General features: G+C 39.4%; 46 protein-coding genes and 2 tRNA genes (1 of these 48 running past the window's edge). 20 read left to right on the top strand and 28 right to left on the bottom strand.

What is annotated here, in order from left to right; translation table 11 throughout:
* Positions 1 to 380 precede the first annotated feature (380 nt).
* From thrS to rplT, 4 genes are all read left to right on the top strand, one after another.
* Entirely contained in the window at positions 381 to 2,321 is a 1,941-nt protein-coding gene (gene thrS / locus HCU67_RS16375) for a threonine--tRNA ligase (RefSeq protein ID WP_168553738.1), read from the top strand.
* A 27-nt stretch (positions 2,322 to 2,348) separates the two neighbouring features.
* Positions 2,349 to 2,906 (top strand): translation initiation factor IF-3, encoded by a 558-nt coding sequence (infC, locus tag HCU67_RS16370; protein ID WP_428047679.1) that lies wholly within the window; start codon positions 2,349 to 2,351, stop codon positions 2,904 to 2,906.
* Between the two features lie 30 nt (positions 2,907 to 2,936).
* Positions 2,937 to 3,134, top strand: a complete 198-nt coding sequence (gene rpmI / locus HCU67_RS16365) for a 50S ribosomal protein L35 (protein WP_158777374.1) — start codon at positions 2,937 to 2,939, stop codon at positions 3,132 to 3,134.
* A 90-nt stretch (positions 3,135 to 3,224) separates the two neighbouring features.
* The gene (rplT, locus tag HCU67_RS16360; RefSeq protein WP_168553737.1) at positions 3,225 to 3,569 is read left to right on the top strand and encodes a 50S ribosomal protein L20; all 345 of its coding nucleotides are present in this window, start codon (positions 3,225 to 3,227) and stop codon (positions 3,567 to 3,569) included.
* A gap of 53 nt (positions 3,570 to 3,622) precedes the next feature.
* On the opposite strand, the gene HCU67_RS16355 is transcribed toward rplT, so the two are convergent.
* Positions 3,623 to 4,045: a secondary thiamine-phosphate synthase enzyme YjbQ gene (locus tag HCU67_RS16355; RefSeq protein WP_168553736.1), complete on the bottom strand. Its 423-nt coding sequence runs from the start codon at positions 4,043 to 4,045 to the stop codon at positions 3,623 to 3,625.
* Positions 4,046 to 4,158: 113 nt separating this feature from the next.
* Between HCU67_RS16355 and HCU67_RS16350 the strand changes: the two genes are divergently transcribed.
* A complete protein-coding gene (locus HCU67_RS16350) occupies positions 4,159 to 4,953 on the top strand; it encodes an HAD family hydrolase (RefSeq protein WP_168553735.1) in 795 nt (264 codons plus the stop codon).
* A gap of 49 nt (positions 4,954 to 5,002) precedes the next feature.
* Here the strand turns inward: HCU67_RS16350 and katG are convergent, their stop codons facing one another.
* The 6 genes from katG to tgt all read right to left on the bottom strand — a co-directional run bounded on the left by katG (position 5,003) and on the right by tgt (position 13,727).
* A complete protein-coding gene (gene katG / locus HCU67_RS16345) occupies positions 5,003 to 7,216 on the bottom strand; it encodes a catalase/peroxidase HPI (RefSeq protein WP_168553734.1) in 2,214 nt (737 codons plus the stop codon).
* 287 nt (positions 7,217 to 7,503) lie between these two features.
* On the bottom strand, positions 7,504 to 8,871 hold the full coding sequence (locus HCU67_RS16340) for an asparagine synthetase B (RefSeq protein ID WP_428047670.1): 1,368 nt from the start codon (positions 8,869 to 8,871) through the stop codon (positions 7,504 to 7,506).
* On the bottom strand, positions 8,762 to 10,306 hold the full coding sequence (dnaB, locus tag HCU67_RS16335) for a replicative DNA helicase (protein ID WP_168553733.1): 1,545 nt from the start codon (positions 10,304 to 10,306) through the stop codon (positions 8,762 to 8,764). The genes HCU67_RS16340 and dnaB overlap by 110 nt, the downstream gene beginning before the upstream one ends.
* Positions 10,307 to 10,473: 167 nt before the next feature.
* Positions 10,474 to 11,427: an acetyl-CoA carboxylase carboxyltransferase subunit alpha gene (locus tag HCU67_RS16330; RefSeq protein ID WP_168553732.1), complete on the bottom strand. Its 954-nt coding sequence runs from the start codon at positions 11,425 to 11,427 to the stop codon at positions 10,474 to 10,476.
* 87 nt (positions 11,428 to 11,514) lie between these two features.
* The gene (locus HCU67_RS16325) at positions 11,515 to 12,597 is read right to left on the bottom strand and encodes an LptF/LptG family permease (protein WP_168553731.1); all 1,083 of its coding nucleotides are present in this window, start codon (positions 12,595 to 12,597) and stop codon (positions 11,515 to 11,517) included.
* Complete coding sequence (tgt, locus tag HCU67_RS16320; RefSeq protein WP_168553730.1) at positions 12,597 to 13,727, bottom strand: tRNA guanosine(34) transglycosylase Tgt; 1,131 nt, start codon at positions 13,725 to 13,727, stop codon at positions 12,597 to 12,599. The genes HCU67_RS16325 and tgt overlap by 1 nt, the downstream gene beginning before the upstream one ends.
* A gap of 158 nt (positions 13,728 to 13,885) precedes the next feature.
* On the opposite strand from tgt, the gene HCU67_RS16315 reads away from it, so the two are divergent.
* The 3 genes from HCU67_RS16315 (at position 13,886) to HCU67_RS16305 (ending at position 16,343) form a co-directional block, all read left to right on the top strand.
* Positions 13,886 to 14,731, top strand: coding sequence for a transketolase (locus tag HCU67_RS16315; protein ID WP_168553729.1), 846 nt, complete (start codon positions 13,886 to 13,888; stop codon positions 14,729 to 14,731).
* Positions 14,732 to 14,740: 9 nt separating this feature from the next.
* On the top strand, positions 14,741 to 15,694 hold the full coding sequence (locus HCU67_RS16310; RefSeq protein ID WP_168553728.1) for a transketolase family protein: 954 nt from the start codon (positions 14,741 to 14,743) through the stop codon (positions 15,692 to 15,694).
* A 61-nt stretch (positions 15,695 to 15,755) separates the two neighbouring features.
* Entirely contained in the window at positions 15,756 to 16,343 is a 588-nt protein-coding gene (locus tag HCU67_RS16305; protein WP_168553727.1) for a porin family protein, read from the top strand.
* A 55-nt stretch (positions 16,344 to 16,398) separates the two neighbouring features.
* On the opposite strand, the gene HCU67_RS16300 is transcribed toward HCU67_RS16305, so the two are convergent.
* Positions 16,399 to 17,370 carry an FKBP-type peptidyl-prolyl cis-trans isomerase gene (locus HCU67_RS16300; RefSeq protein WP_168553726.1) on the bottom strand — a complete coding sequence of 324 codons (972 nt, stop codon included), beginning with the start codon at positions 17,368 to 17,370 and terminating at the stop codon, positions 16,399 to 16,401.
* Positions 17,371 to 17,444: 74 nt separating this feature from the next.
* Here HCU67_RS16300 and HCU67_RS16295 point away from each other — a divergent pair, with 74 nt between their 5' ends.
* Entirely contained in the window at positions 17,445 to 17,816 is a 372-nt protein-coding gene (locus HCU67_RS16295; protein WP_168553725.1) for an RNA-binding S4 domain-containing protein, read from the top strand.
* Between the two features lie 49 nt (positions 17,817 to 17,865).
* A complete protein-coding gene (locus tag HCU67_RS16290) occupies positions 17,866 to 18,363 on the top strand; it encodes a phosphoribosyltransferase family protein (protein WP_168553724.1) in 498 nt (165 codons plus the stop codon).
* On the opposite strand, the gene HCU67_RS16285 is transcribed toward HCU67_RS16290, so the two are convergent.
* Positions 18,355 to 18,867: a shikimate kinase gene (locus HCU67_RS16285; RefSeq protein ID WP_168553723.1), complete on the bottom strand. Its 513-nt coding sequence runs from the start codon at positions 18,865 to 18,867 to the stop codon at positions 18,355 to 18,357. The genes HCU67_RS16290 and HCU67_RS16285 overlap by 9 nt on opposite strands.
* 110 nt (positions 18,868 to 18,977) lie before the next feature.
* On the opposite strand from HCU67_RS16285, the gene HCU67_RS16280 reads away from it, so the two are divergent.
* The 6 genes from HCU67_RS16280 (at position 18,978) to HCU67_RS16255 (ending at position 22,961) form a co-directional block, all read left to right on the top strand.
* Positions 18,978 to 19,050, top strand: a tRNA-Lys gene (locus tag HCU67_RS16280).
* A 52-nt stretch (positions 19,051 to 19,102) separates the two neighbouring features.
* A tRNA-Leu gene (locus tag HCU67_RS16275) sits at positions 19,103 to 19,186 on the top strand.
* 122 nt (positions 19,187 to 19,308) lie between these two features.
* Positions 19,309 to 20,208: a MerR family transcriptional regulator gene (locus HCU67_RS16270; RefSeq protein WP_168553722.1), complete on the top strand. Its 900-nt coding sequence runs from the start codon at positions 19,309 to 19,311 to the stop codon at positions 20,206 to 20,208.
* A complete protein-coding gene (locus tag HCU67_RS16265) occupies positions 20,209 to 21,663 on the top strand; it encodes a phytoene desaturase family protein (RefSeq protein ID WP_168553721.1) in 1,455 nt (484 codons plus the stop codon). It abuts the gene before it with no gap.
* A 1-nt stretch (position 21,664) separates the two neighbouring features.
* A complete protein-coding gene (locus tag HCU67_RS16260) occupies positions 21,665 to 22,504 on the top strand; it encodes a phytoene/squalene synthase family protein (protein ID WP_168553720.1) in 840 nt (279 codons plus the stop codon).
* A gap of 1 nt (position 22,505) precedes the next feature.
* The gene (locus tag HCU67_RS16255) at positions 22,506 to 22,961 is read left to right on the top strand and encodes a sterol desaturase family protein (protein WP_168553719.1); all 456 of its coding nucleotides are present in this window, start codon (positions 22,506 to 22,508) and stop codon (positions 22,959 to 22,961) included.
* Positions 22,962 to 22,964: 3 nt separating this feature from the next.
* Here HCU67_RS16255 and HCU67_RS16250 read toward each other — a convergent pair whose 3' ends face one another.
* From HCU67_RS16250 to HCU67_RS16230, 5 genes are all read right to left on the bottom strand, one after another.
* Positions 22,965 to 23,525, bottom strand: a complete 561-nt coding sequence (locus tag HCU67_RS16250) for a TlpA family protein disulfide reductase (protein WP_168553718.1) — start codon at positions 23,523 to 23,525, stop codon at positions 22,965 to 22,967.
* Positions 23,526 to 23,595: 70 nt separating this feature from the next.
* Positions 23,596 to 25,866, bottom strand: coding sequence for an aconitate hydratase (locus tag HCU67_RS16245; RefSeq protein ID WP_168553717.1), 2,271 nt, complete (start codon positions 25,864 to 25,866; stop codon positions 23,596 to 23,598).
* A 100-nt stretch (positions 25,867 to 25,966) separates the two neighbouring features.
* A complete protein-coding gene (locus tag HCU67_RS16240) occupies positions 25,967 to 26,923 on the bottom strand; it encodes an AAA family ATPase (protein ID WP_168553716.1) in 957 nt (318 codons plus the stop codon).
* 4 nt (positions 26,924 to 26,927) lie between these two features.
* Positions 26,928 to 28,313 (bottom strand): peptidylprolyl isomerase, encoded by a 1,386-nt coding sequence (locus tag HCU67_RS16235; protein WP_246865821.1) that lies wholly within the window; start codon positions 28,311 to 28,313, stop codon positions 26,928 to 26,930.
* A complete protein-coding gene (locus HCU67_RS16230) occupies positions 28,297 to 29,175 on the bottom strand; it encodes a peptidyl-prolyl cis-trans isomerase (protein ID WP_168553714.1) in 879 nt (292 codons plus the stop codon). Before HCU67_RS16230 ends, HCU67_RS16235 begins: the two co-directional genes overlap by 17 nt.
* Positions 29,176 to 29,289: 114 nt before the next feature.
* On the opposite strand from HCU67_RS16230, the gene HCU67_RS16225 reads away from it, so the two are divergent.
* The 3 genes from HCU67_RS16225 to HCU67_RS16215 all read left to right on the top strand — a co-directional run bounded on the left by HCU67_RS16225 (position 29,290) and on the right by HCU67_RS16215 (position 31,550).
* Entirely contained in the window at positions 29,290 to 29,745 is a 456-nt protein-coding gene (locus HCU67_RS16225) for an SRPBCC family protein (protein ID WP_168553713.1), read from the top strand.
* The gene (locus tag HCU67_RS16220) at positions 29,720 to 30,883 is read left to right on the top strand and encodes a serine hydrolase (RefSeq protein WP_168553712.1); all 1,164 of its coding nucleotides are present in this window, start codon (positions 29,720 to 29,722) and stop codon (positions 30,881 to 30,883) included. The genes HCU67_RS16225 and HCU67_RS16220 overlap by 26 nt, the downstream gene beginning before the upstream one ends.
* 175 nt (positions 30,884 to 31,058) lie before the next feature.
* Positions 31,059 to 31,550, top strand: coding sequence for a BLUF domain-containing protein (locus HCU67_RS16215; protein ID WP_168553711.1), 492 nt, complete (start codon positions 31,059 to 31,061; stop codon positions 31,548 to 31,550).
* Between the two features lie 22 nt (positions 31,551 to 31,572).
* On the opposite strand, the gene rimO is transcribed toward HCU67_RS16215, so the two are convergent.
* The 14 genes from rimO to recR form a co-directional block, all read right to left on the bottom strand.
* Positions 31,573 to 32,874, bottom strand: coding sequence for a 30S ribosomal protein S12 methylthiotransferase RimO (gene rimO, locus HCU67_RS16210; protein WP_168553710.1), 1,302 nt, complete (start codon positions 32,872 to 32,874; stop codon positions 31,573 to 31,575).
* Positions 32,875 to 32,902: 28 nt separating this feature from the next.
* Positions 32,903 to 34,624: an amidase family protein gene (locus HCU67_RS16205; RefSeq protein WP_168553709.1), complete on the bottom strand. Its 1,722-nt coding sequence runs from the start codon at positions 34,622 to 34,624 to the stop codon at positions 32,903 to 32,905.
* 12 nt (positions 34,625 to 34,636) lie between these two features.
* Positions 34,637 to 35,050, bottom strand: a complete 414-nt coding sequence (locus HCU67_RS16200; protein ID WP_168553708.1) for an RDD family protein — start codon at positions 35,048 to 35,050, stop codon at positions 34,637 to 34,639.
* A 130-nt stretch (positions 35,051 to 35,180) separates the two neighbouring features.
* Positions 35,181 to 36,137 carry a signal recognition particle-docking protein FtsY gene (ftsY, locus tag HCU67_RS16195; RefSeq protein ID WP_168553707.1) on the bottom strand — a complete coding sequence of 319 codons (957 nt, stop codon included), beginning with the start codon at positions 36,135 to 36,137 and terminating at the stop codon, positions 35,181 to 35,183.
* A gap of 105 nt (positions 36,138 to 36,242) precedes the next feature.
* Entirely contained in the window at positions 36,243 to 36,395 is a 153-nt protein-coding gene (locus tag HCU67_RS16190) for a DUF4295 domain-containing protein (RefSeq protein ID WP_168553706.1), read from the bottom strand.
* 6 nt (positions 36,396 to 36,401) lie between these two features.
* Positions 36,402 to 36,584 (bottom strand): 50S ribosomal protein L33, encoded by a 183-nt coding sequence (gene rpmG, locus HCU67_RS16185; protein WP_168553705.1) that lies wholly within the window; start codon positions 36,582 to 36,584, stop codon positions 36,402 to 36,404.
* 11 nt (positions 36,585 to 36,595) lie between these two features.
* Entirely contained in the window at positions 36,596 to 36,832 is a 237-nt protein-coding gene (rpmB, locus tag HCU67_RS16180; RefSeq protein ID WP_168553704.1) for a 50S ribosomal protein L28, read from the bottom strand.
* A gap of 67 nt (positions 36,833 to 36,899) precedes the next feature.
* Positions 36,900 to 38,147, bottom strand: coding sequence for a competence/damage-inducible protein A (locus HCU67_RS16175; protein WP_168553703.1), 1,248 nt, complete (start codon positions 38,145 to 38,147; stop codon positions 36,900 to 36,902).
* Positions 38,148 to 38,209: 62 nt separating this feature from the next.
* The gene (locus HCU67_RS16170) at positions 38,210 to 38,551 is read right to left on the bottom strand and encodes an Hpt domain-containing protein (RefSeq protein WP_168553702.1); all 342 of its coding nucleotides are present in this window, start codon (positions 38,549 to 38,551) and stop codon (positions 38,210 to 38,212) included.
* Positions 38,551 to 39,162, bottom strand: a complete 612-nt coding sequence (locus HCU67_RS16165) for a fumarylacetoacetate hydrolase family protein (RefSeq protein WP_168553701.1) — start codon at positions 39,160 to 39,162, stop codon at positions 38,551 to 38,553. The genes HCU67_RS16170 and HCU67_RS16165 overlap by 1 nt, the downstream gene beginning before the upstream one ends.
* A gap of 86 nt (positions 39,163 to 39,248) precedes the next feature.
* On the bottom strand, positions 39,249 to 40,025 hold the full coding sequence (locus tag HCU67_RS16160) for a 3'-5' exonuclease (protein WP_168553700.1): 777 nt from the start codon (positions 40,023 to 40,025) through the stop codon (positions 39,249 to 39,251).
* A gap of 5 nt (positions 40,026 to 40,030) precedes the next feature.
* Positions 40,031 to 40,813: a carboxylesterase family protein gene (locus HCU67_RS16155; protein ID WP_168553699.1), complete on the bottom strand. Its 783-nt coding sequence runs from the start codon at positions 40,811 to 40,813 to the stop codon at positions 40,031 to 40,033.
* Between the two features lie 57 nt (positions 40,814 to 40,870).
* A complete protein-coding gene (locus HCU67_RS16150) occupies positions 40,871 to 42,259 on the bottom strand; it encodes a dihydrolipoamide acetyltransferase family protein (protein ID WP_168553698.1) in 1,389 nt (462 codons plus the stop codon).
* A gap of 89 nt (positions 42,260 to 42,348) precedes the next feature.
* On the bottom strand, positions 42,349 to 42,969 hold the full coding sequence (recR, locus tag HCU67_RS16145; protein ID WP_168553697.1) for a recombination mediator RecR: 621 nt from the start codon (positions 42,967 to 42,969) through the stop codon (positions 42,349 to 42,351).
* A gap of 63 nt (positions 42,970 to 43,032) precedes the next feature.
* Here recR and HCU67_RS16140 point away from each other — a divergent pair, with 63 nt between their 5' ends.
* Positions 43,033 to 43,690 carry the 5' portion of a sodium:solute symporter gene (locus HCU67_RS16140; RefSeq protein ID WP_168553696.1) on the top strand. Its footprint extends 806 nt past the window's final position, so only the first 658 of its 1,464 coding nucleotides appear in the window; its start codon is at positions 43,033 to 43,035; its stop codon lies beyond the right edge, outside the window.

Genomic DNA, 43,690 nt, shown 5'->3' with positions numbered 1-43,690 from the left:
AATCTAAAATCCTCATTGATTCTACGCTGTCGTATTCCAATATGTCAATATGAACTTTTTTATTCTTCCAAAAGACAAAAAAAGCAGGCTTCAAAACCCGTTTTTCCCCTCTTTCAACACCTCACCTCATCAGCAAAGCGGGTGCAAATATATAACGGTTTATTTCTTCCAACAAAAAACTTTCGAAAAAAAATCAAATAAAGTTTTAAATACCTGTCTATCAGCTCTTAAGCAGATAAAATTCAAACTGCAACTTTCATAACTAACTATACCTTATTTCATTAGTGCAACACACTAATTTTTTACCTATTAAGTTTTTGTTCCATTTGCCGCAACTGCCTAAGATGTTATCTTTGCCCATTATTTAAAAAGGACGTTCAATGATTGACATTACCCTACCTGATGGGGCGGTAAAGAAAATGGCCACTGGGAGCACACCATTTGATGTTGCAAAATCAATTAGTGAAGGCTTCGCGAGAAATGTAATCTCAGCACAATTTAATTCTAAAACAGTTGAAACTTCAACTCCCTTATCAGAAGATGGCGACCTAACCTTATATACATGGAACAATTCAGAAGGAAAGAAAGCCTTTTGGCATTCCTCTTCACATGTTGTGGCCCAAGCATTGGAAGAACTTTATCCCGGCATAAAACTCACCATTGGTCCAGCAATTGAAAACGGCTTCTATTACGATGTTGATTTTGGCGAACACCATGTTTCTGAAAAAGACTTTCAGGCAATCGAAAAAAAGGCATTAGAGATTGCCCGTGGTAAGCATGATTTTAAAATGCGGGAAGTTTCTAAATCTGATGCTTTAAAATTTTATAAAGACAAAAGCAACGAATATAAGGTCGAACTTATTGAGAATTTAGAAGATGGTGACATAACGTTTTGTGACCATAGTTCTTTTACGGATTTATGTCGAGGAGGACACATCCCCAACACAGGTATCATCAAAGCCGTTAAAATATTAAATGTGGCTGGTGCCTATTGGCGAGGCGATGAGAACAACCCTCAATTGACCCGTGTTTATGGTATATCATTTCCTAAACAAAAAGAACTTACGGAATACCTTGAATTATTAGAAGAGGCCAAAAAAAGAGACCATAGAAAACTCGGCAAGGAACTCGAACTATTTACCTTTTCTCAAAAAGTCGGACAAGGATTGCCCCTATGGTTACCTAAAGGGGCCGCTTTAAGAGAGCGTTTGGAAAACTTTCTAAAGAAAGCCCAGAAAAAAGCTGGGTATGAAATGGTGGTTACACCACATATCGGACAGAAAGATTTATACGTTACTTCGGGTCATTACGCCAAGTATGGCGAAGACAGTTTTCAACCAATAAACACTCCTAAAGACGATGAGGAATTTTTATTGAAACCCATGAACTGTCCGCATCATTGCGAAATTTACAAGAATAGCCCATGGAGCTATAAAGATTTGCCAAAACGTTATGCTGAATTTGGAACAGTTTATAGATATGAGCAAAGTGGCGAATTACATGGTTTGACAAGAGTTCGAGGTTTTACCCAAGATGATGCTCATATTTTTTGTACAAATGAACAGCTCAATGAAGAATTCAAAAACGTTATTGATTTAACATTGTATGTTCTTGGCTCGCTAGGTTTCGAAAATTTCAGGGCCCAAGTATCGGTTAGGGATTTAGACAAACCTGAAAAATATATCGGTGATGTTGCTAATTGGGAAAAAGCAGAACACGCGATTATAGAAGCGGCAAAAGAAAAAGGTCTGGATTTTGTTGTTGAAACAGGAGAAGCAGCATTTTACGGTCCTAAGTTAGATTTCATGATAAAAGACGCTCTAGGAAGAAACTGGCAATTGGGAACTATCCAAGTTGATTACAATCTTCCTGAACGTTTTGACCTAACTTATAAGGGCAGTGACAATGAGTTACACCGACCAGTAATGATACACCGAGCACCTTTCGGAAGCTTGGAACGGTTCGTTGCTTTATTACTGGAACATACCGGCGGTAATTTTCCGTTATGGTTAATTCCCATCCAGGCCACCATACTTCCAGTCAGTGAGAAGTTTGAAAAATATGCTGAAAAAGTTTTGAATTCGCTTGAAAATCACGAAATTCGCGCGCTCATTGATAATAGGAACGAGACTGTAGGGAAAAAAATAAGGGAAACCGAATTAAAAAAAGTGCCCTTTATGATTATAGTTGGTGAGAAGGAGGAGCAGAACAATACCATTTCGGTCAGGAGACATGGTGGTGAAGATTTAGGCGACATCAGCTTAGAAGATTTCACCAACTTGATTTCAAAAGAAATAAGTAGTACCTTAAAATCGTTCTGAAAAAAAGTTTAACAAAAATAGTACGCCATAGCAATTAGAAGAAGATCTAGGCCACAGCCAAGGAGGGAAAATAAAAACCCCCATAAAATCAATGAAAAAATAGAAGCCCCTGAAGTTCGTTTGGTGGGTGATAATGTTGAAGTAGGTGTTTATCCCGTTAGGAAAGCACTGTCCATTGCAAAGGAAATGGAATTGGATTTGGTAGAAATAAGTCCAAAGGCAAGTCCACCAGTTTGCAAGATAATAGATTACAAAAAGTTCTTATACGAACAGAAAAAGCGTGAAAAGGCCCTTAAGGCGAAAGCAACTAAGGTCATTGTAAAAGAAATTCGATTTGGTCCACAAACAGACGACCATGATTACGAATTCAAAAAAAGACACGCCGAAAAGTTTTTGAAAGACAACGCAAAATTGAAGGCATATGTCTTTTTTAAAGGACGTTCTATTGTTTATAAGGACCAAGGAGAAATTTTGTTGCTACGTTTGGCACAAGATTTAGAAGAATTTGGCAAAGTTGAACAAATGCCAAAACTTGAGGGTAAACGAATGACGATGATGATTGCCCCCAAAACTGCAAAAAAGTAAGCGGAGTTATTAGGATATAAAAGAGAGGAAATGCCTAAAATGAAAACAAAGTCCAGTGCCAAAAAGCGATTTAAGCTGACGGGTTCTGGCAAAATCAAAAGGAAGCACGCTTTTAAGAGTCACATCTTAACAAAGAAATCAAAAAAGCGTAAACTTCGATTGACGCACTCAACACTTGTTCATGAGTCTGACGTCAACAGTATTAAAGAGCAACTACGACTAAAATAGTCAGTTGTTTCGGTTTATTAATGTTTAACCATGGAGTCAGGCTTATCAAGTGTCATAATTGACCGCCTGCTACAAAAAAAGAATTAAAAAATGCCAAGATCAGTAAATTCAGTCGCTTCAAGAGCCAGAAGAAAAAAGGTAATGAAGCAAGCCAAAGGTTACTTCGGCAGACGTAAAAACGTCTGGACAGTAGCCAAAAACGCGGTTGAAAAAGCAATGCAATATGCTTACCGCGACAGAAGAAACAAAAAGAGAACGTTCAGAGCACTTTGGATAACACGTATTAATGCAGGTGCCAGAATGCATGGAATGTCATATTCCCAATTTATGGGGAAGGTAAAAGCCAATAACATTGACCTAAACCGAAAGGTTTTGGCTGATTTGGCAATGAACCACCCTGATGCGTTCAAAGCAATTGTTGAAAAAGTTAAATAAGAGCTAACATAAACTTTAACCCCGCTTACGAATCCCGCCAAATGGCGGGATTTTTATTTACCAAATGCAGATAGAACCAATCTTCTTCTAGAAGCGTGATTTCGATGTTCGCAAAGATAAATGCCCTGCCAAACGCCTAGATTCAATTCACCTCTACTTATAGGTATTTGAACTGAAGTACCCATCAATGATGATTTAATATGCGCAGGCATATCATCAGGACCTTCATACGTATGCACATAATACGATGCATTTTCAGGTACCATTTTATTCATGTGGCTTTCAAAATCAACCCTCACTGTTGGATCGGCATTTTCATTAATCGTTAAACTAGCCGAAGTATGTTTGATAAATACTTGAAGTATTCCCATCTCTATTTGTGACAACTCTGGCAAGGCTGTCAATACTTCTTGGGTTATCAAATGAAAACCTCTTGAGTAAGACTTCAAGGTAATTTCTTTTTGAAAAAACTTCATGGGCGAAAGTTAATAAGATTCCCGTCTTTGCAGTAATGTCAATAAAAATGAATTAATAAAGACTTTACACGATTATTTTTTAGTAGAGTAACTTTGTAGCTTAATTTTTGCCAATGGATTTATCTCAAATAAAAATGGTTGTTTCAGATATGGATGGAACACTATTAAATTCCAATCATGAAGTTAGTGACCGTTTTTTTGAACTATTCGAAAAATTAAAAGCCAGAAACATCCAATTTGTTGCTGCTAGTGGAAGACAATATCATAGTATGTTGTCCAAACTAGATCACATTAAAAACGATATAATTTTTATTGCGGAAAATGGCGCGCTCATCAAGCAGAAAGAAGATGAGTTATCCACTACTCCATTGGACCAGAATTTGAGAGCTGAGATATTGGATTCGATACAACAAATCGAAAATGTTGATGCAATGCTCTGCGGAAAATATGTTACTTATTTCGACAGAAATTCTGAACAACTTTTAAACTTGGTCAAAGAATATTATTCCAATTATGAGGTGGTTGACAATTTTTATGATGTTACTGATGAAATTGTAAAGGTTGCCGCATTTCATCCTAAAAGTGCAGAAGAATACATCCATCCCAGACTAGAACACCTAGAGGATCGTCTTAAAGTTAAGGTCTCAGGTAAATATTGGGTTGACCTCAACCACATCGATGCCCACAAAGGCAATGCGCTAAAAATGGTACTTGACAAATTTGGTTTACGACCCAATGAAGTTGTTGCTTTCGGTGATTATAACAACGATTTGGAAATGCTCGAATTGGTGGACTATAGTTTTGCGATGGCCAATGCGCATCCGAATGTAAAAGAGGTTGCCAAATATGAAACAGCGAGCCATAATGATTTTGGCGTCGAGCGGATTTTGGAAAAAATACTGGCATAAAAAAAGGTGGTCCTTCAAAGAACCACCTTAGATTTAAATTATGCGATTATTAGTTTAGATCGAATCGATCTAAGTTCATAACCTTATTCCAAGCTGCGACGAAATCCTTAACAAATTTACCTTTGGCATCGTGGCAACCATATACTTCTGCGATTGCACGAAGTTCTGTATTTGAACCAAAGATCAAGTCTGCTCGGGTTCCAGTCCATTTTACTTGTCCTGTTTTCCTGTCCTTACCTTCAAAAACTTCCTCATCAGCGTCTATTGCACTCCATTCTGTTGTTAAATCTAAAAGGTTAACGAAGAAATCGTTGCTCAATGTTCCTGGTTTATCGGTAAATACACCGTGTTTAGAACCATCAAAGTTAGCATCCAATGCTCGCATACCTCCTAACAAAACAGTCATCTCAGGAGCAGTCAACGTCATCAATTGCGCTTTATCAACCAATAATTCCTCTGTTTTCGCGGTAAATTTTCCTTTCAAGTAATTACGGAAGCCATCAGCAACTGGTTCCAACACTTCAAAAGATTCAGCATCTGTCATTTCAGCAGTGGCATCGGTACGCCCTGGTGAGAAAGGTACAGAAACGTTCTGTCCAGCATCAGCAGCTGCTTTTTCAACAGCAGCACATCCTCCCAAAACGATTAAGTCAGCAATTGAAACTTGTTTGTTTCCTGATTGATTGCTATTGAATTCATCTTGTATTCTCGTTAAAGTATCCAATGCCCTAGCTAGCTGAGAAGGATTATTAACTTCCCATGAATTCTGAGGTACTAAACGAACTCTTGCCCCGTTTGCACCACCGCGGTTATCAGAACCTCTAAATGTTGAGGCAGATGCCCAAGCAGTAGCAACCAATTCTTGTACAGATAAACCTGAAGCCAAGATGTTCTTCTTCAATTCAGAAATATCAGTATCGTTAACCAATTCATGGTCAACAGCTGGCACTGGGTCTTGCCATATCAAATCTTCTTGAGGCACCTCAGCTCCAAGATATCTTGATTTTGGCCCCATATCACGATGCATTAGCTTGAACCATGCTTTAGAATAGGCCTCAGCAAATTCTTTAGGGTTTTCTAAAAAGTGTCTTGAGACTTTGTCATAATCAGGATCCATTCGTAGCGACAAATCCGTTGTCAACATGAAAGGCGCATGCTTCAGGGAAGCATCATGTGCATCAGGAATAGTTCCTGCTCCTTCACCGTTTGTAGGTCTCCACTGCCAAGCACCTCCTGGGCCTTTGTGTACTTCCCATTCGTATTTGTAAAGATTTTCCAAATACTTATGGCTCCATTGGGTAGGACTATCGGTCCAAGCACCTTCTATACCACTCGTAATAGTATCTTTTCCTGCGCCGGATCCTAAATTATTTTTCCACCCCATACTTTGCATCTCAATTGAAGCACCAGCAGGTTCAGCTTCGAGATGGTGAGCATCAACACCAGCACCGTGGGTTTTGCCGAAGGTGTGGCCACCGGCAATCAACGCAACCGTTTCGTAATCATTCATGGCCATACGACCAAATGTCTCGCGGATGTCTTTGGCAGCTGCTACTGGATCAGGGTTAGCGTTCGGACCTTCTGGGTTTACATAAATTAATCCCATGTGAGCAGCTCCAACAGTGCGCTCTAACTCTCCACCTTCATAGCGTTCTTTATTTCCTAACCACTCTTTTTCAACACCCCAATAGATATCTTCTTCAGGTTGATAAATATCTTCTCGACCACCAGCAAAACCATACATTGGAAGCCCCATACTTTCATGGGCAACGTTTCCTGTGAGAATCAAAAGATCTGCCCAAGATATTTTTCTACCATACTTCTGCTTTATTGGCCATAGTAATAGCCTAGCCTTATCCAAATTTGCATTATCAGGCCAGCTATTCAATGGTGCAAAGCGCTGTGCTCCTGTTCCACCGCCTCCTCGACCATCAGAAATTCTATAAGTTCCAGCAGCATGCCAAGCCATGCGAATAAAGAATGGTCCGTAATGACCGTAATCGGCAGGCCACCAATCTTGGCTATTGGTCATTAACTCTGTGAGGTCTTTTTTGACTGCTGCCAAATCCAATGATTTGAATTCCTCTGCATAATCGAAATCCTCATCCATTGGATCAGCAAGATTTGAATGCTGACGTAAAATGTTTAGGTTAAGTGCGTTGGGCCACCAATCCTTATTAGATGTTCCCCCTCCAGCTGCTTGTTTTAATTCGCCGTTTAAAAACGGGCACATGCTGGCATCGCCATTTTTGTGATTGTCCATATCGTTTACTAGGTATTTAAGTGTTCTTGTGTAAAACTACCAACATTTAGCTTTCTAAATTATATCCAATAATTCTTTTGACCTATCTGATGATTGTTTTCGTCTATAAGAATTAAAAAATAAATCAACTTTAGCTATTATTAATTTTAATTAATTCATTATCAATTAATTAAAATTTTATTTCAAAGACAAATAATAGTAATAAAGTATATGGTCTTGTATTTAGTTGGATTATTATTTGAAGTCTTTGATTCTTTTAAACTGTTAGAACCAACTTAAAATCCATATTAAGTCTTCTGCTTCTTTTTTCTTGCCGCTGGAAATAAGACGTTGTTTAATATCAAACGATAGCCAGGAGATGTAGGATGCAATTCCAGCTCGGTTTTTGGATCACCTACCCGATGTTGATAATCTTCAGGGTCATGGCCACCATAGAAAGTAAAAAAGCCCTTGCCTTTAATTCCATGAATGTATCTAGCCTCACCATTTAATTTGCACTCTCCGAGCACCATAACCGTTGGTTTGACTTCAGCACGTTCAAATGCAGTAGTTTGACCCATAAAACCTTTAACCAAGGTCGTATGGTTCTGGGTCAACATGGTTGGTACCGGGTCCCATTTGGCAGAAAACTCCATCAACGAAAAATAATCCGATTCTCTTGGAACATTCCTTCGCTTACCGGTCATATCGATTGAACTGAATTCATATTTCAATGGATTGCGCTCCAACCTAAAATTCTTGAAAGCAAAAGTTCTTGAATAGTCCAATTTGGATTGATAGTTAGCTTCGGAGGCATCACCATCAAACATAGGTTCACATATATCAACACCATCAGCTGCTAAAGCAATATCAAAGCTGTCAGTAGCGGAACACATCGCGAACATAAATCCACCACCGATTACATATCTACGGATTTTTTCAACTACCGCTGCTTTTTGTTCTGAAACTTTGGAGTAGCCTAATTTAGAAGCTCTTTCCTCTGCCAATCGTTTTCCCTCGATATACCATGGTGCTGCCCGATATGCCCCATAAAACTTTCCATATTGGCCAGTAAAATCTTCATGATGCAAGTGCAACCAATCATAGAGAGCTAGCTTATCATCAAGTACTTCCTCGTCATAAATAGTAACATATGGAATTTCAGCGTAGGTCAGAACCATAGTAACCGCATCATCCCATGGTTGGTTATCTTTTGGTGAGTAAACTGCAATTTTGGGTGCTTTCTCTAAGATAACCGCATCCTGATTTTGGGATGGACTGCTGATTTCGTCCAATATTTGATTTGCTTCAGAATCTGAAAGTACTTCGAAAGAAACGCCACGTATTTGGCATTCTTTACGAATAGGGTCGCCATCTGGCAACAAAAAAGAACCACCGCGGTAGTTCAGTAACCATTGCACCTTTTGTTGTTTGGTTAAAACCCAATAGGTAATACCGTAAGCCTTTAAGTGGTTGTCTTGGCTCTCAGCATCCATTGGAATCAGAATTACCGAGGCGTTAAGAGCACACCACGAAACAAGAAAAAATAAACAAGATATAAGATACTTAGAACGGGATATCGTCGTCAGGGTCTGCTGGCGTGTTAATAGAACTACCGAAGGCTTGGTCAGCACTTGGCAAATCTTTTGTAACGAACGGGTTTTCATCATCGGCATTCATCTTCGATTGAAATTCAAAAGGAGAATCAAATTCCTCTAAATTATCGAATTTACCCAAGGCACCGATGAACTTTAACCTTATATTTTCTAAACCTCCGTTACGATGTTTGGCCACAATAAATTCTGCTTGACCTTGCGTAGGTGTGCGCTCCTCATCATCCCATTCATCAATCTTGTAGTATTCCGGACGATAAATAAAGGAAACAATATCAGCGTCTTGCTCAATCGCTCCTGACTCCCTGAGGTCAGAAAGTATTGGGCGTTTACTACCCCCTCTGGTCTCTACTGCCCTAGATAACTGTGAAAGAGCAATAACTGGAACATTCAATTCTTTAGCTAAGGCTTTTAAGTTTCTGGATATTGTCGAAATCTCTTGCTCTCTGTTACCTCCTTTTTGACTTCCCCCAGCGGTCATCAATTGTAAATAGTCAATTACGATCAACTTTATTTTATGTTGGGAAGCCAATCTTCTGGCTTTTGCCCGCAAGTCGAAAATTGATAAGGAAGGCGTGTCATCAATAAATAATGGGGCTTTTTCAAGTGATTTCACCTTTACGTTAAGTTGCTCCCATTCATGTTTTTCCAATCTACCTGTTCTCAGTTTTTCGGACGAAAGACCGGTCTCAGATGATATCAGTCGAGTGATCAATTGAACAGAAGACATTTCCAAAGAGAAAAAAGCAACAGGAATATCGGCATTGACGGCAATATTCCTTGCCATTGACAAGGTCAAAGCGGTTTTACCCATACCAGGGCGAGCTGCAACAATAATTAAATCACTGGGCTGCCAACCAGAAGTAAGTTTATCCAACTTGTCAAAACCAGAAGGTATCCCACTCAAACCTTCTTTATTGGCAATCTCTTCAATCTTCTTTTTAGCCTGAATAACCAAATTCTGAGCGGTCTCAGCAGAACGTTTCAGATTTCCTTGTGTTACTTCGTATAATTTGGCTTCTGCACCATCAAGTAAATCAAAAACATCTGTTGAATCACTGTAGGCATCTTCAATTATCTCGTTCGAAATTTTAATCAAACTTCGTTGGATGTATTTCTGAAGGATTATCCGCGCATGAAACTCGATATGCGCCGAGGAAGCTACTTTTTGGGTTAGTTTAATTAAATAAAAATCACCGCCAACCGCTTCAAGCTGACCATCTTTCTTTAGTTGCGCAGAAACGGTTAATAAGTCTACAGGTTCAGAAGATTCAAACAATTTAAAGATTGCTTCATATATAAATTTGTGTGAATCTTTATAGAAAACATCAGCGTGCAATATATCAATAACCTCATCAACCCCTTTTTTATCAATCATCATGGCTCCAAGCACAACTTCCTCTAAATCAACTGCTTGAGGTGGTACTTTTCCCTTTTCGAGATGAATAAGTGTTGATTTGTCGATGCGCCGTCCGACAAATTTTTGCGTGTCCTCCATATCGACGAAAGTATGTAATTAACTTTCAGTTAACCTTAAATTTTCATTGTCATTGTCAACCGCTAATGAACAAAATTAATGTTGATAAGTCAGTATTTGGTGTTAATAACCCTGATTTAAAGTTAAATCTAAATATGTTAAAAGAATTATAAACGGAAAATCAAGGGCTAACCATTGTATACCCCCATGTCAGAATATTTATCCATTCTAGTTTTCACCAATTCTTTTGGTGATAACTTTTTTAACTCTTCAAAATGTGCGGAAATTTTATTTTTTACAGTTGTAAATGTTTTCTCACGGTCTATGTGCGCTCCGCCTAAAGGCTCTCTAACAATCTCATCAATCAACTTTAATTTTTTCATGTCAGAAGCTGTCAATTTCAAAGCCTCAGCAGCTTGTTCTTTATATTCCCAGCTACGCCATAAAATGGAAGAACAGGACTCCGGTGAAATAACGGAATACCAAGTATTCTCCAACATAAGCACCTTATCGCCTACTCCAATTCCTAAAGCTCCACCTGAAGCTCCCTCACCAATTATCACACAAATTATAGGCACTTTCAGCCTTGACATTTCCAATATGTTCCTGGCAATTGCCTCTCCTTGACCACGTTCCTCAGCTTCAATACCGGGGTAAGCTCCTGGAGTATCGATAAAACAAACAACGGGAATATTGAATTTCTCTGCTGATTTCATGAGACGTAGCGCCTTACGATACCCTTCAGGATTGGCCATACCAAAGTTTCGATACTGTCGGGTTTTCGTATTGTATCCCTTTTGCTGGCCAACAAACATGTAGCTCTGATCGCCGATTTTTCCTAAACCACCTACCATGGCCTTGTCATCCTTAACCGTGCGATCACCATGTAATTCTAAGAAGGTATCACCACAAATCGCGGTAATATAATCCATGGTATAAGGTCGGTTAGGGTGACGTGATAATTGTACACGTTGCCAAGGGGTGAGATTCTTATAAATATCTTTCTTAGTTTCAGCTAACTTTTTCTCAATCTGCTGACAGGTTTCTGTGACATCAACATTGCTCTCCTCGCCAATAATCTTGCATTTGTCCAGTTGTTCTTCCAATTCTTTTATCGGAAGTTCAAAGTCTAAATATTCCATTTTTTTAGTTGTTCTCAGTAGTTGGTTTAACAGGCAAATATACGATTTATCCCGGTTGAAAATCTACTTGCAAGAAGCAGTTTAACATTAGCGTTTTGCCTTTTGTAGAAGGAATATAGCAAGGACCCCGAACAGAAGATTGGGAATGATTACCGCCAACAGGGGCGAGAACCCAGACTGTTCTGCCAATGTCCCGAAAATACGGTCAAAAAAGATATAAATAAACGCCACACCAATTCCGAAAGCTAAATTAACCCCCATTCCCCCACGGCGTTTCACAGAGGAAACTGCTACTGCAATTATGGTTAATATAAAAGCGGCAATCGGTAATGCCCATCTTTTATATTTTACCAAAACATAGGTATTGATATTTGCGGCTCCTTTTCGCCTTTGACTGTCAATGAATTCATTTAGTTCGAATAAATTTTTGGTGTCAGCTACATAAGAGACTGGCGCGAGGTCATCAATTTCGAACGCGAACAAGGTATCAAGTCGTCTCTTTTTTTGCACATATTCAGTTTCATCCTTTACAGTGCGTTTGGTATAGTTCGTCAAGCTGTATATACTGTCTTTTTCAATCCATCTAATATTGGAGGCGGTTATCTTGTAAGACAACTGTTTTTTATCATCAAAATGCTCATATGTGAAATTATATCCGCGCTGGCGCTCTGGGTCAAAACTACTTACATACAAGTAATCGCTTTCATTCAACTGGTTGAAAATATTGGTGGTTTGCCTATCTGAGCGTCCTTTTTTGAAATACTTGTATTCAAATTCATTGAATCCTATACTTGCGTGAGGTACAATGAACATTCCCATCATAAAAATCAGGATTGCTACAATTGTTGCACCTATCATATATGGTCGCAGGAACCGCCAATAAGATACACCTGAACTCAAAATGGCCACAATCTCAGTATTACTTGCCATTCTTGAAGTGAAGTAAATAATGGATATGAATAGCATTATAGGCAACAATAAATTACCAATTACCAAACTGAAGTTCCCATAGAAAACAATAACCTCGGCCAAGGGAGCCTCGTTGTCAATAATCTTACCTATTTTCTCCGCAAGGCTAACCATTATGCCAATAGGGATAAAAAGTAAGAGAATACCTGAAAAACTTAACAAGTAACGTTTGAGTATGTATTTATCAATTACGCCCAACATTACAAACGTTTATTCATTTGATTGACCATTTTGTTTTTCCAATCCGAAAAATCACCCGATAAAATACGTTCTCGCGCTGTTCTCACCAACCACAAATAAAATCCTAAGTTGTGTATGGTTGCTATTTGTTTGCCAAGATATTCATTGGCTGCAAAAAGGTGCCTTAAATATGCTTTTGAATAATCAGAGTCAACAAAGGTCATACCTGAGGGGTCCAATGGAGAGAAATCATTCTCCCATTTTTTGTTTTTAATATTTATGGTCCCTTCCGAAGTAAATAACATTCCATTTCGGGCATTACGGGTGGGCATTACACAATCGAACATATCTACACCTAACGCTATATTCTCCAGAATATTTATTGGCGTTCCAACACCCATTAGGTATCTCGGTTTATCTTGTGGTAAAATATCGCAAACCACCTCTGCCATGGCATACATCTCTTCCGCCGGTTCGCCTACCGAAAGACCGCCAATAGCATTTCCATCGGCATTGACCCCTGCAATATATTCTGCCGATTGTTTTCTTAAATCAGTGTAGGTTGAACCCTGTACAATTGGAAAAAACGTCTGGGCATAATCGTACTTAAAGGGTACCTTTTTCAAATGTTCAATACATCGCTCCAACCATCTGTGGGTCATATGCATTGAATTTTTTGCATACCCATATTCGCAAGGGTAAGGGGTACATTCGTCAAAGGCCATTATAATGTCCGCCCCGATAGAGCGTTGAATCTCCATTACATTTTCAGGAGTAAAGAAATGTTTTGAACCGTCAATGTGCGATTTAAAATGTACGCCTTCTTCCTTTATCTTTCTATTGTTGGAAAGGGAATAGACCTGATACCCTCCACTATCGGTCAAGATATTGCCTTCCCAACCCATAAACTTGTGAAGTCCCCCTGCCTGTTCAAGAATCTCTATTCCCGGCCGAAGGTATAAATGGTAGGTATTCCCTAAAATAATGTCAGGTTTAATGTCTTCGCGTAACTCGCGTTGGTGCACACTTTTTACGGTACCTACTGTACCAACGGGCATAAAAATAGGAGTCTCAATACTGCCATGGTCAAGGGTCAGTGTTCCTGCCCGAGCTTTTGAACCAACATCCGTTTTTAGAAGGGTAAAATCCAACGTGTAAAATTGAGCCGCAAATATAGCGAACCGCAACATGCCAATACCCTAACAAAAAAATAAAGTTTATACCCGAAAAGGCTTTCGGAATTAAATAGAAATCGGCTTGTTTGCTGATGAGATTGCCTTTACATTTGGAAATCTTTAAAACAATACAAATGGCAGACATTGCTGAACTTGAAAAACTGGTAGTGCAGGTAAGAAGGGATATCCTTCGTATGGTTCATAAGGTAAATTCAGGGCATCCTGGAGGGTCTTTAGGTTGCACGGAATTCTTCGTGACCCTTTATAATGAGATTATGGAACTAAAGGATGGATTTGATATGGACGGAATTGGAGAAGATATTTTCTTTTTATCAAACGGACATATCTCTCCCGTTTTTTACAGTGTTCTGTCTAGAAGAGGATATTTCCCAGTAGAAGAGTTAAATACATTTCGTCTAATTGATTCCAGACTACAAGGTCACCCAACCACACATGAAGGATTACCAGGAGTTCGAGTGGCTTCAGGATCCCTTGGTCAAGGAATGTCAGTGGCCATTGGTGCAGCTCAAGCCAAGAAGCTGAACAATGACAATCACTTGGTTTTCAGTCTTCATGGTGATGGCGAATTGCAAGAGGGGCAGAATTGGGAAGCCATTATGTATGCAGCCGGTCATAAAGTTGATAACCTCATAGCAACTATTGACAGAAATGGCCAACAAATTGATGGGCCAACAGAAGAAGTGATGCCCCTTGGTGATGTTTCTGAAAAATTTAGGGTTTTCGGTTGGGATGTTTTGGAAATAGAAGACGGCAACGACCTTCAACAAGTAATCGATGGTCTAAATGAAGCCAAAAGAAGAACTGGTAAAGGAAAACCAGTGTGCATTGTCATGACCACAATGATGGGCAATGGGGTTGATTTCATGATGCATACACATGCATGGCATGGTAAAGCCCCAAATGACGAGCAATTGGAAACTGCATTGGCTCAGAATCCAGAAACATTAGGTGACTATTAAAAGAAAATCATGACAAAATATACCGATCAAGGAAAACAGGATACAAGAAGTGGCTATGGTGCCGGAATGACTGAATTAGGTAGAACCAATCCAAACGTAGTTGCACTGTGTGCTGATTTAGTGGGGTCGCTGAAGATTCAAACTTTTATCGATGAAAACCCAGACCGCTTCTTTCAAGTTGGAATTGCCGAAGCAAATATGATGGGAATTGCTGCAGGAATGACCATCGGTGGTAAAATTCCATTTGCAAGTACTTTCGCGAATTTTGCTACTGGTAGGGTTTACGATCAAATTAGACAATCGATTGCGTATTCAGATAAAAACGTAAAAATATGCGCTTCGCATGCTGGGGTTACCCTTGGCGAAGATGGTGCAACTCACCAAATATTGGAAGACATCGGTTTAATGAAGATGTTACCTGGCATGACTGTAATCAACCCTTGTGATTTTAATCAGACCAAAGCTGCTACCTTGGCAAGTGCAAAGCACCATGGACCTGTTTATTTGCGGTTTGGAAGGCCAAAAGTCGCCAATTTTACTCCTGTAGATCAAAAGTTTGAAATTGGTAAAGCAGTATTACTGAGCGAAGGCGCAGATGTGTCGATAATAGCTACCGGACATTTGGTCTGGCAATCACTTATTGCTGCTGAAAATTTGAAAAACCAAGGTATCTCTTGCGAAGTAATAAATATCCATACCATAAAACCACTAGATGAAAAGGCAATTTTAGACTCCGCCAAAAAAACAGGCTGCGTTGTTACTGCCGAAGAGCATAATTTTCTAGGTGGTCTTGGTGAAAGTGTTGCGCGGACTTTAGCTGGTCATCACCCAACTCCCCAAGAGTTTGTTGCTACCAAAGACACTTTTGGTGAAAGTGGAACCCCTGATCAATTAATGGACAAATATGGCCTAAACGCAAAAGCAATTGAAGCCGCTGTTCATAGGGTTATCAAAAGGAAATAAAGTTTGGTATCGTCTTTGATACCTATTTTCACCGTAATTACTTTATAAACAAATCACAATCATGAAGAAAACACTTCTAGTTGTTGTGGCGCTTTTTTGTGGTGCCATGGCATTTGCACAAGCTGGTTCTGGCTTCGGTTTTAAGGCTGGCGTAAATTACAATGGAAATGGAGATTATTTTGACGATGCCCAAAGTGCTTTTGAAAACCCAGACAGAAATGCAGGTTTTCATGTCGGTGTCTGGGGTAAGTTGGGTAATCGAATTTACCTAAGGCCTGAATTGGTATATACAAGCACAACTTCTGCTTATGACGAGGGGGACCTGAAAATCAAAAAACTTGATGTTCCAGTACTATTAGGAGCTAAAGTTATTGGCCCTTTACATGCTTTCATTGGCCCTTCTTTTCAATATTTGTTGGATACGGAATTCAGCGGAATCACCTTTGACGATGTTGAAAATGACTTTACTGTAGGCTTAAACCTCGGGGTTGGGGTTAACCTTGGAAAGTTCGGAGTTGATTTACGTTATGAAAGAGGATTCAGTGAAAATGAAATCAACTTCATAAATTCCAATATTACTACCCTTGACGGAGATAGGGTTGATACAAGGCCTGATCAATTAATTTTAAGTCTTTCGCTTAAGATTTAAATTCAGGAATAGTATTTAAAAAAGGCCTCAATGAAAATTCATTGAGGCCTTTTTTTTAGTTGTCATTCGGATCTCGTTGGACATCAGGGTTTAAGTAATCCGGTACCCCACCATTTTCAGAACCAGGATAGGGGAAAATAATATTCCCTTCAGCATCTGAAATTTCTGTTCTTGTAGGTATGCCATCGTCGTCATCATCCGTATCCTGAAAGTCTGCCCTAGCAAAAACGCCAGCACTTAATTCACTCTCGCTATCCGTATTATCGTCAAATAAATAACCATTACCATTCAAATCCTCTAAAATAGAAGGGACACCATCATTATCAGTATCAGTATTCTCAATAATATTTCCTACCTCAACCGTAAATACCAATGGAGAATAACTTGGTATGGCAGTACTAGGCGATGCAAGAAAATAGCCTAGGCCAGAAGGCATTATGATTATTCCAATACCACTATCGTTATAATAAGAAGTTCCATCGCCATTTTGAACCAAACCTTCAGATGTTCCAGAAGTCAGTTCAGCGATGCCATTTGCATAACCTCTTAAGAAGTTGGGCAATTCTTGCCAAACAAAATCTGAAACAGCGTCAAATTTTGTCCTATTTAAAAGATACCCTTCATATTTCAAAAGTGTGGAATCGGCAACCGTAGGACTTATTCCTTCACCTTCGCGAGCAATTATATAGTACAAAGTGTGCGGAATATCGTTCTCTTCTTCAACCAAATTGACCTGGTTTGATGATACATTAACCACTTTGGTCCCAAGGTTTGCATCATTTATCATAGGGTCCTTGCCAGCATTATCACCCGCTATGGTATCAATTACAACTCTTTGACCTCCAAAGACGGGGTCTGTCTGTAACTCATAAAAATGGGTTGCTAAATATTCTTGTATAGCAGCATCATCTTCTATTATCTGGTCTGCCAATAATCTTGGTGGAACGATTTCTAAATTACTGTCGTCATCGTCTCCACAAGAAGCTATTAGAACGACTATAAAGACTGGTAAAATCTTCTTCAACATCAACACTGATTTTTTCAAGGCCGCAAGATACAATTTTAAGTTATTTTTGACTCTTAGCTTAACATTGCCTTGACATGCGAATTGATAAATATCTTTGGGCTACCCGTTATTTTAAAACTAGAAATATAGCTACCAATGCCTGCAAAAAAGGTCAAGTCAAAGTAAATGGACAGGTTGTGAAACCTGCACGGGAGGTTTACGCAACTGATGAGATTTCATTGAGAAAAAATCAAATTGATTACAAAATGGTAGTTCTTGATATTCCAGAAAGTCGAGTTGGTGCCAAATTGGTTGACATTTATCGCAAAGATATTACCCCAAAAGAAGCTTTTGAACATAATGAATTGTTGCAATACAGCAAAGACTATTACAGGAAAAAGGGAACAGGAAGACCGACCAAAAAAGACCGAAGGGATATTGAGGATTATATTGATGAGTCAGAGTAGACAAACACAGGCTTTTCGCTTTTAACTTTTAAACCTTAATTTCGAATACATGGCAGACAAGATACTTTCACACAAAGAAATTGAACATAAAATTCAGCGAATTGCTTATCAAATCTATGAGGCAAACGTTGATGAAGGCGAAATAATCATTGCAGGTATTGAGGGAGGCGGATTGAACTTTGCTAAGAAGATTGCACAAGTTCTTAAAAAGATAACCGAAGCTTCCATTTTGATTTGTAAAGTTGAAATGGACAAAACAAATCCACTTTCGAGTACCATTGAAACCTCAATAAAAATTGAGGATTATATAAATAAATCCGTGGTGCTTGTGGACGACGTTTTGAATTCAGGAACCACTTTAATTTACGGAGTTCATCATTTCTTGAAGACACCTCTAAAGCAGCTAAAAACAGCCGTTCTTGTCAATCGTAACCATAAAAAATATCCAGTTAAAGCAGATTACAAGGGCATTTCACTTTCTACTTCTCTAAATGAACATGTAAAAGTGGATTTAATGGGCAAAGAATACAATGTGTTTTTAGAGTAAACTTTTTATTGCCGTGACTTGTTCTGCAACACTTTTTCCATCCACTTCAAGAATCTTATCGGCCTGATTATAAAAAAAGCCGCGTTCAAAAAGGTGTTTTCCGATGAATTCTGGTAGTTCCTTTATCGGAATTTCTCTTATTAAAGGTCTTTGCCACTGCTCATTTGACAATCGGTTAACCAACTCCGTAATTGAAAGTTTTAAATAAATAGAAATGGTATTGCCATTCTGAAGCTTTTGCATGTTAGATGCATAACAAGGAGTACCGCCTCCAAGGGCCAAAACAATTTCCCTTTTTGAGTTCAAGGTTTCAACTAAAACTTCAGATTCCAATTTTCTAAAATATATTTCACCACGTTCTTCAAAAATTTTAGAAATGGATTTTTGCTCCTTCTTTTCTATTAGGGAATCAAGGTCATGAAACTCGTAATCAAGGGTTTCCGCCAATTGTTTTCCTACCGTAGATTTACCACTGCCCATATACCCTAAAAGCGCTACAATCATTTTCAAAATGGTTTCTGCAAATTTATGGTCAATTGGTCTTGATAAATAAATTATTGATGCTATATTTGCACCCGCTTTGAGGGATTAGTCCCGAGAAATGATAAAATTTTGACCTGATAGCTCAGTTGGTAGAGCATCTCCCTTTTAAGGAGAGGGTCCTGGGTTCGAGCCCCAGTCAGGTCACAAAAGTTAAGTTTCACACTTAACTTTTTTTGTTTTGTGACAAAAGATTTATGCCCACGTGGCGGAATTGGTAGACGCGCTACCTTGAGGGGGTAGTGTTCTTATGGACGTGCTGGTTCGACTCCAGTCGTGGGCACAATTTTCGTCAATTATAGCCTAGCTTTTCTTCATTTATCCGATAACAGAAAAATTTTAACGATACATTTTGTTGGGTGAATAGTTAATAATGTAAATTTGTTTAACTATTTTTCTCAAATAATGAACAACGTAAAGAAGCATTTCAGTATTCGCGATCTGGAAAATCTATCTGGAATTAAAGCTCATACAATTCGAATTTGGGAAAAAAGGTACGGTTTGCTCTCACCAGAACGTACAAGCACTAACATAAGAACCTACAGCCTTAAAAGTCTTCAGAAACTATTGAATGTAACCTTGCTTTACAACAATGGTTATAAAATCTCCAAAATCGCTAAAATACCTGAGTCTGAAATACCGGTTACCGTTAGGGAAATCGTTGCGAAAAACAGTGAAAAGAGCCATGCCATAAATGCCTTTAAGCTTGCTATGGTCAATTTTGACCAAAATCTTTTTATAAGTACGTACAATGGTCTGTTGGCTGAACGTTCTTTTCGCGAAATTTTTAATGAGGTATTCATACCGCTATTGAATGAACTTGGGCTTTTATGGCAAACAGATACCATCAGCCCATCACATGAGCATTTCGTAACCCACCTCATAAAACAGAAGATTTTTACAAATGTTGAAAAACTTCAGACGGTAGACCCCACAAGAACAGATAAGATTTTTGTGCTGTACTTACCTGAAAATGAAATTCATGAACTAGGTCTTCTGTATTTGAATTATGAAATTATTTTGAAAGGTTATAAAACCATATTTCTTGGGCAGTCCATGCCACTAGAAAGTATGATTGACCTTAAAAAATATTATGATAATATTCATTTTGTGTCGTACTTCACGATAACACCTACCAAGGATAACCTCCAGAAATACATCAAGGAATTTATCAAATATCTTGCTCCTGATTCTGGGTCCTCACTTTGGATTCTAGGTCGTATGATTCAGTTTCTGGATGAAGACAAACTTCCGAACAACATAAAGACCTTTAATTCTATAGAAAGACTTATTAGCATTATCTAAATGGCGAAAGTAAGTGTTATAGGTTCTGGGTTTTCATCCCTTTCAGCAGCTTGTTATCTAGCAAAACAAGGGCACGAGACCGAGGTATTCGAAAAAAACGACACCATTGGCGGTAGGGCTAGGCAATTAAACAAGCAGGGGTTTACATTCGACATGGGGCCAAGTTGGTATTGGATGCCTGACATTTTTGAAAAATTCTTTGCTGATTTTGACAAGAGCCCATCTGATTACTACGAGCTAGGAAAATTAGATCCCGCCTACAAAATTTTCTTTAAGGACGAGGTAATAACAATAGGTGATACCCTAGAAAAAATCTGCCAAGAATTTGAACGAATTGAACCAGGAAGTTCAAGGCATTTGAAAAAGTTTATTGCTAAAGCTGGTGACAACTATGATATTGCCATTAATGAAATCGTTTTGCGGCCAGGTTTATCACCAACTGAGTTGGTGACCAAAGACACTGTCTTGCGGGTTGGACAATTTTTCCGAACTATAAGTGGGGAAGTTCGAAGGCGATTTAAAAATCCAATGTTGATTTCAACGCTCGAATTTCCAGTTTTGTTTTTAGGTGCTAAGCCAAGTAAAACCCCTTCTTTCTATAGCTTTATGAATTTCGCCGACTTCGGTCTGGGCACTTGGCATCCTAAGGGTGGTATGTTTGAAGTAGTTAAGGCCATGAAATCCTTAGCTGAAGAACTGGGAGTTGTTTTCCATACTGGCAAGGCGGTGCAAAAAATCAATGTTTCTTCTGGAAAGGTGGATTCCATCGAAGTCGATGGAAAGTCATTTCCCTCAGATATCGTAATTGCAGGAGCGGATTATCATCACGCAGAGTCTCTTTTAGACCAAAATTACCGGCAATATTCCGAAAACTATTGGCAAAAGAAGACCTATGCGCCTAGTTCATTGTTGTTTTATGTTGGGTTTGATAAGAAATTAGCAAACGTTGAGCATCACAATCTTTTCTTTGATACGGATTTTGATAAACACGCTAAGGAAATCTATGATAGGCCCCAATGGCCAGAAGAGCCCTTATTTTATGCGAATTTTCCATCTGTAACTGATAATTCAATGGCTCCAGAAGGAGCTGAAGCTGGTTTTTTCTTAATTCCAATAGCCCCTGGTCTTGAAGATACTGATGCACTACGCAATCAATATTTCGATATTATCCTAGAACGTCTTGAAGAAAGAACCAACCAATCGCTAAAAAATAACATTATATTTAAGGAAAGCTTTTGTGTCAATGACTTTGTAGAAGAATACAACTCTTTCAAAGGTAACGCTTATGGCATGGCGAATACATTATCACAAACCGCGTTTTTACGGCCCAATTTAAAAAGTAGCAAGGTCAATAATCTATATTTCACTGGCCAATTGACCGTGCCTGGTCCTGGGGTACCTCCAGCATTAATATCAGGCAAATTGGTTGCCGATTTAATCAAAAACAAAAAATAGTATGAAACGAATTTTTGATAATGTTTCTTATGCTTGTAGCAAATTGGTTACTGAATCATACAGTACCTCTTTTTCACTTGCTACAAAAATGTTAGGAACTTCCATTCGCGCTGATATTTATAATATTTACGGTTTTGTTCGTTTTGCCGATGAAATTGTCGACACATTTCATGATTATGAGAAAGAGTTGCTTTTTGAAAATTTTGAGAAGGAACTTTATCTATCACTCGAGCAAAAAATCAGCCTCAACCCTATCTTAAATTCATTTCAGTATACCTTTCATAAATACAACATTCCATTGCACCTAGTTGAGGCATTTATGAAGAGTATGCGCATGGATTTAACCAAGAAACAATACGCAACTGACCAAGAGTACAAAGAATATATTTATGGATCCGCCGATGTTGTAGGCTTAATGTGCCTATGTGTATTCGTGAATGGGAATGAAAAAAAATATAACGAACTCAAAGAATCGGCCATGGCATTGGGTTCTGCTTTTCAAAAAGTGAACTTCTTACGAGATTTAAAAGCTGATTACGAATTATTGGAACGTTCTTACTTTCCAAATACCAACTTATTAGAATTGGATGAGGAATCGAAAAAACGCATAGTCTCAGAGATAGAAGCCGACTTTGCCCAAGGCTTTTACGGCATAGAACGACTTCCTGACGAGGCAAAATTCGGGGTTTATACCGCGTTTAAATATTACAAGAAGTTGTTGCAAAAACTTCAGAAAACTCCACCTTTAGAAATAAAAAATACTCGAATACGCGTGCCGAATTATCAAAAATTTGGACTTTTGGCGAAATCATACGTTAACTACAAATTACAATTGGTTTAAAATGAAAATTGCCCTTTGGATTCTTATTTTTTTGGCCACCTTTAGTATCATGGAATTTATGGCATGGTTTACCCACAAATATGTGATGCATGGCTTTCTTTGGGTGCTTCACAAGGATCATCACCGGAAAGACCATGATTCGTGGTTTGAGCGTAATGATGCTTTTTTCATTTTCTATGCTGTAGTGAGTATGACCTTGTTTTACTTAGGCGCCGAAACTGACTTTTGGTATGGGTGGCCTTTAGGCTTTGGCATTTTGGCATACGGTATCGCTTATTTCTTAGTGCACGATATTTTTATTCACCAACGCTTTAAAATCTTTAGAAACGCTAATAATTGGTATGCAAAGGGGGTTAGAAGGGCCCATAAAATTCACCATAAACATTTGGGCAAGAACGATGGAGAGTGCTTTGGAATGTTGGTGGTTCCGCTAAAATATTTCAAACAAAACCGTTAAAGATTACCTAAGTAAGGTATCCAATAAGGTTCGAACTTTTTTACTGTTCCAGTCGGAAATACCCTCTTTTGAGGCTACAATTTCACCAGCTTTGTTTATGATATATGATGCGGGAGGTTCTTTTATTTCTAAAGGAGACTTGTCACCAATAATCAAATAGGTTATTGGCATTGTAATTTTTACTTTCTCTGCAAATTCTTCTACTGGGGGTCTTTCTTCATTGGTAATAGCATAAAAATCAACCTTCCCCTTATAATCATCATATAACTTTTGAAGTCCACGCATTTCGGCTTCACAGGCAGGGAGTTTCCAACTTGCCCAAAATACTACGATAGCAACTTTGCCTTTCGATTTTTCGAAACTAAAAAAATCCCATTCTTCGTTCTTCAATCGCCAGTTATAATCAGCCAAAACTTCTCTTTGCTCTTCTGGTATGATTTCAGGGGATTGGGCGAATAATTGATTCAAAAATAGTTTTCCATAGTAACCAAGAGGGGTAACAAAGAAGGATAATATAAAAAGTATCAGCAGAACATTTAAAAAGGTCTTCTTGCTTAGTTTCATTTCAATTGGTTTTAACTAAAAAACTCCTGAAAATTCAGGAGTTTTAAAAATATGGATTTTGTTACGTTTATTAAGCGTTTTGCTTCTTTATTAGATTCAATGCTGAACCTTCTTTAAACCACTCAATCTGAGCATTGTTATAACTGTGATTTGCGATGATGGTGTCTTTACTTCCATCAGCATGAACCACCTCAATGGTCAAAGGCTTACCAGGAGCAAAATCTTTGATGTCGGTAAAATTGAAGGTGTCATCTTCCTGAATCAGGTCATAATCGTTCTCATTGGCAAAAGTCAATCCGAGCATACCTTGCTTCTTTAGATTGGTTTCGTGAATACGCGCAAACGATTTTACGAGAACAGCGGCAACACCTAAATGCCTAGGTTGCATAGCTGCATGCTCTCTAGATGAACCTTCACCATAATTGTGATCACCAACAACCATGGTCATAATGCCATTTGCCTTATATTCCCGTTGTGTATCTGGTACACCTCCGTATTCTCCATTCAATTGATTCTTTACGAAGTTGGTCTTTTTATTGTAAGCGTTTACCGCTCCAATCAACGTATTATTGGCAATATTATCCAAATGGCCCCTGTATCTTAACCAAGGTCCTGCCATTGAAATATGATCCGTCGTACATTTTCCAAAAGCTTTAATCAATAATTTCATCCCCATCAAACTTTCTGGTTTAATAGGTTCAAAAGGAGCCAATAATTGTAAACGTTCAGATTCTGGAGAAACAACAACCTCTACCCCACTTCCGTCAGCAACGGGAGCTATGAATCCGGCATCTTCAACTGCAAAACCTTCCGGTGGTAATTCATAACCACGTGGTTCATCCAACATGACCTCCTCTCCTTCTTCATTTATCAATTTATCGGTAGCAGGATTAAAATCCAATCGACCCGCAATGGCTATCGCGGTAACCAATTCAGGTGAACCTACGAATGCTAAGGTATTAGGGTTTCCATCGGCACGTTTGGCAAAGTTTCTGTTGAAAGAGTGTACAATCGTATTTCTTGGGCCATTTGCCGCTTTATCCCCATACCTATCCCACATACCAATACATGGTCCACAGGCATTTGCAAATACAGTAGCACCAATATTATTGAAGGTATCTATAAAACCATCCCTTTCTATAGTGTAACGAACTTGTTCAGAGCCAGGTGTAATGGTAAAGTCAGACTTGGTCTTTAAGTTTTTATCAGCAACTTGTTTCGCCAATGAGGCTGCACGTGAAATATCTTCATAAGAAGAGTTTGTACATGAACCAATCAATCCAACTTCAACATTCAATGGCCAATCATTAGCTTTTGCTGCCTCTCCCATTTTCGAAATGGGCGTTGCCAAATCTGGAGTGAAAGGACCATTTAAATGAGGCTCCAAGGTATTCAGATCAATTTCGATTACTTGGTCAAAATAAGCCTCTGGATTTGCATAACATTCAGGGTCGGCAGTAAGGTAAGCTTTCACCTCATTAGCTGCATCAGCAACATCTGCCCTATCTGTAGCCCGCAGATAACGGTCCATTGATTCATCATAACCGAATGTTGATGTTGTAGCACCAACTTCCGCACCCATATTACAGATAGTTCCTTTTCCTGTGCATGACATGGCAGTAGCTCCCTCACCGAAATACTCTATGATTGCTCCTGTTCCACCTTTTACGGTAAGTATGTCAGCAACTTTTAAAATGACATCTTTTGGTGCGGTCCAACCAGAAAGCTTTCCAGTTAGTTTGACACCAATCAATTTTGGAAATTTTAGTTCCCAAGCCATACCTGCCATTACATCAACGGCATCTGCACCACCTACTCCAATGGCAACCATCCCAAGACCACCAGCGTTCACGGTATGTGAATCGGTTCCAATCATCATTCCACCGGGGAATGCATAGTTTTCCAATACTACTTGGTGTATTATTCCTGCACCAGGTTTCCAGAATCCTATCCCATATTTTTTAGAAACCGAACCTAAAAAATCAAAAACTTCATTGCTGGTTTCATTAGCTCTTTTTAAATCGGCATCGGCACCTACTTTAGCTTGAATCAAATGATCACAATGCACTGTTGTTGGAACAGCCACCTTAGGTTTACCAGCATGCATAAATTGAAGCAAAGCCATTTGAGCCGTAGCATCTTGACATGCTACCCTATCAGGAGCGAAATCGACATAATCCTTACCTCGGGTAAATACTTTTGAAGGAACCCCTTCCCAAAGATGGGAGTAGAGAATTTTTTCGGCCAAGGTCATCGGCTTTCCTAGGAGTTCACGGGCTTTATCTACCCGTTCAGCCATGTGGGAATACACCCCTTTTATCATGTCAATATCAAATGCCATCTTGAATTATATTTAACAATTATTGAATTTTGGTAAAAATACGAAAACAGAAATGAACTTTTAGTGTAAAAAGTTGCGATAAAATCAATTTATATTGTCGCTATTCTAACAGTTCCCTGATAATTTGTTCTTCTGAAATACCTTCAGCCTCAGCTTTGTAATTTTTAAGCACTCTATGCCTTAAAATCCCCAAGGCAACGGCCTTTACATCTTCAATGTCTGGAGAAAATTTTCCGTTTACCGCTGCATGTGCCTTCGCACCTAAAATTAAATTTTGAGAAGCTCTTGGCCCTGCACCCCAATCAACAAAATCCTTTACTACTGCTGGAGCAGTTTCAGAACTGGGTCTTGTTTTGTTAACTAATCGTACCGTATAGTCAATTACGTTATCGGCAATGGGAATTCTTCGCACCAAACTTTGTACTTGTCGAATTCCCTCAGCACTGAACAAGGTATTTAGCACAACAGAATCGTCGCCAGTGGTCGATTTTACCACTTCTATTTCCTCTTCGATTGAAGGGTAGGTCAACTTTATAGCAAACATAAATCGGTCCAATTGCGCTTCAGGCAACGGATAGGTACCTTCTTGTTCGATAGGGTTTTGAGTGGCAAGAACAAAATAAGGCAGATCAAGCTTGTATTGATGTCCTGCGACGGTAACGGCCCGTTCTTGCATGGCTTCCAATAAGGCCGATTGTGTTTTTGGCGGGGTTCTGTTGATTTCGTCTGCAAGAATGATATTGGCAAAAACGGGACCTTTAATGAATTTGAAGTTTCGCTCTTGATCCAATACCTCACTACCTAAAATGTCACTGGGCATTAAATCAGGGGTAAATTGAATTCGTTTAAAATTCAACCCAAGTGTCTGGGCAATGGTATTGACCATTAGTGTTTTCGCTAGACCCGGCACACCTATCAATAAAGAGTGTCCACCCGTATAAATAGATAGTAATATTTGTTCGATTACCTCATTCTGGCCTACAATGACCTTAGCAATCTCTTTCTTTAAATTTTGATGTTTCTCAACAAGGTTTTGAACCGCTTGAACGTCAGACATTAACTTATTGTTTTACCCAATTGTTGGCAAAGTCGCAATCACGATTATCGGCATCTACATGAATGTAATTATCCTCTATTTTTTCGTCCATCCATTCCTTAATTGATCTATACTGCTTTTCTCGAAGCGCAAGCTCTTGAATCTTAAGGTAGTCTTTTGCGAAATCTGCCCGATGCTCATCATAACGGTTAGAAATCTTCATTATTTTAAACTTAGGAGCTCCACCCCTTGGGTCGTCTTCTTTTAGAGGTTTTGATATCTCGTTATCTTTCAGATTTCGAATCTGATTGTACAGTGACGGGTCCATTTTGGTCAACTCAAATTTGGCACTGAAATCTATAGGATTTCTAAGGACTCCACCGTCAAATTTAGTTTCTTTCTCATCTGAAAATGCCAATGCCGCATCTGCAAAAGTGAATTTACCATCTAAAATATACTGTCTAATGGAATCCAATTCTTTTACTGCCTTGTCTATTTCCTTTTCTGATATTTCGGGTTGTAATAGAATGTGGCGCAAATCGACCTCTTGACCCCTAATTTTTTCAACCATAATAATATGGTAACCAAAAGTTGTTTCAAATGGTTCAGAGATTTCACCTTCTTGCAAACTAAATGCCATGTCTTTAAATTCTTTGACAAAAGGTGTTTCTCGGGTCATACTGTAAAACCCGCCATTCGATCTAGAAGCCTCGTCCTTGGTATATAAAATCGCCTTTACTTTGAAACTGGAACCATTTTCCAATACATCCTGTCGAATTTCATTCAGGCGATTGATGACTTTATCTTTTGCTTCTTGACTAGGTTTTGGCTGCTTAACAATTTGCGAAATTTCAAGCTCAGCCCCTATCATGGGCAATTCCTCCTCATCAAACTTATTGAAGAACTGTCTCACCTCTTCTGGGGTCACTTCGATGTCCTCAACAATATTTGACTGCATTCGTTCTGAAAGCATTCGTAGTTTATTGATTTCAAAAAGTTCTTTTCTAAAGCTTTCACGATCCGGTTTATTGTAAAATTTCAACACCTTTTCCATTGAGCCTACTTGCGAAATCAATTGCTGAATTTGTGCATCACTTTGAGCATTTACCTGCTCATCGGACACCAATAAACTATCTTGAACTGCTTGATGCGCATAAAGCCGGTCTTCCATCAATTTTCCTAAAAGTTGACAATGCGAAATATCTTGGGTTGATGCACCTTGGTTTTTCAGGTCTATCAATGTTTTTTCGATATCCGAATCAAGAATTACATAATCCCCAACTACGGCAGCTATACCGTCAACTTTTATTCGCTTCGTGATTGTTGAATCAACTGCTTCAGCCACTTCTTGACCAAAACCTAGAACTGAAAAGCTCAATAATACCAGTACTGTACTAATCTTGTTTGCCATATATCTCAAATTCATTCTTTTTTTGGGCTTCATCTAAAATCTCGGTTTCGAGTTTTCTAATGAAGTCCATTCTCCTTCGATTAAGTATCAATTGTTTTATGTTAGGTTCGACATAGCTTAAGGGCGCTATATCATTGATATCCAAGACGTCAATTATCCTTCCCAAATATACCCCTACCGAATCTTGAAGCTCAAAGAATTGTGATTTCTTTAAGTACTTTTCTTGATTAAGATAGGTTAACGGGGGTATTTCTTCCATAAGTCTGCCAGTGCCGACCCAAGTAGAATCGTTCAAGTGAATCTTTTTAAATTGAACCGCTATCGAGTCAAGAAAATTCTTGTCTTCGTTCTCAAAACGTTTCATTCGTTCCACTACAATTTCCTTGTCCAAGAACTCTGGTGTTAACCCAACAAAACGCAATTGCACCACTTTTTCGTTCAATCTAAAATTTTGCTTTTCTGCCTCGTAGAATTGACGTATTTGATTCTTGCTAATGGCTGTATCCTGCGATTGGGCCACAAGGGCCTCAGTATATGCCCGTGTATACAAGTCGGCCTTGTAATTATCGACGAGTCTATTGAACTCGGCCTGTTTGGCTTCTGATAGATTGATTTTGGCCTTTGAAAGCAATAATTGTTTTGATGCCCAATTATTAATGTAGTTGTTTACTACCATGGCACTATCAAGACCGGATGCTGTATTGTTCAACAGTGAAACAATTTCATCTTCGTAAAGAAAACGCTCCCCTGCCCTAGCAATAGCCTTTCGCTCTTCTTTGCCTCCGAAAAGCTCTTTGCAAGAGGAAACTAGCAAAACGATTAACGCGAGCAGTAAAAATCTAAGTATTTGTGGCCGTGGCATTCCGCAAAAATAACAATTACTCAAAGTCGGGCAAGAAGCGAAAATCGGTTAACAGAAATTTAGCAGAAGTAAACATCAATAATTTTAGTACTTTTCTATCAAAACCAACCAAAAATGAAGTACACCACTGAAATTACTGTTGACTTACCCCTGCAGGAATTTATCAAGAAACTTGATAACCCTGAAAACATGAAACATTGGATGCGAGGACTAACCAGTTATGAGGTAATTACTGGGGAACCTGGTCAAGAAGGCACACGAATGAACATGAAATTCAAAATGGGCAAACGTGATATGGAAATGATTGAGACAATAATCAAAAGTAATTTTCCTGAAGAATTTCATGCCACTTATGATGCCAAAGGGGTACATAACATTCAAAAAAACTTTTTTCACGAAGTAAATGAAAACCAAACCAAATGGGTATCTGAAAGTGAGTTTCAATTTGCAGGATTTGGAATGAAGGCCATGGCATTTCTTATTCCAAGCATGTTTAAAAAACAATCACAGCAATATGCCAATGATTTCAAAAACTTTGCAGAGAATGGAACTTCGGTACTTGATCTATAAACGTTTACAGCGGGTATTGGCAATTCTTGCAATGGTTTGTCTTATCATTTTTTCAAGCTGTTCAAAGAAATCCGAAATCAATATTCTCGATGCAGCACTTGCTTCTGAACATTTTGCGATAAAGAGGGTTATGGACAGTTTGGAAGGTTTTGAACTTCAAATACGCTATACCCAAATTAACCGAAGAAACGATAGTGTGTTACTTACCGATTTTGATTTTCAGGTTGATGAAAATACTTATTTCTATCCGGCAAGTACGGTTAAGTTTCCTGCAGCTGTAGCAGCTCTGGAAAAGTTGAATCAGTTGGATTCACTTCATATGAATACAAGGTTTTATGTGGAAGGTGATTCGGTAGCGACCACCTTTGCACGGTCTATTGAAGAAATTTTTGCGGTTAGTGATAATGAAGCCAATAATCGGTTGGTGGAGTTTTTAGGTTTTGACGAGCTTAATGAAAAAATAGCAACGAAAGGGGTTGAGCCAATTCGCATAGCCCATCGTCTTTCTACGGCAGATGCCGATAATATCACTACCAAACCTTTGGTCATTTACGCCAACGATACTACAACAGTTACCTCGAAGCCCATAATCAACACCGCAGCTGCAAGCCTTGAATTAAATTCAATTCAAAAGGGCATAGGTTTTTATGGTGGAGATTCTCTTTATCAAGAACCGTTTGATTTCTCTTTGAAAAACTTTTTCCCAATCAATTCGCAAAGTGGATTGTTGAAACGGGTAATTTTTCCTGAAAATTTTAAGGAGGAAGAACGCTTAGATTTAAGCAAAGAACAACATGACTTTTTATTGAAATCAATGGCGGTTCTACCTTATGAGGCAGGTTATGACCGAAATGAATATTACGATGGCTATGTGAAGTTCTTTATGTATGGAGATACTAAGAAACCTATGCCAAGTGGAATCAAAATTTACAATAAGGTTGGTTACGCATATGGAACCCTTACCGATTGTGCATATATAATTGACAAAGAAAACGAAGTTGAATTTATGTTAGTCGCCACTATTTTGGTGAATAAGGACCAAATCTTTAACGACGACAACTATGAATACGACGATGTTGGTATACCTTTTTTAGCACAATTGGGAAGGGAGATTTATCAACGAGAGTTGAAAAGGTAAATCTTAATCGAATCTTAGGGCCGCTTTTCGAATACATCTCAATTCAAAACTTACTTAGCCCTGCAGTACGTCTTATTTTTGTGTAGTTCACCGAATTCTTATCGCAATCGAACCATAGTCACGTTCAAATATTGAACGGTTAAGTTTACTTATCAAATAAGACTACCCTTACAAAATGAACGGTTCCATTGAAAGCTTTTTGTACTTAAGCAAATCAAAGTATGGTTTATGCACCAAAGAACTTGATTTGTTTGCACAACAATTCAGTAGTCAGAACAGGCTTTTCGGCATAACAGGCTTCCTTTATTACAACAATGGCTATTTCATTCAATATTTTGAGGGCTCTTCAAAAGCTGTACTTCAACTAAAGCAAAACATTCAACTTGATTCGCGGCACGTTGTTAAGATTTGGTTGAATGATCGGGAGAAGAAAAATCGTAGGTTTCCAGACTGGTCAATGAACAACCTCAATGATATCCTGAAAAAAACAAATTCATTGAATAATACCCTAAACGTTTTGTACAGTATTCTTCTACTTTCGATGCAAAACGTTACAAACTCAGGGAAAAAAATTGATGGAATAACCCAGCGTCAGTTGTTTGAAAAGGTCGACGATTTGGCTTCGCTCGCCAATGAAATGAACCTAAACGAACGGCTTACAAATTGAAAAAGGTAAAAACTTGTTGATTTTAGCAGGGTTCGCCATATAAGTCGAAATCGGCCGCATCAATAATCTTGATTGGAACAAATTCACCAACTTTTACATAGTACTTGGCTGCATCTATCAATACTTCATTATCAACATCAGGTGAATCAAATTCAGTTCGCCCGACAAAATGTGCACCTTCCTTTCTATCGATTATACACCGAAATTCCTTTCCGATTTTTTCTTGATTCAGCTCCCAAGAAATCTGCGATTGAATTTCCATGATCTCATTTGCCCGTTGCTGCTTAACTTCTTCTGGAACATTATCCTCCAAAGAATAGGCATGGGTATTTTCTTCGTGACTGTAAGTAAAACAACCCAAGCGCTCAAAACGCATTTCTTTTACCCATTCTTTGAGTGTTTGAAAATCTTCTTCAGTTTCACCAGGATATCCCACAATCAAAGTCGTTCGAATGGCCATTTCAGGTACGGCATTCCTGAATTCTTCAAGAAGTTTGGTGGTTTTGGCTTTGGTTGTTCCTCTACGCATGCTTTTTAAAATGGGGTCAGCAATATGTTGCAATGGAATATCAATATAATTGCAAACCTTCGGTTCACGCTTCATTACTTCCAGAACATCCATCGGAAAACCTGTTGGGAAGGCATAATGTAATCGAATCCACTCTATTCCTTCAACGTTGACCAACGCATCCAATAATTCGGCCAGGTTTCGTTTTTTGTAAAGGTCTAAACCGTAGTACGTTAAATCCTGCGCTATTAAAATCAACTCCTTAACCCCATCCGCTGCAAGCTTCCCTGCTTCTACGACCAACTCCTCAATGGGCTTGCTCTTATGTTTACCACGCATCAAGGGAATAGCACAGAACGAACATGGACGATCACAACCTTCTGCAATTTTGAGATAAGCGTAATTTTTTGGCGTTGTAGTTAGGCGCTCCCCCATGAGTTCATGCTTGTAATCAGCACCAAGGGCCTTTAACAAATTGGGCAAGTCACTAGTGCCAAAATACGCATCAACGTTAGGTATTTCCTTCTCAAGATCCGGTTTATATCGTTCACTTAAACAGCCCGTTACAAAAACCTTATCGACCGCCCCATCTTCTTTCTTTTGAACGTACTCAAGAATTGTATTGACACTTTCCTCCTTAGCATTTGCGATAAAACCGCAGGTATTGATTACAACTACATTGCCTTCCTCTTCATGTACGACTTCCTTTTCATTTGCCCGTAATTGCCCCATCAAAACCTCAGAATCGTAGACGTTTTTGCTACATCCAAGGGTTACAACATTGATTTTGTTCTTTTTGATAGATTTCGTTCGCATACCTTCAAAGTGGCTGCAAAACTACAACTTAATCACGGTAATTGACGGGTATTTTTCGAGCTTTGGTCAATCTTTCAAAGGCAGCACCGATCTCATAAAGCTTACCTTCTTGAAATTGTTTTGCAATAAAGGTCAGACTCACCGGTTCTCCTGTTTCACGATATCCCATTGGTATGGTCAATGCGGGGTATTCTGCAACGGCTGCATAGCCCGCATGGTAATTATTTATGGATAAAATGGCATCCAATCGGTTCTCGTTCAAAACGGTATTAAAGAATGTTCTTCCATTTAATTTCAGGCTGCGTTTAATTTCCAAGAGCTCTTCTGCGGTAGTAGAATCTGCCAAAATTCCATCAAACCGAACTTGACCGTACGGAATTCGCACAACCGAATCTTTTGAGTTGAAATCGGCCACATCCCTTACTGATGTGACCTTAACAGCATCCTTATTGATAACCGATGCCTCGATATATTTTGGAAGGTCATTTTTCATATCAATATTCAATATGGAAAGGAAACCGTCGAATTCAACTTCCATAGGTTCAAATTCAACAATGGTCGCGCCAGCTTCTTGAATTTTTTCAACAGTCGCCTTGTAGATGGAATCACTTTCCATTAGAGCTTTAAACACACCAAATCGTTTGCCCTTCAAATTCGAATTTTCGTGTGCATACCAACGCTCCTCCCAATCTGCTTGAACTGATTCTTCATCCTTGATATCAAAACCCCGCATGGCATCCATCAAAATACCATTATCAATAACGCTTTTGGTCATTGGCCCAGGGGTGTCGAGCGTACTTGAAATAGGCACGATCCCAGTTCTACTCAATAAACCAATGGTGGGTTTCATTCCCACAACGGAATTCTGGCTTGAGGGAGATAAAATAGAACCTGAGGTCTCCGTACCGACCGCAGCAACCGCATAATTAGCGGCAGTAGAAGTGCCGCTACCTGCACTAGAACCGCCAGTATCAAAAACCCTGCGCCCATATGGATTGAGTGTCTGCCCACCGACAGCACTTTGCCCATTCGGACAATCGCAAAGAAAGTTGGCCCATTCACTCAAATTAACTTTTCCCAATATCAAAGCACCTTTTTCCTTTAGCCTCTCAACAATAAAGGCATCATCGGTTTGGTTGTCTAAAAAAGCCACCGCTCCAGCGGTGGTCTTCATGTTTTGAGTGCCAATATTATCCTTCAGAAGTATTGGCATACCATAAACTGGGTGTTTGCCATCGCTATTTGAATCCAATTTACGAGCTTCTTCAAGTACTTCAGGATTCAAAGCTATAATGGTATTCAACGTACTTTCGTTAGGCAATTCATATTTATAGATACGGTACAGGTAAAACAATACTAAATCCTCATAAGTAAATTTGGACTCCTTCACGTGGGACTGTATCGTCGGAATATCTTGCTCCAAAACCAAAGGACGCATCATTTGGTATTTATCTTCGGAAAATTTAGATACTTGTCCGTAAAGTGGCTGAAAAACCACATTTTTATCCAATACCTTACTTTGAATAAATTTATAGCGCATGCGCTCCTTTTCGTGGTCGGCATTCGCTGCTACTTCAAGAGAATCGTTATAAGGTGTCCAAAGAACAGTTTCTTCTTCAACTTCAATCGGTTCGTCAATTTCTTCTTCTTTTTCGACCTCAACATTGGGTTCCTTAGTGGTAGAATTGAACTTGCACGAAGCGACACCAATTACCAGTGCTATTAAAAAGACGTTATGAATTCGTTTCATTTTTCCTTGAAATTATTTTGAGTTTTTCGTTTTGGGTAGTTCTAGAACTACAGATTTCGCAACCATATCGTGAATTGCTTTTTTCTTTTCATCTGCAGTAGTAGTGAGAAGTGATAACCAACCCAATAAACTTTTGAGTGCAAAGCGAATTAGGGCAGCAGGAAAATTGAGCCTATCAAGGTTATCATTGTCTTTTCTTACGGTAATGTTGCTATAGGTATGTCCAATAGTACCTCCATTTAAACTTGTAAAAAGAGGGTCATAAAGAAAGAAAATCAGCACAAAGAGCACTATCCTCACAAAATTCGGTACTTCACTAAAAAGTGCCAATACTTCTGCGATGGCATACATGGTTCCTACAATTACAATTGCATCAATGACCACAGCTTTGATTCTATCCGGTAAGATTGCATATGTTCGTTGCATGGTATATCGAGTTATTTCGTCTCCTAAGATAATGGTAAAGAAACGCAAAACCACAGCCTGATGAAATCCGGAAAACCACTTTTAGCCTAAATACCCAAATTACTGGGTTTTGCCTATGGTTTACAATTTTCTAAATCTTAAAAAACGAATCTACGAACTCAAACTTATTGAAAACCTGTAGGTCTTCAATCCCCTCACCAACCCCAATATATTTTACGGGAATTTGAAACTGATCTGAAATCCCAATTACAACGCCACCCTTAGCTGTTCCATCCAATTTGGTTACAGCAAGGCTGGTTACCTCTGTTGCCTTGGTAAATTGCTTGGCCTGCTCAAAGGCGTTCTGGCCTGTAGAACCATCAAGTACCAACAGTACTTCGTGCGGTGCATCGGGAACAACTTTTTGCATTACGCGCTTGACCTTTGAAAGCTCATTCATAAGGTTGATTTTATTGTGCAATCGGCCCGCAGTATCGATCAAAACAATATCGGCATTGTCGGCCACAGCCGAATTTAAGGTGTCGAAGGCCACAGAAGCTGGGTCAGAACCCATCTTTTGCTTGATAATGGGAACATCAACTCGTTCTGCCCATACCTGCAATTGGTCTATTGCAGCCGCCCTAAAAGTATCCCCAGCACCAAGCACAACTTTCAGACCTTGATTTTTGAATTGGTGCGCTAATTTTCCTATTGTTGTGGTCTTACCTACTCCATTCACCCCAACTACCATAATTACATACGGTTTCTTATCTGTCGGAATCGAAAATTCTTGTTCTTCGCCCACATGGGTCTCTGAAAGCAAACCGGCAATCTCTTCACGCAGAATGCCATTCAATTCATCAGTACCCATATACTTGTCCCTAGCTACACGCTCTTCAATGCGTTCAATAATTTTAAGGGTGGTATTAACGCCAACATCTGAGGTCACCAGTACTTCTTCCAAATTATCGAGAACATCATCATCGACTTTTGATTTACCAGCAACAGCTTTACCCAATTTACCAAAGAAGCTTTCTTTACTCTTCTCAAGGCCTTTGTCAAGGGTCTCTTTTTTATCTTTTGAAAATATATTTTTAAATAAACTCATGTATTTCTTGGTAATGAATCAAAGATAGGAAAGTACCTAATGGTGATAAAACAAAAAAGCCGCTCCTTTGTCGGAACGGCTTTCTATTTCGTTGATTGAGAGGTCTTATCTTTTCGACAACCAGTCGTTAACCAACTCTGGTGCCATAACAGACTCTACGAAAGTGTAGGCGCCTGATTTAGGTGACTTCACCATCTTAATGGCCTTGGTCAATCTTTTCGAGCTGCTTTGCAGCGTTGCTACTGTTTTCTTTGCCATGGTCTATTATTTAATTTCTTTATGAACGGTCATTTTCTTCAAAACAGGATTGAATTTTTTCAACTCAATTCTGTCTGGAGTGTTCTTTTTATTTTTCGTGGTAATGTAACGCGAAGTTCCTGGCATACCAGAGGCCTTGTGCTCGGTACACTCTAAAATTACCTGAATTCTGTTTCCTTTCTTTGCCATTTTCTATCCTTTTACTTCACGTAACCTTTGGCCCTTGCATCTTTAAGAGCTGCAGATATACCTTTTTTGTTGATGATCTTAATGCCTTTTGAAGATACGTTCAAGGTCACCCATTTGTCTTCTTCAGGAATGTAAAAACGCTTTCTGAATATGTTGGCGTCAAACCTTCTTTTCGTCTTATTAATAGAGAAAGAAACGTTGTTTCCGAACATTACCTTTTTGCCTGTAACTTCACAAATCTTAGACATGATTCCTTGCTTAATTTTTTAGCGAGTGCAAATTTAGATAAATATCGCTCACTCACAAAATTAGAGGTCAGAAATTTGCAATTTCCTTGTAAAGAAGCTCAAAAGCCTTATTAACCGATTTATTTACGACCCTTTCGCGCAGTTTTCCCATTTGAAATTCCTTAGCAAATGTGCGTTCTGGCGTGCTAATGGCAATATAAACCGTTCCAACAGCAGCATTGGAATCTCCCTTACTTGGACCAGCATTACCTGTTGTTGCAATGGAAAAGTCCGTACCGATAATGTTCTTTATGTTTTCTGCCATTGCAATGGCCACCGCTTCACTGACGACCGAATGCTTTTTAATCAGTTCTTCATTGACCCCAACCAACTTCACCTTTGTTTCTGTAGCATAACTGACAACAGTACCTTTAAAATAGGATGAAGCTCCTGGCACGGCTGTTATTCTTTCTGCAATTTTTCCTCCAGTAAAACTCTCTGCCGTGGATAAGGTTTTGCCCTTCTCTGCAAGTAGTTTTCCCAATTGTGCTTCAATACTTTCGTCCTCTTCCTCTCCGTAAAGTATATCACCAATAAGGGGATGTAATTTTTGGACTTCTTGTTCAAGAAGACGTTTTAATCGGTCCTCATCCGTTCCTTTTGCGGTTAGACGTAACCTTACCCTACCCAAATTTGGCAAATAGGCCAATTTGATTTCTTCGGGAAGGTTGTCCTCCCAATCTTCAATAATTTCTGCAATCGCACTTTCCCCTAACCCATAGGTCATCAATGTTTTGTGAATGATATAGGGCCGCTCGAATTTCTCAATAATCCTGGGCAGAACACCATTTTGTATCAACCCCCTCATTTCATAGGGTACCCCAGGCAGCGAAACGAAAACGGTTCCATTCCTTTCCATCCAAATACCAGGGGCAGTGCCAAACTCATTGTGCAAGGCCACAGCCTTTGATGGTATTAAGGCTTGGCGCCGGTTCAATTCCGAAATTGGGGTACTGATATATTTTTTGAATAGCATTTCGATGTGTGCGAGCACTTGGTCATTTTGAATTAAAGTATCTTCAAAGTATTCGCACAAGGTGTGTTTGGTAATATCATCTTTGGTTGGACCAAGACCACCAGTAAGAATTACCACTTGGCTACGCGCGTTTGCGATTGCCAAACTATCTAAAATATGCTGCCGCTCGTCTTGTACCGAAGTAATCTGGTAAACGGAAACACCTATCTTATTGAATTCCTTTGCGATGTACGCGGAGTTGGAATCTATAATTTGACCAATAAGAATCTCGTCACCGATAGTGATTATCTCTGCTTTCATCTAAAAGTTTAGCGTAAATATACCGATTGCCTTAACTTTGAGGTTAGAGGCCAATACGGTAATTATTGAAGGTGGAAGTCGTTTTGCAACTCTGTGATTACTTGCAAAATGTCTTTCTTAAGTTGGGGGAACTTACTTTCAATTTGATCCATATTGGCCATATTTTTACCCATGGTCTCAATATCTAGGGCATTGGCACGGGTTGCTTCCATACCCAACAGGTCAACATTGGGTTTTATTTTATGGGCCAACTTATAGATTTGTTCGTGGTTCTTCGCCTCAATTTCCTTCTCCAATGCCTCAAGGTCTGCAGGCACTTCTTCTAAAAAAACAGAGATTACTGAATGGACAAAATCCTCGTCGCCCTCAGCCATTTCATTAATCTTATCCAGACTATATATCATTATCTTACATTTATTGCAAAAAATTCCTTACCCTCAATAGCCCCTTGAAGGTAGTCATTTCGTTCAACTTTACCAACACCTGCGGGGGTTCCCGTAAAGATTATGTCTCCTTTTTTCAACATAAAAAATTTAGAAACATAAGATATGAGTTCGTCAATGCCCCATAACATGAGGTTTGTGTTCCCATTTTGGACCAAAACCCCATTCTTTAACAAGGAAAACCCTAAATTATGTAAATTATTATAATTATCCTTACTAATCCAGTCACCAATTACAGCTGCTCCATCAAATCCTTTCGCTTTTTCCCATGGAAGCCCTTTTGACTTTAGTTCCGATTGCAGGTCCCTAGCTGTAAAATCAATGCCCAATCCGATTTCATCGTAATATTTGTGGGCAAATTTTTTATCAATATGCTTCCCTACTTTTTTGATTTTTACCAAGAGCTCGACCTCATAATGAACCTCGTTGGAAAACTCAGGAATGTAAAAGTCCTGTTCCTTTGGTAAAATGGCAGAATCCGGTTTAATAAAAACCACAGGTTCTGAAGGTCGTTCATTTTCAAGTTCATCTATATGCGCAGCGTAGTTGCGACCGATGCAAATTAATTTCATAAATGGTAAAAGAATGTTTGTATGTGGAAAAAAACGACTGCAAAATTCGATTGAATTTTGCAACTAACTAAATGTTTAACAAGAGTTTATGACAGCTTATTGTTCAGCTTGTTAAGCTTTAATTGTGTCAATACTTTTTTGGTGTACAACGGAAAATCGGCATTCAAAATCCAACCAAAATAACCCGGTTCTTTTTCAAGTACCTCATCAACCTTTTTACCCTTGTGCTTACCAAAACTAAAGATGGGTTCCCCTTCTTTGTTCTTAGCTATAAAACCGGCAAAATCAAGTGATTGTTTTCGGGTTGTAAACTCCGACAGTTTTTTAACGTTATTTTCCAGTTCAGGATAACGCTCCAATTGCGCGAGGAGCACTTCATAAGTAGCATTGGTATCCGCCTCCGCACTATGAGCATCATCAAGATTTTTGTCACAATAGAATTGGTAGGCGGCACCGAGGGTACGTTTTTCCATTTTATGGAATATGGTCTGCACATCTACAGATACCATACTTTTCATATCAAAATCAACTTCGGCGCGTAGCATTTCTTCGGCCAAAAGTGGTATGTCGAACCTATCGGAATTAAAACCCGCCAAATCACTGTCTCGAATCATCTGATAGATTTCTTTGGAAAGCTCTTTAAAGGTTGGCTCATTGGCAACGCGCTCGTTAGAAATGCCATGAACGGCCACCACATCGTCTGGAATCGGCATTTCAGGATTGACCAACCAGGTCTTACTTTCCTTATTACCGTTTGGGAAAATTTTTAAAATTGATATCTCAACAATTCGGTCTTTCGCCACATTGGTTCCCGTTGTTTCCAAATCAAAAAAACAAATGGGTTTGGTGAGGTTCAGCTGCATAAATACTATCGTGCTTTAGAAAACAGCCAAGGTAACAATTCTGGTTCTTTAAAGGCGTAATCCCAGCTATTATGTTTGACTTCTGGATACAGATTATAGGTAACCCTGGCATTCACTTTTTTCAAGGCATCCACCATTTGCGAAGAGTATTTTGGGGGAACGATATCATCGGCATCCCCATGAAAGACCCACCAATCCAGCTTTTTAAGTCTAGGCGCAATTTTTGGATTCGCCCCACCACAAATGGGAAAGGCCGCAGCAAATAGTTTTGGATTTCGGTTGACCAATTCAAAGGTGCCGAAACCACCCATAGAAAGCCCTCCAACATACCGTTGGTTTCGACTTATCTTAAAGGTTTTTGAAAGCTCGTCCAATAGACCTTCCAACAAAACCATTTCAGCGGTGGGTTTGGCCCGCTCGTAAAACACAAATTGGTTTTGACCACCAGTATTGCTAAAACCGATTCTTGCCCAAGAACTATTGGTAGCACATTGCGGAAATACAACAATGGCAGGATATTTTTGTCGGATGGAGTCCCGTAGAAACAACTCCGCTCCGTGCTTCAATTGTGATTCGTTGTCATTGCCCCGCTCACCAGCACCATGTAAAAACAGTAGCAGTGGATACTTTTTGGAACTGTCAAAATCTTTTGGTAATAAGATGCGATACGGTAGTTCTCCATCGTCGGACACGAATTTTTTCTTTTCGAATAAATCAAAATCCTGTGCAGTTAAATGGAAAGTAAAAAGTGCAAATACAGCTAAGGTGAAAAAACGGATTACGGACATCACTTTAAATTTTACCTTCTAAGGTAGTGAGCCCAGGCTAAACTATTTGAAACTGATTTAGATTTCGCGATTGGAATCCCAATCTTCCAGATAATCGGCGACCGCTTTAACGAACATACCGCCCAATGCCCCATTGACCACCCTATGGTCATAACTGTGTGAAAGGAACATTTTACTACGCACGCCAACAAAATCACCATCAGGGGTTTCAATCACCGCAGGTAGTTTACGAATGGCCCCCAAAGCCAGAATACCGACTTGGGGTTGGTTGATGATGGGCGTACCAAAAACACTACCAAAGGTGCCCACATTGGTCACCGTATAGGTACCTTCTTTTATTTCGTCTGGTTTCAACGCATTATTACGCGCACGATTGGCCAGGTCGTTCACGGTCTTCGCCATACCCACCAAGTTCAATCGGTCGGCATTTTTGATAACCGGAACAATTAAGTTTCCGTCGGGCAATGCTGCTGCCATACCAATATTGATGTTCTTTTTCTTGATAACATTATCCCCATCAACCGAAATGTTCATCATCGGAAACTTCTTCAAGGCCAGGGCTACGGCCTCCATAAATATTGGGGTGAAGGTCAATTTTTCGCCTTCACGCTCCTCGAATTTCTTTTTGACCTTATTACGCCAGTTCACCAAATTGGTGACATCGACCTCAACAAAGCTCTGTACATGAGCCGATGTTGAAATACTATCGGTCATGTGCTTGGCAATGAGTTTGCCCATTCGGCTCAATGGAATAATTTCATCACCGTCTTTGATCTCAACTGGGGGTGCGGCAGGTTGACTGTTCGCCGGTCTAGTCGCAATCTCAGATTTAACAGCTGGGGCTGTAGCTGGTGCTGACTCCTCGATTGTCGGTGCTGTCGGAGGTACCTGTTTCACAGTGTTCCCAGTAACTTGGGTCTGGCCTCCCCTATTTGCCACATAGGCTAGAATATCGTTTTTGGTCACACGACCCTCAGCGCCGGTACCCGCGATACCATCAAGTTCTGCCAATGAAATACCTTCTTCTTTGGCGATGTTTTTAACCAAAGGCGAATAAAAACGGTCCGAATTCGAAAAATCGGTGCTTTCAACGGCAACCGTTTCGATAGCGGCACTCACGCGCTCTTCAACAGCCTCAACGTGCTCGGTTACCACTTCTTCAACTGGCACTGGTTCGGCTGCAACGGCAGACTCTGATGCCCCACCTTCAATTTCTATAACGGCTACTACCTCACCAACTTGAATTACATCGTCAACTTCAAATCGCTTTTCAAGCAATTTGCCTTCTACCTCACTGGGCACTTCAGAATCTACCTTATCGGTGGCAATCTCAAATACCGGCTCATCCAAATCAATGGTATCTCCCACTTCTTTGAGCCAAGTCGTCAATGTCGCTTCTGCAACACTTTCTCCCATCTGCGGTAACTTCAATTCGAATTTTGACATATTCTTAATCTGTTCGTTGATTCGGCCTATTTTTTTGCAAAAATAATAATTCTATCGTCTTTTTATTGATTTTATTGTATTGAAATGCATCAATTCGCCTTAATGGAGTTCTCAAAGGGAACCCGATTTAAGATACTGCGGCCAAGGGTGACCTCATCGGCATATTCCAACTCATCCCCTACCGAAATACCGCGGGCAATGGTCGAGGTTTTAATTTCAATACCCTCCAATTGCTTGTAAATGTAAAAGTTGGTGGTATCGCCCTCCATGGTTGAACTCAGCGCAAAAATCAATTCTTCGATACCCCCAGCCTTTAATTTTTGCACCAGTGAGCTGATGTTCAAATCTTGGGGCCCTACCCCTTCCATAGGTGAAATTTTACCACCTAGTACATGGTAAAGCCCTTGGTACTGCGAGGTACTCTCAATGGCCATGACATCGCGAATATCTTCTACAATACAGATAATGCTTTTGTTGCGCTTTGGGTTGGCACAGATTTCGCAAATTTCAGTATCTGAAATGTTATGACAGTTGTTACAATAACTTATTTGGGTACGAAGGTTAGTCAGTGCGGTCGTCAGCTCTTCGGTCTGGCGCTCCGGTTGCTTAAGTAGGTGCAACACTAAACGCAAGGCCGTGCGCTTACCGATGCCCGGTAATTGCGAAACCTCGTAGACCGCATTTTCAAGAAATTTTGATGAAAATTCCATGTGGTAAAATTACGATTAATCTTCTGGAAATTGATTTCGTATTTTGCACTTCAAATACCTTTTATGTCCGCCCTTCAGATACTTCTGCTGATTGCAGCTTATTTTTTGGTCTTGTTGCTCATCAGCTATTTCACGGGTAAAAACGACTCCAATGCCGATTTCTTTAAGGCCGGGAAACAATCACCTTGGTATTTGGTGGCCTTTGGTATGGTGGGCGCTTCGCTTTCTGGGGTGACCTTTATCTCGGTACCCGGTTGGGTTGAAGCATCTGAATTCAGTTATATGCAGGTGGTGCTGGGGTACTTATTTGGCTATTTTGTGGTGGCTTTTGTACTCTTGCCCATTTACTATCGGTTGAACCTTACCTCTATCTATGAATATTTAAAGGAACGTTTTGGGCCGACCAGTCACAAGACCGGTGCCTTTTTCTTTTTTGTCTCGCGGGTTTTGGGCGCGGCTTTTCGACTGTTTTTGGTAGCCATTGTATTGCAACAATTTGTATTTGATGATTTTGGAATACCCTTTGAAATAACAGTGGTCATTTCAATTTTATTGATATGGATTTACACCAACCGTGGGGGTATAAAGACCATTGTATGGACGGACACCTTGCAGACCACCTTTATGATTTTGGCGGTTATCCTATCCATCATATTCATCAATCGAGAATTGAACTGGAGCTTTGGCGAGTTCTTGGCGTCGGATGAGCTGAAACAGTACA

Origin of the sequence: Croceivirga thetidis (genome assembly GCF_012272815.1) — a bacterium.
GTDB lineage: Bacteria > Bacteroidota > Bacteroidia > Flavobacteriales > Flavobacteriaceae > Croceivirga > Croceivirga thetidis.
Note: the sequence above shows the minus strand (reverse complement) of the source record. Positions and strands in the feature narration are given on the sequence as shown.

Coding starts and splice junctions, on each gene's coding strand:
- thrS (WP_168553738.1), top strand. CDS start 381: ATGATTGACATTACCCTACCTGATGGGGCGGTAAAGAAAATGGCCACT.
- rpmI (WP_158777374.1), top strand. CDS start 2,937: ATGCCTAAAATGAAAACAAAGTCCAGTGCCAAAAAGCGATTTAAGCTG.
- rplT (WP_168553737.1), top strand. CDS start 3,225: ATGCCAAGATCAGTAAATTCAGTCGCTTCAAGAGCCAGAAGAAAAAAG.
- HCU67_RS16355 (WP_168553736.1), bottom strand. CDS start 4,045: ATGAAGTTTTTTCAAAAAGAAATTACCTTGAAGTCTTACTCAAGAGGT.
- HCU67_RS16350 (WP_168553735.1), top strand. CDS start 4,159: ATGGATTTATCTCAAATAAAAATGGTTGTTTCAGATATGGATGGAACA.
- katG (WP_168553734.1), bottom strand. CDS start 7,216: ATGGACAATCACAAAAATGGCGATGCCAGCATGTGCCCGTTTTTAAAC.
- HCU67_RS16340 (WP_428047670.1), bottom strand. CDS start 8,871: ATGCCGATGATGAAAACCCGTTCGTTACAAAAGATTTGCCAAGTGCTG.
- dnaB (WP_168553733.1), bottom strand. CDS start 10,306: ATGGAGGACACGCAAAAATTTGTCGGACGGCGCATCGACAAATCAACA.
- HCU67_RS16330 (WP_168553732.1), bottom strand. CDS start 11,427: ATGGAATATTTAGACTTTGAACTTCCGATAAAAGAATTGGAAGAACAA.
- HCU67_RS16325 (WP_168553731.1), bottom strand. CDS start 12,597: ATGTTGGGCGTAATTGATAAATACATACTCAAACGTTACTTGTTAAGT.
- HCU67_RS16315 (WP_168553729.1), top strand. CDS start 13,886: ATGGCAGACATTGCTGAACTTGAAAAACTGGTAGTGCAGGTAAGAAGG.
- HCU67_RS16310 (WP_168553728.1), top strand. CDS start 14,741: ATGACAAAATATACCGATCAAGGAAAACAGGATACAAGAAGTGGCTAT.
- HCU67_RS16305 (WP_168553727.1), top strand. CDS start 15,756: ATGAAGAAAACACTTCTAGTTGTTGTGGCGCTTTTTTGTGGTGCCATG.
- HCU67_RS16300 (WP_168553726.1), bottom strand. CDS start 17,370: ATGTTGAAGAAGATTTTACCAGTCTTTATAGTCGTTCTAATAGCTTCT.
- HCU67_RS16295 (WP_168553725.1), top strand. CDS start 17,445: ATGCGAATTGATAAATATCTTTGGGCTACCCGTTATTTTAAAACTAGA.
- HCU67_RS16290 (WP_168553724.1), top strand. CDS start 17,866: ATGGCAGACAAGATACTTTCACACAAAGAAATTGAACATAAAATTCAG.
- HCU67_RS16285 (WP_168553723.1), bottom strand. CDS start 18,867: ATGATTGTAGCGCTTTTAGGGTATATGGGCAGTGGTAAATCTACGGTA.
- HCU67_RS16270 (WP_168553722.1), top strand. CDS start 19,309: ATGAACAACGTAAAGAAGCATTTCAGTATTCGCGATCTGGAAAATCTA.
- HCU67_RS16265 (WP_168553721.1), top strand. CDS start 20,209: ATGGCGAAAGTAAGTGTTATAGGTTCTGGGTTTTCATCCCTTTCAGCA.
- HCU67_RS16260 (WP_168553720.1), top strand. CDS start 21,665: ATGAAACGAATTTTTGATAATGTTTCTTATGCTTGTAGCAAATTGGTT.
- HCU67_RS16255 (WP_168553719.1), top strand. CDS start 22,506: ATGAAAATTGCCCTTTGGATTCTTATTTTTTTGGCCACCTTTAGTATC.
- HCU67_RS16250 (WP_168553718.1), bottom strand. CDS start 23,525: ATGAAACTAAGCAAGAAGACCTTTTTAAATGTTCTGCTGATACTTTTT.
- HCU67_RS16245 (WP_168553717.1), bottom strand. CDS start 25,866: ATGGCATTTGATATTGACATGATAAAAGGGGTGTATTCCCACATGGCT.
- HCU67_RS16240 (WP_168553716.1), bottom strand. CDS start 26,923: ATGTCTGACGTTCAAGCGGTTCAAAACCTTGTTGAGAAACATCAAAAT.
- HCU67_RS16235 (WP_246865821.1), bottom strand. CDS start 28,313: ATGGCAAACAAGATTAGTACAGTACTGGTATTATTGAGCTTTTCAGTT.
- HCU67_RS16230 (WP_168553714.1), bottom strand. CDS start 29,175: ATGCCACGGCCACAAATACTTAGATTTTTACTGCTCGCGTTAATCGTT.
- HCU67_RS16225 (WP_168553713.1), top strand. CDS start 29,290: ATGAAGTACACCACTGAAATTACTGTTGACTTACCCCTGCAGGAATTT.
- HCU67_RS16220 (WP_168553712.1), top strand. CDS start 29,720: ATGGAACTTCGGTACTTGATCTATAAACGTTTACAGCGGGTATTGGCA.
- HCU67_RS16215 (WP_168553711.1), top strand. CDS start 31,059: ATGAACGGTTCCATTGAAAGCTTTTTGTACTTAAGCAAATCAAAGTAT.
- rimO (WP_168553710.1), bottom strand. CDS start 32,874: ATGCGAACGAAATCTATCAAAAAGAACAAAATCAATGTTGTAACCCTT.
- HCU67_RS16205 (WP_168553709.1), bottom strand. CDS start 34,624: ATGAAACGAATTCATAACGTCTTTTTAATAGCACTGGTAATTGGTGTC.
- HCU67_RS16200 (WP_168553708.1), bottom strand. CDS start 35,050: ATGCAACGAACATATGCAATCTTACCGGATAGAATCAAAGCTGTGGTC.
- ftsY (WP_168553707.1), bottom strand. CDS start 36,137: ATGAGTTTATTTAAAAATATATTTTCAAAAGATAAAAAAGAGACCCTT.
- HCU67_RS16190 (WP_168553706.1), bottom strand. CDS start 36,395: ATGGCAAAGAAAACAGTAGCAACGCTGCAAAGCAGCTCGAAAAGATTG.
- rpmG (WP_168553705.1), bottom strand. CDS start 36,584: ATGGCAAAGAAAGGAAACAGAATTCAGGTAATTTTAGAGTGTACCGAG.
- rpmB (WP_168553704.1), bottom strand. CDS start 36,832: ATGTCTAAGATTTGTGAAGTTACAGGCAAAAAGGTAATGTTCGGAAAC.
- HCU67_RS16175 (WP_168553703.1), bottom strand. CDS start 38,147: ATGAAAGCAGAGATAATCACTATCGGTGACGAGATTCTTATTGGTCAA.
- HCU67_RS16170 (WP_168553702.1), bottom strand. CDS start 38,551: ATGATATATAGTCTGGATAAGATTAATGAAATGGCTGAGGGCGACGAG.
- HCU67_RS16165 (WP_168553701.1), bottom strand. CDS start 39,162: ATGAAATTAATTTGCATCGGTCGCAACTACGCTGCGCATATAGATGAA.
- HCU67_RS16160 (WP_168553700.1), bottom strand. CDS start 40,025: ATGCAGCTGAACCTCACCAAACCCATTTGTTTTTTTGATTTGGAAACA.
- HCU67_RS16155 (WP_168553699.1), bottom strand. CDS start 40,813: ATGTCCGTAATCCGTTTTTTCACCTTAGCTGTATTTGCACTTTTTACT.
- HCU67_RS16150 (WP_168553698.1), bottom strand. CDS start 42,259: ATGTCAAAATTCGAATTGAAGTTACCGCAGATGGGAGAAAGTGTTGCA.
- recR (WP_168553697.1), bottom strand. CDS start 42,969: ATGGAATTTTCATCAAAATTTCTTGAAAATGCGGTCTACGAGGTTTCG.